The sequence below is a fragment of the Senegalia massiliensis genome (assembly GCF_009911265.1).
Classification (GTDB): Bacteria; Bacillota; Clostridia; order Tissierellales; family SIT17; genus Anaeromonas; species Anaeromonas massiliensis_A.
On sequence record NZ_QXXA01000014.1, the window covers coordinates 1 to 57671 of the forward strand.

The following is a 57671-nucleotide window of genomic DNA, read 5'->3' on the forward strand; positions in this document are numbered from 1 at the left end:
TAATCCATAAGTATATGATAAAAATGATAATGTAATATCATTCTTTTCTTTTAATATAAATGCTCTATACTCTTCTTTACTAGTACCTATATACTCTATACCATTATTTTCTATGTTTTTTATAGTGTTTACTATCCCTGTTTTACCAGTATCTAAAGAATGATTATTTGCAGTTGTTAATATATCAATCCCCGAATATTTTAAAGCATCTACAGTAGAATCTGGACTATTAAATGAGGGATAACTAGATATAGGCATTTCACTTCCTGCAGTAGTAGTTTCAAAATTAGCTATTGCTATATCTGAATTTTCTAAATGGGGTTTTACATTTTCAAATACTCTTTTAAAATCATATTCTTTTGTATTATTATTATATGCAGATTTAAGTTGAGCACCATGAAACATAATATCACCTGCAGCAGATAGTGAAAGAGTTGAATACTCTGGACTTTCTTCTACAATTAAGTCATCATTTTCACTTTCATCGTTTTCTTCTACTTCATCTACATCAATATATGAGCACCCTAGTATACTAAGAGATATAAATAATACTAGAAAAAATAACAAAATTTTTTTCACAATAAATCACCACTTTCATACTTTATCTTTTGATTTTATAAAATTTAACTTATTCTCTCATATAATTTTATACTATCATCTAGTTGCATCATATCTGCATCTGAATCACTAATATCTTCTAAAGGTGCTCCCATAACTACTAAAATATATTCTTGCCCACCTTTTACTCCAAGTGTTGCCCAACATTGTCCAGCTTTATAGGTAGTTCCTGATTTGCCTCCTATAATTTCAAAGTCTTCTTGATTTACCCCAATAAGCTTTGATAATACTGTTGATTCTAGCATTATTCCATCAGGATGATCCAAAGTAGATGTTGTTTTAAAAGTTTCTGTAGTAAAAATTTTTTTGAATTGCTCATTATGTAAAGCATAGTCTAAAAGTTTAGCCATATCATAAGCTGTAGTATATTGATTATCATCATCAAGACCTTCTGGATTTGTAAAGTTAGTATCTTTAAGTCCAAGTTCAGAAGCTTTTTCATTCATAAGACTTACAAAACTTTCAACACTTCCTGAAATATTAACAGCAAGGGAATTTGCTGCTTCACCTCCAGAACTTAAAATAGTACCATATAAAAGATCCCGATATGTTACTAATTCTCTACCATAAAACCCTGCCATAGAAGAGTTTTTATCAACCATTTTCTTATAAGTTTCTACATCTATAGGAACAACAGATGATAAATCATCTATCTGCTCAAGGGCAACAATAGTAGTCATAATTTTAGTAAGAGATGCAGGATATGCTCTAGACTTAGCATTTTTTTCATATTCCATATTTTTATCTTCTCTATCGAATAAATAAATATAATTGCTAGAATATTCATCTGCAGAACTATGACTTTTACCTTTATCTAAATTACCACTGTCTTTATTAGATTCATCTACAAATCTACTAATATAATTATCAATAAATTTCTTTGAAATTTCTATAAAATTAAACTCGTCACCTTTATCTTCAGTTACAACTGTTATATATAATAATATAAATACGGTTAAAATAATTAAAAACTTAAAAATACTTTTTGATATTTTCATAACTTACCTCCTAATTTTTCTCATAAAAAATACAACTTAATTCTTGATATAATCATATCAAAAATCAAGTTGTAATATATTAACTCTTTCTTATTAAATACTTACAACTTTCTTACAAAGTTAAAAAGGAATTCTTATATTCATTTCTACATATTCATTTTCACTTTTAGCATTAATACTTCCACCATGAGCCTTAATAATTGATTTGGCTATTGCAAGTCCAAGACCAGCACCTCCTGTCTTAGAACTTCTAGAAGAATCAAGTCTATAAAACTCCTCAAATATATAATCTAATTTATTTCTAGGAATTGTTGGTCCATAGTTTTTTACTTTTACTTCTACAATATCATAAATAATATTCATAGAGATATCTATAGCAGTATTTTCATAAGAATAGTTGATTGCATTTCTAATAACATTATCAATAACTCTTTCTATTTTTCCAGTGTCAATATTAATCATTACTCCACTTTGAATACTACTATTAATATTAAGATTTTTATCAATTAATAAAGGTTTGAATTCATAAATTATCTGTTCCATCATCAATGAAAAATCAGTATTTGATTTTTCTAAATTAATATCCTTTAAATTATAGCGAGTAATATCAAAAAATTCATTAATTAACTCTTCCAATCTTTCTGACTTATCATATACAATCTGTAAATATTTTTTTCTAAAGTTATTACTTAGATCATGTTCATCCTTGAGTATTGATAAATACCCTAGAATAGAAGTAAGAGGTGTTTTTAAATCATGCGCTAAATAAATTATTAAATCATTTTTCCTTTTTTCAGTATCCTTAGCTAATTTTTCATTTTCTCTCAAGTTAAACTTTATCCTATTCATCTTTTCAGTTACATTTTTTAAGTCTCCAGAAAGAGAAATTAATACATCATCTTTTCTGTAAACCTCATCAATAGCAGTTATAATTTCATCCATATATTTAATAGATTTATTAAACAATACTAATCCAATAAAAGTGTAACCAATAGATAACACTATAAATATTAAAAAAATCCTATTATTATCTGCCCAATGATAAAAAGGATACATAGGCTCATACCCAAAATACACTTTATCACTTAAAGTTATCTTGAATAGAAAAAATAATAATAAAATAATAACTGTATATAATATAGCTGAAATAATAAATTTTAGTCCAAATTTCTTATATAAAATATTAGTGTAATTATTCAATTATATAACCTACCCCCCAAACAGTTCTTATGAATTTAGGATTTCTAGCATCTTCATTTAACTTTTCTCTTAATCTTGCTATGTGAGCCATAACTGTATTATTATTGTCTAAATATCTTTCTCCCCATATATTAGTAAAAAGTTTCTCTGAAGAAATAACCTTGCCTCTATTTTTAGCAAGATATAGTAAGATATTATATTCCAATGGAGTAAGATCAACTTCTTTTCCATAGAGATCAACTTTATGAGACTCTTCATTAATGTATAGTCCATTAATATCAATAAAACTTGATTGAACTTCTTTATTATAGTGATTAATTCTTCTAATTTGAGTCTTTACTCTAGCAATAAGCTCAAGTGGATTAAAAGGTTTAGTAATATAATCATCGGCACCAATAGTTAATCCCATTATTTTATCAATATCCTCCACTTTAGCTGTTAGCATAATAACAGGATAAAAATATTTTTCTCTAATTTTCTTTAGAATAGTGAATCCATCAATGTCTGGAAGCATAACATCTAAAATAGCCAAATCAATATTATGATTATTAATAATATCAACAGCATCCTTGCCATTGTTAACTTTTACTACATTATAACCTTCATTTTGAAGATAAAATTCTAGCAAATCAGCTATTTCTTTTTCATCATCAACGATAAGTATTCTAGTCATATTATTCCTCCTATTTATAATTTATATATTTAAATTTCCTCTTTTATCATTATGCACTAATGCAGAACAAAAAACAATGATATTTTTATGGCTATGGTTTTTAAAACTATTAAAATTTAATTCTATATCACAAAAATATCCCTCAAGTCTTAACCTGAGGGATTTAATTTATAGATACACCATTTTTTGATATTTTTAAATTTAACGAAATAATATCATTTTCCTTCCATAATTCATATAACTCTTTTGCTTGCTCTTCTGACTTTATAAAAGCTATACCACAATCTCCTCCTCCTGCTCCTGAAGATTTACCGCTTCCAAATTTCTCAGCTATATCACATAAATCTTTTAATTTATCTATTTCAATATTCATTTTAGCATCATGAGATAATTTTTGAAGTACTTTTCGGTTTTTCATAAGGCTATCAATTGATTTTTTATAATTATTTTCATTAAAACTATAAATTAATTTATCTACTGCAATAGAACTTTCTCTTAAAAAATTATTATAACCTTTTCTATTTCTTTCTTTAAAATATTGAAATTTTTCAATCATTGGTACTGTTTTTGCAGGTTTTTTTGTCCAACCTATAACTAATTTTAGAGATTCTGGAGGTGAAATTTTATTTATAAGTAAATTAGGCCATGGAATTTTTACTATTTTCATTAAATTTTTGTTATTATACAATTTATCTAAAACCCATTTTCCATTAAATGCAGAATACTCTATCCATCCCCCATAAACAGCAGCTGCAATATCAGCTCCTGAACCACTTTTCTGAGTTTTTAAATGCGCAATAGCTGAAAGTTTAAAAATTTCATCAAGCGAGTATTCTACTTTTTTTCCAGAATGAAAACTTAATATAGCTGAAATTACTGAAACAACAATAGCTGCACTTGAACCTAATCCATATTTTTTATTTGTCATATCATCATTAAGTTCACTCTCAATTTTCAATTTAAATGTTTTAATTGTTATAAAATTTTCTTTTAAATATTTAATAGCGATAAAAATAGCATTTTTAATAAATTCTAATCGTGAATCAAATATACTAAATTCTACTTCTTTATCTATATGCCATGTAATATCCTTTAAATCCATATTTAAAATAGTAATACTATTCTCTTTATTCTTTTCTATCTCAGCTGTTATATAACGATTAACAGCTATTACTACTGCTTTCTGATTTTCTTCTAACACAGCATATTCGCCAGCAATCATAAGTTTTCCTGGTGCTTTAACTTTTAAGCACGAGTTATCCATATAATACATCCTTTCTTTATAGAGCTGATAATGCTTTTATAATCCATGGTGCTGAATAAAGTGTCATAAATAAAACTCCATAACTTACACCTAATCTATAAAATAGACCTGATACAATTCCTATTAAAAGAACACCAAAAATATTAACTATACCACCGTCTATAAATGCAAGTAACAATACTAAACTAAAGAATAATCCTAGTAATGCTTCATGAGGAATTTTCTTAAATACAAATCTACAAATTTCCCTTGAATATTTAACTGCAATATAAAAAGTAAAACCACAGGCAATTATTGCACCAATTAAAGTTGCAAGTATAAAGTCTGATGTAGTTAATAAATGATGCATATTATTATCTAATGTAAAAACAGGTGGAGCATTGAAAAGTGGGTTACCAGGACCAATAGCTACAGGTGATAATGGAATTCCTAAAGCAATAAGTGGTATAAGAGCTCCTGATATATATGTTGATTGAGCTAATGACTCCATTGTAGACACTGCAAGAGAAGCTTTTTCCACTTCATCTTTTGTCCTGCTTGAAAATAACTCTCCAAAAAATGTTGTAAGTCCAACAGGACTTAATATAAAAGTAACAGAACCAATAAGTGAAGATAAAATACTATATCCTATCTCTTTTTTTGTTAAGATTTTAAAGGGATTTGGGAATTTTTTTATCTTCTCAGTATTTTTCATATGAATAGATTTTTTATCATATCGTTCAAATTTATCTCTTCTATCTTTATTTAATAATTCAAATAAAGTAAGTATTACAGGTCCAATTGTAATACCTAAGAAAAAAGAAATAAATACATTAGTATCTTCTGGCACAGTTCCAACTCCCCAATACATATATCTAAGTCCTTGAATTAATAATGCAAAAGGTAATATTGAAACAATTGCAATTAATTTTTTCTTACTCATAAGTGCTAATAATATGGCCCCAACAAAAAATACTGGATCACCATATTTTTCAATTATTTTTGCAAAAGGAATTAATGCTTGGGCTAAAAATAAACTAACTGGTATAGACACAATAGTACCTATAATAGCACCTGATGCTATTTTTCTAATACTAGTATCAGTTAAACCATTTTTTTTAAGAACCATAGCATGTTCTACCATTGGAGTAGACATAACACCAGCAGGAATACCTGCTATTGAAACTGGAACAGAATCAATTAATTTACAAGCTATAATAGCTGAAATAAAAAAAGCTAATATTATAGCAGGATCTAGACCTGATAAAACTAAAACTAAAGTTATTGGTGCAATAGTTGCAGTTTCATCTGCACCTGGAGCTGCACCAATTACAGTATACATAACAGCTGCGATTATAGCAGCAATAACCATCTGTAAAATTAAAATAAAATCCATATTAATTCTCCTCGTTTGTTTCTATAAATATTCTTTTAGGTTTAATAAAAATAGAAGAAATTATAAATCCTATTATAGCACCTGTTAATCCAAAAAATAACGGTTTTGGAGGTTCATTAGGCGCTAATATATATGCTACAAAAGTAGTTACACTACAAATTATAAGTGACATAACTAAATCTTTAATACTTACAATATCTTCCCAAACTTCAATGTTATTTTTTACATTTTCTTTTTCTTTCATAATATATATCCCCTCTCTTGAGACCGAAAACTGTATCCACGTCTCATTATAAGTATGTTATTCCTTTGCCAGGATGACAAGTAATAACATTTTGTACTGATTCTAACTTTAATAAAGATTCATATACCTTTTTTTCATCACTAGGATGACAAAGTACTTTTACATTTGCACCAGCGTCTATTGTAAAATAAGCAGAAATTCCAGATAATCTTAGATTCCTAACATGATGAATTACATCCATAGTACCACATTGCCAATATAATATTGGTGGCTCAGCTCCAATCATAGTGGCATGCATCTTAAGTGCATTTTTCTCTACTACTTCTCCAAGGCTTTTAAAATCTTTATATTTTATTGCTTTTCTTGTAATTTCTAGATCTTTTTCTATAGTATCAAGCCAAGCAGAATAAAAAGGTGAAGTTTCTACAGTTCTTTTCATACCTTCTCTACTGGATATATTTTTGTTATTAGAATTTACAAGAACTGAAAGTATACTAATATTCCAATCAGTTTCAGGTAAAAGTCTTTTTGCAAAAGAATCTTTTCCATCTATTCTTTCACCTTTTTCCCATTCAACATATCCTCCATAAATAGAACGACAAGCAGAACCTGAACCCTGCCTTGCAATAGCTGATAATTCACTTTTATCTAATTCTAAGCCAACTGCTTTTATTGATGCTGCAGCAAGTGCTGCAAAACCTGATGCAGAAGAAGCAAAGCCAGCTGCAGTAGGTACCTTATTTTCAGAATTAACCACTGCATAGAAATTTGTTCCAGAAAAATCTCTTATTTTATCTAAAAAACTAGAGATTTTTATTTGATCTTTTTTATCAGCCTTTTTATTATTTAAATAAAAAATATCATTTGTAATATTTTTTTTAAATTCAACTGTTGTAACAGTATAAAATCTATCAAGGGTAATAGATATACTATTATTTGTAGGTAAAAATAATTTTTCATCTCGCTTACCCCAATACTTTATAAGTGCAATATTAGTATTTGCTTTTGCTGTAGCTTTCATTTATTTAACCTCCATAACAATATCTTCATTAGTTGAAAAATACCAACTTTGATATGCCCCTGATTTTATTAATCTATTTGAAATTATTTTAGCTTGTTCTATATCTTTTGCAAGAGCAATCATGCAACCACCTAATCCGCCACCAGTCAATTTAGCTCCTAAAGCTCCTGCCTTTAAGGATTTTTCAACTAATTTATTAAGGAACTTATCGCTAACTCCAATGTTTACAAGCTCATTATGATTATATGTAAGTAATCTACCAACTAAATCAGTATTACCTTTTAAAAGAGCTTTTTTTATATCAATTGTAATTTGTTCTATTTTGTTAAGTATTCTTTGCACTTTTTCTGGATTATCATTATATCTTTTCCTTACATTTTCTACTGCTACTCTAGTATTAGCACTATTGCCAGTATCAGCTACAACTACATATAAAGGTTTTTGATTCTTTATATATGTTATTCCTATTCTCTTTTCAAACCATATAGGATATTCACTTAATTCAGCCATAATATCTAATCCACTTGAATTTCCATGGGCATAGTTTTCAGCTACTTGTACAAAAGAAAATAATTGTTTTTGTGTAAGTTTTTGACCAAAAAAAGAAAATAAACTTCTTACAATGGAAATACTAATTGCAGCACTAGATCCAAGTCCTCTACCTATTGGGATAGAAGAAATAATCCTAATTCGTAAATCACTAATAGGTTTATTTAAATAATTTAATATTTGTTTTATACAATTAGAAATACCTTTGAGCTGCAAAGGCATATCATCAAGAAAACCAGTATATATATCAGATTCAAATATAATATTTCCACGTGATCTTTCTATAGTAGAACTAACTTTTAAAGGAAAAGGGATTGCAATTGCAGGTTTTCCATAAACAACAGCATGTTCACCAGCTAATATAATTTTACTATGGGCATTACTTGTTGATAATTTAGCAGGTAATTTATTCATTTATATTAACCATCAATTCTTTAAGTTGTCCCTTTATTCTATATGGTACAGTTTTTAAATCTCTTATATTCTCTTTTCCTAAAAGAAGCATTATTACTTTAGATTTATATATTATATTTTCTAGATATTTATAAGCACTTTCATGACCTCTTTCTTCTAATTCCCTTAAGATCGGGCCACTAATACCTACCATATTTGCTCCTATACTTAATGCTTTTATAACATCATTAGCAGTTCTCATACCTCCACTACATACAATATTTAAATCACTAGCTATATTTTTATTTTCTAAAAGACTAAGGGCTGTTGGTATTCCCCATTCAAATAATTCATCAAAATCGAAATCTTCATTTCTTGCATTTTCAACTTTTATAAAATTGGTTCCTCCATGTCCACCTAAATCAATATATTTAACTCCTACATTATATAATCTTTTAGCTACATCATTAGAAATTCCGAAGCCAACTTCTTTTACAATAACTGGCTTTTCTATGTTTTTTACTATCTTTTCTATTTTTTTTAAAACTCCTTTAAAATTTCTATCTCCTTCTGGCATGCAAATTTCTTGAGCAGGATTTATATGTATTTGAAGTGCATCTGAATGAATCATGTCAACAGCCTTTTTTGCTTCATCTACATCTACAAAAGCATTAACATTTGAAATAACAACTCCATCATTCAATATCTCTCTAACTATTTTAAAAGAGGATTCATAATCTTTATCTTTTATAGCAATAGTCTGAGAACCTACTGCCATAGGTATATTTAATCTTTTTGCTACTTTTGCAAGATTACTATTGATTTCTACTGCTCTATCAAATCCTCCTGTCATTGCATTTATCATTATAGGAAAACTTATATTCTTACCTAAAAAATTATATTCTGTATTAATATCATTAAAATCTATTTCAGGTAAAGAATTATGTTCTAAATATATATCATTAAAATAATTATTACTTTCAAATTTATTTTTTAATACATGTTCTACATGATCTCTTTTTCTTGAACTTCTTATTTCAGCTTTTTCTTTCAAATCTTTCAAGTCTATCTTCCTTCCAACATATAAGATATTACTATTATTCCCCTTTTTAATTGTTTTAATTATAAAAATAATATCATATTGATATTGTTTTGTAAATGATAGGAATTATCAACGAATACACAATTATACTTTTCTATTATTTTCACTAATATCAATTTGAGATTCAATTTTATCATCATATTTATCAATGTATATTTTATTATTTTCATCTATGGCAGAATAATATATTTCATCAATACGATTAATACCAAATGGTTTAATCATTTTCATTAAATCTTTTCCAGTCATCTTTCTTTCTCTAAGGTTTTCGTAAATGATTTGTCCTCCTATTATTATTTCAGTAAAAAGTGAATCTTTACTATTTGAAATTCCTAAATCTTCACGAGTAGCAGTTTTCTTGTCTGACTTTTTTATTACATTTAATTTTCCATTTATTTCTAATAATCCAAACTCTACATCCTCTATAGAAAATACATCCTTATCTCTTAATAAAAGATTCAATTCATCTATACTATATCTAGCTCGTTTTAAATTATTCTCAAGTATTTGTCCTTCTTGAATAACTATTATAGGTTCTCCCTCAATAACTTTTCTAAATTGCCTTTTTTTAAGGGAAATATATGAAACTAAGCCAGTCAAAACACCAAATAATAACAATCCAATAAAATGTTGATAAGTATGTTGATTAACATCAGTAGCAAGAGTAGCAGCTATTGATCCAAATGTTATTCCATTAATATATTCAAAAAATGTAAGTTGAGCAACTTGTTGTCTTCCTAAAAGTCTTGTTATGAATAATATTGTAAAAAAAGCTAAAAATGTTTGTACTACTACCTCTAAAAATAATTTCATGTTTTACCTCCGAAATAAATTTTATATTTGTATTTATTTTCTACAATATTGAGAATACTATACTTAAATATCTTTGTGAGGTGTATAAATTGAATTTAATTTATGAAACTATTTTTACATTAGTATTTATAATATTTGGATTTATTCTTATATATATTTTAGAAAAAAATGAATATATTTAAGTATGCTAAAAATAAAATTGACAACTAAATTTAATAATAAAAAATACCTACTTACAGTATCTAATTACTGCAAATAGGTATTTTATACTTATTTAATCTCATTCCATATTTTTAAAAATTTATTTTCATTCATTTTAAAATATATATTCATATACCCATAATAGATATATCCACCTTTAATTAATGTTAAATTAACTTTAGATCCATCATTTAATTCAATTATTAAATTTCTATATTCCTCATTATTTCTAGAATTTCTTATTGGATCTGCATCTGATAAATCCTCTGATAATTGAATTTTAGTAATCTTTATACTTTCATTAGAAATATTATCATTTCGATTCCAGTTATTGTAAATATAAATAACTCCAATTAATACAATCATACTAGCAATTAGACTAATAGCTTTAAATTTATAGTTTTTTCTATTTTTATATCTTTCATTTTTAACCTTTAAAACACCCATTTTACTTCTCTCATGGAGTTCTTTAGGAATATTGATTTTATTTATTTCTTGCTTTATCTTATTATTCATTAATATCATCTCCCTTCGAGTATTCATATCTAAGTTTCTTTAATGCTCTATATAATATAGATTTTGCTGTTCCTAAAGGAATATCTAATACCTCTTGTTTTTTATCCTTCTACTTATTAGACGACTATACCCTTAATTTGGCTTAAAACTTCTTCAAAAAATTAGAAAAAGTTAAGTAATTAGATTCTAATTACTTAACTTTTTTTAATTTAACTTTTATAAAAACTCATACATTCTTTATTAATATGCATAGTTTTTTTTATATTACATAAAATACCCTTTGAAACTTATTTGAGGAGGGAATTTTTTATGGAAGAGTTTCCAATTATTCATACAAATCTTTGGGATGCTATTATAGCAGTGCCTACAGTTGTAGTAGTTACACAAATTATTAAAATATTTTTTTCAATTAGAGGTATTTATATCCCATCAATTGCAAATTTAATAGGACTTATAATATCAATCTTCTTTGCACATAAACAAGATTTAAGTGCTGGGATATTTATGGGTTTATTTTACGGAAATGCAGCTGTAGGTGTTTATTCTTCAATTAAAACAAATTGGAAATCTTATAAAAAAAGGCATATAAATAAATCATGACCTTCATCATAGATATGATTTATTTATATGCTTTATATTTTAATCTAAATACTCAAATGTAGTTTTCTAAACAACATATGAATATTAATTATTAATTTTTATAAACTTAGGAACTATATAAATTAATATTGCTGAAATAATAGAAATAGCTGCAAGTAATAATCCTATTGGAATAAGAAAAAAGGGTTCAGATAATGTACCATCTGACAAAACAGTAGATCCAATTATATTATATCCCATCAAGCATATAAAGCTCATAATCCCTAAAATAATACTAAATAAATATTTTTTCATTTTTATTCCTCCTCATTTAAATCTTTATATTCTAATATATCTCCTGGTTGACAATCTAACGCTTTACATATTGCATCTAAAGTAGTCAATCTTACAGCCTTAGCTTTTCCATTTTTAAGAATAGAAATATTAGATATAGTTATACCTACTCTTTCAGATAATTCTGTAACACTCATCTTCCTTTTTGCTAACATTATGTCAATATTAATTATAATAGCCATATAATCACCTTATATTGTAAAATCATTTTCATTTTTTATCTCAACTACTTTCCTGAGTAATTCTTTAAGTATTGCTGAAAATATTGCAATAATAAATGAAGCAAATATAATTAAAATTCCAAATAATAAAACTTCAAGTTGAATTGCATTGTTAATACTTATAAAAATCATACCAATAATATATATAACTATAACTAATACAGCATATACATTTATTGCTCCTAAAGACTTACAAGCCTTCTTAGTAAATGCACTATTTCCTTGTATTAATTTAAGAAGCTTAAAAGTATGGAAAATACCCATATAAAAAGGTATACCTGTAATATAAATCCCAAAAAGTAATGGATATCTTAGGTATGCATATTCAGGATTTAATATTGCTAACCTCCTTGATACATTAGGTAGCCAAAATATAAAAAGTAATAATACAGCTACTCCAATTAAAATAATAGATATTTTAAAAGCATTAACCATCCATGTTCTCATATCATCACCATCCAATTATATTATAATTCCAACCTTATCATATATCAACATTAATTTGTTGTTTTACGATAAAATAATGTTGGCATATAATAATCAAAATATTTGTTTTATAACCAAATCTAAACTATAATAATTTCAATTATGATTATTTTAACTAAATATTCCAATAAAAAAAGAAAGTATTCAAAGCCTAAGCCATGATCCTTCCTACTATTTATAATTTACTTAATTAATTTCTTAATAATAACTTCCATATAATTATCTCATATTTTGCTATATTATGATACAATATTCTATAGGTTTAAAATATAATATACGTATAGGAGATTTTCATGGATATCTTTTTTCACATTTTAATAAATAATATAATACCAATATTTTTTCTAATTACAATAGGATATATATTAAATAAAATTTTTGATTTAGATATGTATACTTTAAGCAAGCTAAATTTCTATGTTTTTGTTCCAGCTTTTCTTTTAGTAAATATTTATACTACAGATTTAGATTCTAGATTTTTAAAGGTTTTTTTATTTGGTATTTTATTAGTTGCTTTAAATTATATACTAGGAATATTAATTTCATTATTATTAGGATATAGTAACTCTTTAAAAAATGCATTTATTAACTCTATAACTTTTATAAATTCTGGTAATATAGGAATACCTTTAATCACTTTAATTTTTAGTAATGAAATTTTCATTGTAAATGGTACTAATCCTTATATTGATATAGCACTTACTAGTCATATAATAATATATATAACTCAAAATATTTTTACAAATACACTCGGATTTTATAATGCTAGTAGAGGAAGTACTGATTGGAAGAATTCTTTAAAAAGTATATTTAAAATTCCTGTTATCTATATAATTATATTAGCTATTTTACTAAAATTCATTCCATATGACATGACTCAAAACCCTATTTGGACTGGTCTTTCATATGCAAAACAAGGAATGATATCATTTGCTTTATTAGTACTAGGTATTCAGTTATCTAAAACTCCAATATTCTTTAAAAATAATGTGGTTTATCTATCAAATTTTATTAGACTTTTAGGTGGTCCTTTTATAGCTTTTATACTAATTAAAACTTTAAATATAAATACTATAATGGCTCAAACTCTTATGGTATCATCTAGTTTGCCTACTGCTGTAAATACTGCTTTAATAGCTGTAGAACATAATAATGAACCAGAATTTGCTTCTCAAGTTGTTATGACATCTACTATTTTTAGTGTAATAACATTGTCATTTATAGTTTCACTATCAAGAATAATATTTCCATTATAAAAGATATAAAAAAGTGCTTCTAAAGCACTTTTTTATATCTTTATTTTTATATTATGAAGTTAAAAGTAAGCTTAATGCCATTACACCCATTCCACCTATAAGTCCATATATTGCAATATGATGCTCACCATACTTTTCAGCTGTAGGTAACAATTCATCTAATGATATGTATACCATAATTCCTGCAACACTAGCAAATACTATTCCAAACATAGCATCAGTAAATATATTCATAAGTATAAAATATCCTACAATTGCTCCTATAGGTTCTGATAATCCTGAAAGAAAAGAATATTTAAATGCTTTTTTTCTATCACCTGTAGAAAAATAAATTGGTACTGATACAGCTATTCCTTCTGGTATATTATGTATAGCTATTGCTATAGCAATACTAATTCCAAGGGCCGGATCTTGAATAGCCCCAATAAAAGTTGCAAGTCCTTCAGGAAAGTTATGTATAGCTATTGCAAGAGCAGAAAACAATCCCATTCTAAGTAAAGCCGGATCACTCACATCTTTTTCTTTCATATCTTTTACATCTCGCATTTCATGAGGATTTTCAGAGTTTGGTACAAATTTATCTATTAATGCGATAACAGCAATTCCCGCAAAAAAAGAAATTGTAGTAATCCAATATCCTTTACTAGCCCCATAAACAGCCTCTAATGAATCTCTTGCCTTTACAAATATTTCAATCATTGAAACATATATCATAACTCCTGCAGAAAATCCTAAAGCCCCTGATAAAAATTTCTTATTTGTTTGCTTAGTATAAAATGCTAAAATACTTCCTATACCTGTTGATAAGCCAGCAAAAAGTGTTAATCCAAAAGCAAATAATATATTGTTTATATTCGTATCCATATCTTACTCCTTTATTAATTTTTCACTATAAAATTTTCACTTATTTTAATTGCAGAATTGCAGCTTGACTACCTCTTTTTCCTTCATGTCCTCTATGTGAAAAAAATAAATCTTTATTTTCCATAGTGCATATATTAGATAATTTTATATTTTCTTCTTTTACTCCTTTATTAATCAATAAAGCTTTATTAATCCTTGGAATATCAGGATAATATTTATTTTTTTTATTATTAAAACTAATATATGATGATGTATCTATTGACATATTATTAAATTCATTCTTAACATCTTCATCAATCTCATAACATTTATCACATATTGATGGGCCAATTACAACAATTAAATCTTCAGAGTTTGTATCAAATTCTAAGGACATCTTTTCTACCATTTCACCTGAAATTTCCATTGTTGTACCTTTCCAACCTGCATGTGCTAATCCTATAACTTTATTTTTAGGATCATAAAAATAAATAGGGGAACAATCTGCATGAAGTGTTACAAGTGCTATTTCAGCAGTATTTGTAATAAGGCCATCAATATCTTGATAATCCTTATTTCTAACTATCCCCTTTCCTTTATCTTTCTCTTTAACTACTTTAATATTATTATGATGATATTGAGATGAAATAACTATATTTTTATAATTAATATCTAAATATCTTGAAAAAATTTTATAATTTTCTAATACATTTTGTTGATTATCACCAATTTCAAATCCTAAATTCATACTTTCATAAATTCCTTTACTTACTCCACCATCTCTTGTACTAAATGCTGCAATAATATCATCCATATATTTATCAAATATAGGAAACTTAACAATTTTCAAGCTTTCATTTTCTTCAATATAAGCATTACTTTTCATGTAATTCTCCTTTACTTTTGATTTATACCCATTTTATTTTCAAATAAAGAAATTATTTCTTTTGCATCTGTATTCTTAAGATATACATAATTAAATTCCCTAGTAATAGTATTATTATCAATTGTAAAATATGATAAATTACTGTCACTATTTGCTACTGACTCGTATACAAATGATATGCTTTTTTCAGCCAATAAAAGTTTTTTTATGATTTCAAAACTACTAATGCATATTTTTTTCTTAAAAGAATCCAATGTAAAATTATTTTCATAAAGAATTTGTTCAAAAATTTCTCTTGTTCCTGACCCTTTCTCACGGACAATTAAAGTTTCTTTAAATATATCTTCAAAAGATACATTCTTTTGTGCAAAAGGATGATTTTTGCTACAAATCCCAACAAAAGGCTCTTCTTTATATAAAGCATAATTATACTTTTCTTTATCAAAAAAACCTTCTATTATAGCAAAGTCAAGTTTATTATGTTCAAGTAGAAATAATAAATGCTCTGTATTATCTACAATTAAGTTCAATGTATAATTATCAGTGTCAAAAAAACTCTTAACATTTTCAGCAATTACATATTCACCAATTGTTTTCGTTGCACCAATACGCAATTCTATTAAAGGTTTTTCCTTAATTTGATTTTTCAAAACATCTTCATTATATTTAGCAGAACGTGCATAAGATTCAAGCTTATATGCTTCTTTTGTTTTTTTTAATATTTTACCATCATAAGTAAATAGTTTACATCCATATTCATTCTCCAAAAAATGAATATGGTGTGTTACTGCTGGCTGTGTCATATGTAGTAGTTCTGCTGTTTTATGATAATTCATAGTATCACATAGTTTTAAAAATGTATGAATTCGATAATCTAGCATAATTCCTCCAATAAATATTTATTATCAATAAATAATATTTGATAATTAGATTTTATCACTTAGTGATGATAGAATCAATATGTCAGAAGAAAAGGAGGACTTATAATGTTTAATAAAAGTATAATAAATAAGATAGTTGATCTGGTTCCTGGAATTTTCATTGCATTGTTGATAGCAACAATTGCAAAGTATATAGAGAACTTATTACCAATTCATCTTATTGGTGCATCAGTAATAGCACTTTTTATAGGTATGTTTATTAATAGTATAATACAACCAAATGAAATAATTAAACCAGGATTGAAATTTACATCAAAAAAAATATTGAAATTTGCTATAATTTTACTAGGTTTATCATTAAGTATTAATACAGTTTTAACTGTAGGTAAACTATCATTAGTAGTTATGTTTTTTACTCTTTTAACATGCTTTGGTGGAGGATATATAGTAGGTCGCTTATTAAAATTAAATTGGAAACTATCAAACCTAATTTCTGCAGGAACAGGGATTTGTGGTGGTTCTGCAATTGCAGCTATAGCACCTGTTATTGATGCAGAGGATAAAGATATTGCATATGCTATGTCAGCTACATTCTTATTTGATATTCTAATGATTTTATTATTTCCTATTATGGGTGAATGGATGGGACTTTCTGATATGGCCTATGGTCTTTGGACAGGAACAGCTGTTAATGATACATCTAGTGTTGTAGCTGCTGGTTATGCCTTCAGTGAATCAGCAGGAGATTTTGCAACTATGGTTAAATTAACTCGTACAATTTCAATTATTCCTGTTGTGACTATTTTTGCATTTATAAATTCTAATTTAAAGAAAAAAGAATTATCTTCAACAAAAAATGTTACAAGTACTAATACAAAGGCAAATATTACATCTGTTTTTCCATGGTTTATATTAGCCTTTATTGGATTAGCTATTATAAATAGTTTTGGAATTATTCCTGATACAATATCAATTATGGCAAAAGAAATTAGTAAATTTTTAATGATCGCAGCACTAGCATCTATTGGGCTAAGTACAAACTTTAATGAAATGAAAAAATCTGGTGTTGCTCCAATGATGCATGGATTTACTATTTCAGCTTTAGTTGTAATTGTTGCTATTACTGTAGAATATTTTATGGGGATTGTTTAATAGTAAAGAAAATACCACTTATATAAGTGGTATTTTCTTTACTGATAATGTTGTTGAAGAGAGTTTTTTAAATCATCATCTGGAGTACTTATTGGCTTTAGACTAAAAGTATCTACTAAGTATTGTAATACATTAGGAGATATGAAAGCAGGTAAAGTTGGCCCTAAGTACATTCCATTTACTCCAAGGGATAATAATGCTAATAAATCAGCAACTGCTTTTTGCTCATACCAAGAAAGTACTATAGTAAGAGGTAAAGAATTAATATCTGTATCAAATGCATCTGCAAGAGTTGAAGCAATCTTAACTGCTGAATATACATCATTACACTGTCCCACATCTAATAATCTAGGTAATCCTGCTACTGTTCCAAAATCTAGTTTATTAAATCTATACTTACCACAAGCTAATGTTAAAATTATACAATCTTTTGGAACTTTTTCAGCAAATTCAGTGTAATAATTTCTTCCTGGTTTTGCACCATCACATCCCCCTATTACAAATAAATGTTTTATATCCTCTTTCTTTATTGCATTCACTATAGCTTCAGCATTAGATAAAGTTTCATTATGTCCAAATCCTACTATAATTTCCTTTTCCTCTTCATCTTCTTTAAATCCACCTAATTGTAATGCCTTTTCTATAAGTGAACTAAAATCTTTTGTACCGTCTTCATTTAGTTTAATATTTTTAACACCCTCCCATCCTACAACATTTGTAGTAAATATTCTATCTTTATATGATTCTCTCGGCCTCATCAAACAATTAGTGGTCATTAAAATAGCACCAGGTATATCATTAAATTCCTTTTGTTGATTTTGCCATGCAGACCCATAGTTACCTACTAAATGTTTATATTTATTTAATTTAGGATAACCATGACATGGCAACATTTCTCCATGTGTATATACATTGATTCCTTTTCCTTCTGTTTGTTTAAGCACTTGTTCTAAATCTCTTAAATCATGTCCAGATACTACTATAAATGGTCCTTTCTTAATTTTCACATTAACTTTATGTGCACTTGGATTTTCATATGTTTCAGTATTGGCTTCATCTAAAATCCTCATTACTTCTATACTAATTTCTCCAGTTCTCATAACCATTCGTATAAGATCTTCAACTGTTAAACTATCATTCGTTGTTGCCTCTAATGCTATAAAGTAAAAACGATCTACTTGTTCACTATGATAATTAATATATCTTGCTTGATGTCCATATGCACTTATACCTTTTAATCCATAAATTACTGTCCATCTTAACGAACGAATATCTGGATCAAGGTCTTGGTCATACATAATACCAGCTTTAATTGAATCTTTTAACATTTCCTCTTTATTATCACTTAAATTATATGTAGCTTCATTAGAGTATGTTCCTGTAGGTGCTTTTGCTCTTAGATCTTCTTTTATCTCTTGAGATTCTTTTAATAATTCTACATGAGCTTCTACATCAAAGTTTACATTAGTTAATGTAGTAAACAAACTATTCTCTACAAATTTTACAATTTCTTTATTAATACTTTCCCCTTTTTCTATTAATTGCTTTGCATAACATGATATACCTTTCAATTGATATATTAATAAATCTTGTAGATTAGCTATTTCTGGCGTTTTTCCACATACTCCGTGTTTGGTACAACCCTTTCCTCCCATTGTCTGTTCACATTGATAACAAAACATAGCATTTTCCATTTTTATCAACCTTTCTAAATGTTTTAAGTTGTATATTTTTTATTATTTATTATTTGTATTAGTTATAATTTTTCCATGACTCATCTATTCTATTCTTTTATTTGCTATGATTATTAAATTTAATTTATTATTAAATCAATAAACTAAAACTAACCATAATAAATTATTATTAAAAAATAATAATAATTTATTGACATTCGATAAATTATAAATTATAATTTACCTATTAATAATTAAGTGAGGTGTATTTATGTATGATATTGCTATTATAGGTGCAGGTCCTGCTGGAGCTAACCTTGCACGATTAATTGGAGACAAGTATAAAGTGTTACTAATAGATAAAAGAAATCTAGAAAATAAGAAATCTAGAAACCTTACCAGGAAATGCTGTGGAGGTTTACTAGCACCTGATGCTCAGAAAATGATTGCACAATTAGGATTAGGAATGCCTAAAGATATTCTAGTTGATCCACAACTTTTTGCTGTGAAAACTATTGATTTAACTAATAATCTAGAAAGTTTATACCAAAGATTTTATTTTAATATGGATAGAGAAAAGTTTGATAAATGGCTAATTTCATTACTTCCAAATAATATAGATAAAAAATTTAACTCTCTTTTTAAAAGTCTTTCTAAAATACCAGAAGGATATATAATTAGATATGTTCATAATAAACAAGAGAGATCTTCAAAAGCAAAAATTATCATAGGTGCAGATGGTGCTTTTTCAATGGTAAGAAAATATATTAGTAAAGATATAATAACCCCTAAAAGATATATAGCAATTCAAGAATGGTTTAAATCTCCATATTCTATGCCATATTTTACAGCAATATTTGATGAAGAAATAAGTGATTTTTATTCTTGGATTATACCAAAAAATAATCATATATTATTAGGATCAGCTCTTAGTCCTAAAAACAATACTAAGGAAAAATATAATATATTAAAAACAAAATTAACAAGATTAGGATTTAATTTTGAAAACAAAATAAAAGTAGAAAGTGCATATATCTATCGACCTAAGAAAATATCCCAGTTTTATATAGGAAAGAATAATATAGCTCTAATTGGAGAAGCAGCAGGTGCTATTAGTCCCAGCTCTGCAGAAGGAATAAGTTATGCATTAAAAACTTCTTTATACTTATCTGAAAGTCTTGAAGAAGGAATGGATGGTTTTTTAGATAGATATAAACAAAAATCAAAAGATATTAAATTAAATTTACTTATTAAAAATTTAAAATCTCCAGCTATGTATAACTCATCTCTTAGAAAATTAGCTATAAAATCTGGTATTACAAGTATTAAATAATTAAGGAGTATTATATATTAAGAAGTCAAGAGATGATAAAGATTTAATAAATAGTTTGATACCAGGATTTTCAGCAATATTATCAGCAACTATAGCTATACCATCTACTTTTGTATCTGGTTCTAATTTAGGTTGAATCGATGGATTACTTGGATATGTTATTCCATCATATTTAATCAATGCAAAAAATTCTTTTATACCTCCACCATAGACATTCATAATAATATCTTTATAACCATTTGTTTTACTATTACTTATAATGACAGGATTATTAACAAGACTAAATCTTGTTAATAACTTATATTTTCCATTTTCTTGTTTAAAAATAGCAGCACTACATCCACCAGTACCACATACTAACGAACCAACTAAATATACAAATATTTCAGGAATTCCATCTCCATCTAAATCTATTTTATTATAATAGTACCTTATATTATCCTTATACCTATCTAAATTAAATTCTTTTATCAATGCTTTTTCAAGTTTTATATCTCTCTGTGTTTCAGAACAAATGTATTCTATAGATGATAAATCTATTTGATCTTGATTTACAAAAGGTTTATACCTACATTTATCATCTCTTATTATCTCATAATCAAAATATGATGATATGTCATGTCTTTCTTTAAATATATTAACTACATACCAGTAACTATAATAATATTTTAGTATTATAAAATAACTTTCTTCTTGAAAATTATAAATATCAACTAATTCTAACTCCCCATCTCCATCTACATCCACCATATATCTATTACTCCACATATACTAACACCTCTTTATATTTATCTTGTTATTAATATATGTGAACTTAATTAATAAGTGTTTTATATATTAAGTTTCTATAAATTAAATATAGCTATCTTTTATTTTCTAAATTTAACCTGATTTTTTCCCTCTGCTTTTGCTTGATATAAAGCTTTATCTACAGTCAAAAATATATCTCTATATGAAAGATTATCCTTTGGAACCACGGATGTTACTCCTATACTTACAGTGACAAAATTATTTACTGATGATGCTCTGTGATGAATATTAAGTTCTAGGATATTATTTCTTAATTTATTAGCAGTCTTCATAGCATCTTCTTCACTAGTATCACTTAATAATACAACAAACTCTTCTCCTCCATAGCGAGCTAAAATATCTGTTGATCGAGATAAAGAACTCTTAAGAGTCTCTCCTATCTTAGCAAGGCATTGATCCCCTGCCATATGTCCATAAGTATCATTAAACAATTTAAAATCGTCAATATCTATAAGAATTAAAGCAATTGGTGTCTTATCTTCTAAGGATTTGTTCCACTCAATTTTCATTATTTCATCATATTTTCGTCTATTCCATACACCTGTTAATGAGTCATTAAGCGCAAGATACTCTAGATAATTATTTACTCTTTCCAATTCAAGTTTTTGCTGCTCTATTTTCTTAGCAGAAATCTCTAAATTTTTTGTTCGCTTTAATACTAAATCATCCAAATGTATATTCATATCAGTTAATTTTTTAGTCATAATTTCTTCTTGTCTCAGGGAGTTAGAAAATCTCCTAGCTAACACTAAAGAATTTAAAAAAGCAAAAATAAGTTGTCCAAAAGAACTAAGATTAGGCGTTTTAAATATGTTTTTCAATATAGAAGGACCATTATCATTTATCCATGGACTAAGAAAAATAATATCATTCAAACTCGTAAATAATAAAACTAAAGCCCCTATAATAATAATCCAGCTATCTTTGTCCTTATGAATTGAAATTCGAGTCAGTATAAATAATACATAAATTATAGCTACAATAGTCCATATCTGATATAAATAATTAACACTACTAAAAATCCTTGCTTGTGTAAATAAAACTAGAATACCAAAGGTAGCTCCAATAAAAGTAGCCAATATAATTAACCATTTATGAAAATATTCTGGAAAAATACAAATAAAAAATTTTAACATCAATGGTACTCCTAAATAAAAGGTCAATGTTTGTATCTTATGAGCAATCTCCCAGTTAAATTCAGGAAAAAGATATATAAAAAAGCATTCACCTACTAATAGAGTTCTAATTCCTATCAAAATACAAAATAAACCAAAATACAACCTAGATTTATCCTTTTTTCTAAAAAGAAATAAAGCAAGATGATATGTACCAATAAACATTAAACTTCCAAAAACAAAAATTTCCCTTGCTATAGCATTGTATCTCAAACTAAGAATTTGTTCTTCACTTCCAAGCTTTATCCCTTCCAAAATACCTCCACTTCTTTGATGAAAATTAGACACCTGAATAAGAATCTCATTCGTTCCATATTGTGACTCTAAAAATGCAATTTTAGGAATATACTGAGGTACCATGCTAGTCCTAGTTCTATCTACCTTTCCAGATGATGTAATTAGTTCTCCATTTATCCAAAGTTTGTATGCAGTTCTCACCCTTGGTATCTTAAGAGCTAATCTTCTATTTTCATCTGAAATAAATATAAGTCTATAAGTTGCATACCCATATCCTTTTTTTGATTCTCTACTTTCTATAAACTGATTCCAAGTATTAGGAATATCAATATATCCAGTCATAAAACTCTTTTTCAATTCATTAGGTTCTATTAACTGCTTCCAGTAAAATTCCCATTCACCATCCAACTGAACTAATTCATTATCAAACTGTACCTGAGTTAAATCTATAGTTCCATTTTTAGCTTTATGTTCAGATATTAATAATGAACTGGAACATCCACTTAAAAATATTATTAAAATTAGTATAATACTAATTAAGATTATTTTCCTATTATACACTTATTCACCCCAATTCAATCTATTAACATTTAATGAAATAGTATAATTTTTAAAAATATATATAGAATTATAACTGTTAATTTTATTTAATTTTATTCAAGTCTCATATTATTTGATTATTTATTAAATATTGAACATAGAAAAATCTACTGCTAATGCAATAGAATTGTCCTTTTATAATTTTTGTCTAAGTGATAGTAGTTCTTTTGAATATATAATTTAGTTTTTATTATATCATATACTAAATTTAGATAGTGTATAAAATACATATTAAAGTAGCTCCTCTAGATCTTATCATTAAGAGGAGCTACAAAAGTTTCATTAAATATTATTTCTTTTTCAATACTGGTATCCATATTTCACTTCTGAAATTTTGTGAAGTAACATCCTTATTCTCATTCCATAAAATTTCTGGTCCTTCTATTTGTTCATAGTTTGACATTGGAAACCACTCTGAATAGATACGTCCCCATACATTCTGAAGTGTATCAGGAAATGGTCCTCTCGCTTCAAATACAGCCCACGATGAAGCTTGAACTTTAAGTTGTGTTAAATTATCTGGACAATCCCTATTTGTTACCACTCCTATATAATGATCCAATTCCCCTTTTTCATCCATTCTCCCTTCTGAAAAATTTGTAGATGCGCTAATCAATCCTATAGGCTCTAGATTAGATAACTCTTTAAGTTTATTAACTGTTTCATCATCCAAACTTTTCCACATTGTAGAAATCTCTGGATTTACTCCATTAAAAATAATAGGCACTCTTTTTTTGATACCAACTATTCTAAATGCTTCTTTCTCTTCGATTCTATAGTTCATTTGATTTCCTCCTTTTATTGATAATTGGAAGGTTATTTTAGGATATGCTTTTAGATATTGACCATTCCTTCTAGCTAATGATGGTGTAACTCCATGCATACATCGAAATGCTCTTGTAAAAGAATCTGGGGAACTGTATCCATATTTAATTGCTATGTCTATTATTCTTATACTAGTATTTATAACCTCAAAAGCTGCTAATGTTAGTCGTCTACGTCGAATATATTCAGACAAGGTAACACCAGCAAGAAAAGAAAACATCCTTTGAAAATGATACTGAGAACATAAGGCTATATTAGCAACTTTTTTTAAATTAATATCATTCACAAGATTTCTTTCAATATAGTTTAATGCTTCATTCATTTTTTTAAGCGAATCCATTTTTATGACCTCCTCTCATCTATAGAATACCAAGAATTAAATCTATTTACCCTACATTAATTGCACAATTATGTAGGATTGTTTTTTAAAATATGTATTTTCATAAATTCATTATTTTTATCATCTAATTATACTATTATTTTTAATTCTACTACTTCAATGCCTTTTATTAATTTTTTTTGTTGAGAAATTAACTTATATATAGAACCTTCTACTAACTTCTTCATTTAAAATATAAGTTTCTTATACTTTATATTTACAATAAAAAAATTATTTTGATACCATTATTAAAACTTATTTTAATATATTAAATATATCTTATTGCATTTGTGAATAATACAATATTAATAAACTTCTAAAGGTTAAATCACACATACGTCTTTTTTCTGTTCTCCAATCTTTTTCCAATGCTAAACCGGTATATGTCCCCCATTTTGTAAAATAATAGTGATTTAATCTTTTCTTGAATACTCCATCATTTTCATTTAATATCTTAATAAGAAAATCAACTTGATCTTTTAACTCTTTTATATACTTTATTACACCTAGCCTAGATAGTAATTCCATTCTATGAAACCATATCATCCAATCTTTATCTTTAAAGTTATTCATGTCTGAACAAAAATCATGCATGCAAAATGAAGCAGGTGAAATTAATTGATGTCCTTTTAATACAAGTATATCTGGAATCGGTGATAATCTTATTAACTTAATTATTGAGGAAATAATCATTTTTTTATTTTCTTTGCTTCTCCACGTTTTTGTAAAAGCAAGAAGACTAATGTCATATATACTTGGCCATTTTACTTTATCTTTAAAAACTAATTTATTTTTATATTCTGTTGTAATATCTTCTATTTTATCTACTGAAAGTATGAACTTAAATTTATCCAATGCATATTCCATCTGCTTTTTGATAAAGTCTTTATTTTCTATACCTGCATAAGCAAATATAGTTGCTCTGATTAACTGTGATCCTCCAAATCCTTTTTTATCTAATATTTTTCCAACATTAAATAAACATCCCTTGTCAAATGTATCCTTTCTTATTTCTAATTCATTGAGCATTTTTTGAATTGAGGGTTGTTCTGATAACATGCCTTTTTCTGATAATACTCTTATTGCTGTTTCAATTCCCTTATTACTGTGAAAGTCCTCATCTATCCAACCATATGAGTTTTGTTTTGATATAAATTTCTGAATCAATTTATCCTCTAAAATTTGACTTTGAAGCTTTTCTTCTTCATATGAATCTATATTATTTAATACTTCCTTTTTTATCCTATACCTTATAGATGGACAAGCATTATCTAATAAAAATTTTAATATTTTATTCATATGTTTCTCCTTTTACTCTAAAGAATTAAAATACACCTATTTTATTCAATGTTTTTTCATTTCACAAACTTTAACATTAACCGTAATACTTATAAGTTATAATATTATTAATAATATTATAACTTATAAGTATTACGCTATCTATAAAAGATCAAAAATAATTTGAATATTTTATTAATTTAAAAACGCACTATTAAAAAATTTTAATAGTGCGTTTTCTTTATTTAAATGCTTGAGTAACATCTTCTATCATTTTATTTGTTGCTTCAATTCCACCAGAAGCTACATACCAAATTGGAGAATCAAGGTATACTATATTCTCATTTTTATATGCCTTTGTTGATTTTATTATATCATTGTCTAAGGTTTGTTTAGCTGAAATATCTCCGCCTACAATCACTGATCTATCCATTACAAATAAAATATCTGGATCTTTTTCTAATATATATTCAAAACTAACCTTTTGACCATGAGTACTAGATTCTATATCTGTATCTATTGGCTTTATTCCAAACTCATCATATAATATTCCAAATCTTGAACCTGGTCCATACACACTAAGTTCTCCATCATTTGCTAGAATATATAACCCAGTTTTATTTGATTCTTTAGCCATTGTATTTAACTCTTTTACTTTCTCTTCTATTTCTTTTATACTATTAGCCATTTTCTCTTCATCATCAAATATTTTTCCTAATTTTTTCATATTATCTTTGAAAGATTGCATATAGTTAGAACCATCTATTGCCATATAAGCAGTATTACCTACTTCTTTAAATTCATCATATTTTGATGCTTGTCTAGCTGAAATTATTATTAAATCAGGATCAAGCTCAAATATTTTTTCAAAATTTGGTTCTTGCAAAGTTCCTACATCTGTATAACTATCACCTTTAAATTTACTTAAGTACTCTGGAGCATGTTTTTTAGGTAAGCCTATTACATTATCTCCATAACCCATTTCATTTATAGCATCTAAAATACCATAATCAAATACTACAACTTTCTCTGGAATTTCTGTAAGTTCTACTGTTCCATATTCATCTTCAAGAGTTACATTATAATCTTTAGAATCCACATTTTCTTCGTTCTTTTCTACTACTTCTCCCTCTTGTGAACAAGCTCCTAAAGTAAATATTAATACTAATCCAAATAAAATAAATGTAATTTTTTTGCTGATTTTCATTTTTTCTTCCCTCCATTAAAAATAGACACAAAGTCTTTTATTATTTATATCAGTTACTGTTATATCTAAATTATAGATATCTTTTAATGTATAACCATTAATTATATTGTGAGTTTTGTTATGTTCTACTACCCTCCCTTCCTTTAATGCTAATATATAATCTGAATAAACAGATGCAAAATTTATATCATGAATAACTATAATTATAGTTTTCCCTAAATCAACTACCATTTCTTTTAAAATCTTCATAATCTCTACAGAATGCTTCATATCTAAATTATTTAAAGGTTCATCTAAAAGAATATATTCTGTATCTTGAGCTAGTACCATGGCAATGTATGCTCTCTGTCTTTGACCACCACTTAATTGATCCAAATATTTATTCTGAATATCTTCTAATTTCATATATTTAATTGATTCATCTATAAACTTGTCATCTTCTTTTGTAAGTCTTCCTTGATTATGAGGAAATCTTCCAAAAGCAACTAATTCTCTAATAGTAAGTCTAATATTTATATTATTTGTTTGTCTTAAAACGCCTATTTTTTTAGATAAATCTTTATTATTCCAATCCTCTAGTTTTCTACCATCTATTATTACTTCTCCTTCATAATCTTTTATTATTCTAGATATAATTGATAGCAAAGTAGATTTTCCAGCACCGTTAGGACCTATAAAAGAAGTAATACTTTTTTTATTTATATCTAAAGATACATCGCTTAATACTTTTTTATCTCCATATGATTTATCAATATTCCTAATTTCTATCACTTTATATTCTCCTTTACTAGTAAAAATATGAAATATATTCCTCCAACTAAATTTATTATTACACTTATTGGCGTTCCAAAATTTAAGATTTTTTCTACTATAAATTGTCCACCTACTAAAAATATAATACTCAGTAAACATGATGTTATTATTAAATAAGTGTGTTTATAAGTATTAATATATTCTCTAGCTAAATTTGCGACTAATAGCCCTAAAAATGTTATAGGTCCTACTAAAGCTGTTGAAACAGAAACCAATAAAGACACTATAATAAGTAGTCCTGTATTTAGTTTGTCATAATTTATTCCCAAATTTATTGCATGATTTCTACCGAGAGAAATAACATCTAACTTTCTAATATTTTTATAAATATATATATAGGACAAAATTATTATTATAGAGGCTACTTTTAATATATCTTTATTAATTACATTAAAACTAGCATACATTTTATCCTGAATATGCATAAATTCATTAGGATCTATAATCATCTGCATAAAAGATGATAAACTTTCAAATAAAGTTCCCACTATAACTCCAATTAATAATAGTTTCATTAAATTATTACCAGTAATTTTAAATAAATATTTAAATAAAAAGGTTGAAAATAAAGCCATGACTAATATAGTTATTAAAAAATTCAAATTGAAATTTACTATTAATTTACTACTAGAACCTAGTAAAAAAACTATAGAAGTCTGTATAAAGATATATAAAGAATCTAATCCTAATATACTAGGAGTCAATATCCTATTATCTGTTATAGTCTGAAAAATTAATGAAGATGTACTTATAGCTATTCCAGTCATTACTATTGCTAAAATTCTAGGGATTCTCTTTGACATAGCATAAGAATAATTTTTTTCATTAACCCCTATAAATAAAAGTAAAGATATAAAAATTAGTGCCAAAATAATAAGTAGAATTATTTTTCTATTTTCCTTCATTACTGATTCCCCCTAATTAATAAGTATAGAAAAATAATACTTCCAAAGACACCTACTGTTAAACTTATGGAAACTTCATAAGGATATATTATGACTCTTCCAACAATATCTGATATTAAAAGAAAATTAGCTCCTATTAAAGCAGTATATCCTATACTATTTTTCATATTATCTCCCTTAATAAGGCTTACAATATTAGGTACTATTAATCCTAAAAATGGAATTCTACCTACTGTTACTATTACTATTGCTGAGATTAAAGCAACTATAGTTATTCCTAAGTTTACGACAAACTTATAATTCAAACCTAAATTTATTGAAAAGTCTTCTCCTATACCTGCTAAAGTAAATTTATTAGCATAAATTACAGCTATTATTAGTAGAGGAATACTTATGTATAACATTTCATACCTACCTTTTATTATCATAGAGAAATCCCCTTGAAGCCATGTTCCAATACTTTGTACTAAGTCAAATCTATAGGCTATAGCTGTAGTAATAGAGTCTATTACGCCTCCTAACATCATCCCTATCAAAGGAATAAATACTGTGTTCTTTACTTTAATATGCCTTAATATAAACATAAAAAGAAAAGTTCCTCCCACTGAAAATAAAAAAGCTAATAGCATTTTATTAAGAGAGCTTGCAGATGTAAAAAAAATAAGAGAAAACAATATTCCCAATTTAGCAAAATTTATAGTTCCTGCAGTTGTAGGAGATACAAATTTATTTTGAGTTATTTGCTGCATAATAAGTCCTGCAATACTCATACTAACTCCAGCAAATATAATACTAATTAATCTTGGCAATCTGCTTAAAATTATAATATTTAAATTTTCTTCACTTAAGTTAAATATATTTTTTATACTAATATCCTTAGCCCCTATAAAAATTGAAACTACAGATAACATTAATAGTAATGCAACTAGATACCTTTTCTTCATAAAACCTTCCCATCTTTTGTTTATTATTGATTAAATTATTAAATATGATATGATATTTAATGATAATGATAATCCCTATCAATTATCCTAGCATTATTTAATTTTACTTTATTTGAATATTTCTATATTTTTATTAATTTTTTTAAGTGTATGAGGTGATATTTTGATAAATAAATTACATATTTCAAATGTAATGAAAAAGTTTAATCTTTTAACTAATATATCTATTATTGCATTTGATCTAAATGGAGTTCCTATAAGTGCGTCTGGATATGGAAAAACATTGTATGATTTTCTAGATAAAAATACTATCTATGATAAGATGATTAACAATTACTTTAACGATGGAGAAAATATTTTCAATTCTAATTGTTATAATAATATAGAATATATTCTTTCTCCTATTTGCCCTAGAAACATTTATAGAGGCATATTTATTATAGGTCCCATATCTCAGAAAAAAAATAATTGTATAGGAGCACCTTATAAGCCAAAACATTTATATTCATATATTTTAAAATCTTTAAGATTAATTTTTAAGGATTTCCCTAAAAAGCATATTGAAATGGAAAAAGAAAAGGAATATAGTTTACACATAAAAAAGGCTATTGATTATATTGATTCTAGATATATGGATAACATTGGATTAGATGAAGTTGCTAATTATTTAAATATAAATAAATCGTATTTTTCAACTATATTTAAATCAGAAACAGGAGAAAGTTTTACTAATTTCTTAAATAGATTAAGGGTTGAAAAAAGCAAAAGCTTACTTGTTAACAAAGATTATTCTATGTTAGATATTGCCCTCATGGTAGGTTTCAGTAACCAAAACTACTATAATATTATATTTAAAAAATTTACTAGCTATACTCCTCTTCAATATAGGAAAGTATACACTGTTTACAATTAATAAAGGTTGTATCTTAAATTTTAATTTAAGATACAACCTTTATATTAACTTTATATAATAGTAATTTAATAAGCTTATTTTAATTTTTACTCATTAATAATTTCAAGTCTTTTTCCATAGATGATTTAAATTCTCTTAAAAGAAGTTTTTGATCAGATGTTAAATCCATAGGCTCATCATCTAGGACACAAATAGTTCCAAAAAATTCACCATCTGGCCACTTTATTGGAAGCCCATAATAAGAAATCATATCAATATCAACATCAGGATTATCTTTCCATGATTCTAATTGCATTGCATCCACAATAGATAATTCCTTATCTGTTCCAACAACTGTTTCACAATAGAGACCATGACATAGATAATCATTGCCCCCTACTTTATATGGATTAGACTCATTTTCACTCATTAAAAATACCTGCATAGCTTCTTTTGTAATTTCCATTATTAGACCTGCACGCACATTAGTAAAAGAAGCAATTAAGTTTGCCATGTTTTGCCATCCTTTTTTCATATCATCTTCTACCTTTGGCTTATCTGGACTCGTTATAGGAACTTCTTTATAAGAACCATCAGATCTAAGCTTTATTCTAACTTTTGTCATAAAAAATCTCCCTTCAAAATTTAAGGTACTTAATCCTACAATTTTTCAAACTTGAATTAATGTACATTAGTTAATTACCCATATTAATCTTAAATATTCATTAAATTATTAGATGCTACCTTATTATAAATACTCTTATTTTCTTTGTCATGATTTAAAAATTTTAAACCTCTCAGAAAATTTTCTGAGAGGTTTATTTTTATTTCATGTTACATTCAACTTATATATTTATATTTCACTTTAATTATTAGGTGTTTTTTATTCTCCTAAATCTTCTCCATTTGAAGAAATAACCTTTTTATACCAGAAAAACGAATCTTTTGGTATACGATTTAATGTTCCATTTCCTTTATCATCTTGATCAACATAAATGAACCCATAACGTTTACTCATTTGAGAAGTCCCACAGCTAATCAAATCAATGCATCCCCAAGTAGTATATCCCATTAATTCTACACCATCTTTAATAGCTTCCTTCATCTCTATAATATGCTTTCTAGTATAGTCAATTCTATAATCATCATGTATTTTTCTATCTTCTGTTAATTTATCTTTTGCTCCCAAACCATTCTCTACTAAGAATAAAGGAATTCCATAACGATCATACATCTTATTTAGAGAAATTCTTAATCCAATCGGATCAATAGGCCAATCCCATTGTGTTAGTTCTAAATATGGATTTTTAATTGGACTATCTAACTGTCCTGCTAATTTATAAGCATCTGGTCTATCTTCAGTGACATGAGACATATAGTAGCTAAATGCAACAAAGTCAACTTTACCTTCTTTAAGTAGCTCATTATCACCATCTTTAGTTATAATTTTAATATTGTTTTCTTCAAAATAACGCATCATATAATTTGGATATTCTCCACGAACTTGTACATCTGGATAAAATGTATTAATCTGATCTGCTTTTAATGCCTGTAATTGATCTTTAGGTTTACAAGTTTTCCCATATGACTCAATGCGATTTATCATGCATCCAATCTTTGCTTGTGGAATAATCTCATGACAAGCTTTTACTGCTAAAGCACTCGCTAAAAACTGGTGATGTGAGGCTTGATATGCAGCTTGTTCTACATTTTCCACTTTATCTTCTAATACTCCTGCCCCAGTATATAAGCTATTTAAGTTCATATTCATTTCATTAAAAGTAATCCAATATTTCACTTTATTTTTATATCGTTCTAATATTGTTCGTGCATATTTATCAAACAAAGTGATTAATTCTCTACTAATCCAGCCATTATATTTTTGAGTTAAAGTAATTGGCATTTCATAATGTGACATTGTTACTAGAGGCTCAATACCATACTTTTTACATTCATCAAACACCTTATCATAAAATTCTAATCCTTCTTCATTTGCTTCTTCCTCTAAACCAGTTGGAAAAATTCTAGCCCATGATATTGATAGGCGAAATACCTTAAAGCCCATTTCAGCAAACATAGCAATATCTTCCTTATAATGGTGATAAAAATCAATTCCCCATCTTTTTGGAAATAAGTATTTTTCAGGATTATTAAAATACTCTTCTAACTCTATTGAACTTACATTAAATGTAAAATTATTCACTGATTTTCCTGCATATGGATCTTTATATGCTGCCATATCTGATGTTGATAAGCCTTTTCCACCTAAATTAAAAGCTCCCTCAATTTGATTTGCTGAAGTTGCACCTCCCCATAAAAAACCCTCTGGAAATTCTTTTTTAAATCTTTTTATCATTATAATACTCCTCCTTTTAATTATAGTTATATTAATTAAATTTTCTATTTAATTATCATTAACAATTTACTTTTGCATGAATCTACCTGTTTATCATCTGTATGAATAATATCTAAATACTCTGGTGTATTTGTTACAATTACAGGAGACACTAAAGAAACATCTTTTTCTTTGAGCCCATCAATATCAAATTCTAATAATTCATCTCCAATTTCAATTTTTTCTCCTTTTTTCACTTTTAACTTGAATCCTTCTCCATTTAATGAAACAGTTTCTAGACCAATGTGAATTAATAATTCAACTCCTGTATCTGAAGTAATTCCAATAGCATGATTATTAGGAGTTAACATTGTTACCTCCCCAGAAAAAGGAGAATATACTATACCTTCTTTCGGTATAATTGCCACTCCATTCCCAACAATCCCTTCTGCAAAAGTTGAATCAGGAATATCCTCTAAAGGCATGACATCTCCAGTTAATGGAGACAATAAGTTGATAATATTATTATCACTTTCTATTGTAGAAACATTATCTGCAACTCGTATTCTCTCATCTTCCTTACTTTCAAACTTAAACATTAAAGTTATAACTAATGAAACAATAAAACTAGAAACAATTCCTATCAAAGCATAAATAAAGTTGTTGGATCCATTTTCAATATAAGATGGAACAGACATAATACCTGGTACAGTAAAAGAAAATGCTTTTACAGAAAATATACCAAAGATTGCCCCACCAACTGCTCCACCAATCAAGCTGGCGTAGAATGGTTTCTTTAGTTTCATAGTCACTCCATATATTGCTGGTTCAGTAATTCCAAAAACAGCTGGAATGAAAGTCGAAAAAGATAATTGTTTCATTTTTGGATCTTTTATCTTTATAAAAACTCCTAAAGTTGCTCCTGCCTGAGCTAAGTTTGCTACTAAATTCATTGGCAATAACATAACATCGTAACCAAATTTATGAAAACTAGCGAATGTTCCTGGGAAAAAAGCGTAATGCATACCTGTAATAACAATTAGAGGCATTAACCCTCCCATTAATAATCCTGCAACTGGACCTGCAAAATCAAATAATTTAGTAAATAATATGTCTAAATAAACTCCAATATAAGTTCCTAGAGGAGCAATAAACATTAACGTAATAGGAGCTATTATAAGCAGAACTAATAGTGGTACAAAAACTATTCTTAAAGATTTTGGAACAATTTTATCTACTCCTTTATACACATAGCTTAATAGCCATACTCCTAAAATTATTGGTAATACAGATGAAGAATAACTATTCATTGGAATCTTTAATCCAATAAAGCTCAAATAGCTTATTTCTCCTCCAGCAGCATACTCCATAATTTTAGGATACATTAGAACTCCAGCTAGAGTTATTGACAATGAAATATCTGTTTTAAATTTTTTAGCCGCAGAATATGCAATTAAAAAAGGTAAAAAGTGAAATGGTGCATCTGAAATAAAACTTAAAATTTCATAATTTGAACTTGTCTGAGAAAGAAAATTCAAAGCTACTAACAATGCCATAATACCTTTTAATAATCCCCCACCAACAATGGCAGGTAATATTGACGTAAAAATTCCTGAAATTACATCGAAAACTGCTTCTATTACATTTGTTTTTTGTTTAGAAACACCCTCATAATGTTCTTTTTCCCCTAATAATTGACTGATCTCTGAAAAGACATTTGCTACTTCATTTCCAATAATAATTTGAAATTGTCCACTTTGAAATTGCACTCCCATTACACCATCTAAAGACTTTATTTTACTAATGTTTATTTTTTCTCTATTTACTATATTAAACCTTAAACGTGTAATACAGTGCCAACTTTGACTTATATTATCTTTTCCTCCCATTTCTTTTATGATCTTTTCAGCTAATCTTTTTCTATCCATTCCATCTCCTCCTTATTTAATTTTAATATAAAAAAACCTAAACAAAATTTGTAATAACTATTTTAAAATAGTTATTACAAATTTTGTTTAGGTTAATGCCCCTATTAAGTAACACGCCTTAACAAAAAATTATTTATTTTCTCGAACAATTCTTTCTATGTGAATAGTAAGGTAAATAATTTCATCATTACTAATTCCCCAATTATACTCATTTTCTAACATTTCTTTAATTACTAGACAACAGTTATAACTTTTTTTATATTTTTCTTGAATAATCTCCCTGAATGATTTATCCATATCCATTGCATACGATTTATTCATCTTATGACGAGCAATAAAATAGCGAAGATGCGTTATAAACCTAGAGTAATTAATTGTAGTTTTGTCTAAATTTATATCAAATAATCTTTGAATAATTTTAATAATCTTTTTTATTACTTTCATAATTTCCATAGTATCCCCTAATGAATGCCCATCTATTTGAGCATTAACAAAATGAAGAGCTATAAAAGAAGCCTCTATTTTAGGTAATATATGACCTAAACGATTTTCAATGATTTTTAATGCTCCTTTTCCAACTTTATATTCTTCATTATATAAAGTTGGAATCTCCCATTGAAGTGGATTATCCTCGTAATTTTTATTTTGATCTCTGTTAATTGCAAATTGTAAATGATCTGACAAAGAAAATAATATTGATTGATTCAATTTTCTTTTTAGTAGTTCTTCACCGAATACAATAATTTCTTCAGTAACAGTTAAAACTTCTGCTGAAATCTGTTCTAATAATTGACTAGCTTGTATGCTTTTTTCAGGGTAAAAAGTTTTTTTAGCTAAACTTGCATTTACTAAATCACCTTTCTTTTTCTTAAACCCAATTCCTGTACCAAATATAATTACTTCTTTATTTTTCTCTGTTTCTGCTAAAACTATATTATTATTTAATGATTTTATTACTTTCACCAAAGAGAATCACCTCTAAAAAAGTATTAAAAAAACACCAACATCAAAAACAACATCAAAACGATTAAAACAATTCGTTTTGTTATATTTGACTTGGTGGTGCCTGACTAGATCAGTTACACTCCTGCATCTGCTCATCTATTCACTTATTTATCTATTTACAGAATATCATAACAAATAAAGATTGTCAATACTTTTTATATTTTAATTTCAAATATAGTCAGCTAAATTTTAAAAAAAGACCAGCTAAATTTTCACTTAAACTGGTCTTAATAATAATTGTATTCAATTTAATTTATATTTAATAATATAGAATTAATAATTAATATAATAACTTATACTATTTTTTCTTCTATTTTTTCTAATAATTTGAGAACTCCTGATTCAACTTTATTCAAATCTTCTTCATTAGGAGAACCTTCAAATTCAACTGTTTCAACAAAGTCCCACTTCATTTTACTTTTTTCTATTATATCTTTTAATTCCCTTTCAGCTCCACCTGACCATCCATAAGATCCAAAACGAAAAGCTGCTTTATTAATAACTTTTTTTCTTCCTAACTCTTCTATTGCTGCTGCTACTGGTGGAAACATCTTATATTCATAGGTAGGTGCAGCAATTATTAATCCTGCTGATTTAAAAACAGTAGCAATCATTTCACTTTCACTTTCTAAAGGCATTTCAAGTTTATTTACTTTTATCCCTTCTCTTTCTAAGACCTTTTCTACAAACTCAACTGCTTTTGCAGTCATACCATACATTGAACCCCATAATATAGTGATTTCCTTTTTACCATATCCTGCTGAATATTTGCAGAATCTAGTATAATCATCTATTATTTTTTCAGGATTTTGTCTATATACTGGCCCATGTCCTGGAGCTATAATATTTATATCAAATTCTTTAGATTTTTTTATTGCCCTTTTTACCATAGGTGCAAATGTTCCCATAACATTTGAAAAATACCTTATACCTTCATTTTCAAAAAAATCTACTTCTTCAGTTGTCATCTCATCATCAAAATAATGTTCCTCCATTCTTCCAAAAGCTCCATACATATCACAGGAAAATAAAGTTTTAGTATCTGACTCATATGTATACATAGTATCAGGCCAATGTACATTTGGAACTGGATGAAAACTTAATTTTTTTCCCTTACCTAAATCTAATGTATCTCCTTCTTTAACTACTTTTATTTTTTCTCCATCACCATAAAAAGAATTTATCAATTTAGCTGCTTTATCTGTACATATAATTGTAAAATTATCATTAATCTTTTTAAAATTCTCAATCCATCCAGAATGATCTGGCTCCATATGATTAACTATCAAATAATCTATCTCTTCAGGATTTACATCAATTTCTCCAAGACTTTTATATAAAGTTTCTGGTACTCCATCCCAACCTATAACGCCATCTATAATAGCCGTTTTTTCTCCTTTTACTATATAAGAATTTAATGTAACACCATTAGCTAGCTCCCATATTCCTTCAAAAAGCATATCTTCTACATTCATGGATAACATATGTATTCCATCTGCTATCTTTATTTGTTTCATAATATAACCTCCATATTTATCAATTAATATAATATTTTTATCCTTTTTTATTCTTTTTCAAAAAGATGTATGTGCTTTCATCTGATAGATGATCCATGTAAGTATAATCTAGTCTATTAAAACCTTTAATACCTTCTACATCTTTAATCTGTTCTTCTGCCATAAATCTGACCATTTCACCTCTAGCCATCTTTGCTAATGTACCCTTTTCAACTATCTTTTCTTCAATCATCTCCCCAAAAACGCAAGTAATAAACTTCACTTCTTCATCCAAATAATTAGAAATACATTTGCTATACTCTTTAGATGCTAAGTTTATAATATATTTACTTTCCGAAAAAAGTTGATTAGCTAATTTTTTATCCCAGAATTTATAGAGTGAATTTATATCTTCACTTCCCAATTTTGATTGCATTTCCAACCTATAAGGCACAACACCATCAAAGGGACGTAGTACACCATAAAATCCAGATAGTATGCGCAAATGTTCTTCAAGATATTCAAATTCTTTAGTTTCAAATACATTTTGTCCCATATGCTTGTACTGAAGACCTTCAAATGAAAGTATAGCAGGAGTTAAGTTACTATACAAGTCCATATTATGGATTCGATTATAATTTAAAGCAGCTATTTTATCACTACATTTCCATATTGATTTTAATTCTTCATAACTTGAATTTTTTAAATATGATAGCAAAATTTCTGTATCCTCTATAAACTGAGGAATTTGATTATAATCTAATGAATCTATGTCTACCTTCATTTTCTTTGCAGGTGAAATAATAACCCTCATATTTACCTCCTATTTTATTAAGCTTTTCATATCATTATATTTTGTTTGTTTTGATTATATCATAAATATATCTTATTATCTCATGAAAATGTCACACTTCATTTTCTAATATTAAATTCCTTTATATGTAAAAAAACAGTTAAAGTGATAAGATCACTTTAACTGGTTTTTTTACATATAAATATTATCCTAGTTACTAACTAATACCTTATTTAAACCATAAATCTAATTCTAGGTGTGCACTTTCTATTGAATCTGACCCATGGATTACATTTGTATTCATAGAATTAGCAAATTCACCTCTTATAGTGCCTGAAGCTGCAAGCTTTGGATCCTTATCTCCTATCATATTACGCATTACTTCAACAGCAAACTCTCCCTTTACTTCCATTGCCATAACCGGACCACTTAATATATAATTTATTAACTCATTAAAAAATGTTTTGCCTTTATGTTCTTCATAATGTTCCTCAACTAAAGCTCTGCTTGGTTCAAATAATTTAGCCTGTATTATTTTAAAACCCTTTTTTTCTATTTTAGATATGATTTCTCCCATTATACCTCTTTGTATTCCATCAGGTTTAATCATTATAAATGTTCTTTCCAATATATATCCTCCTTAAGGTTATTTCAGATATTATACCCTATATTGAGGAATTTTAAAAACTATTTATCAAAATAATATCAATAGATATTAAAAGTTATAAAAAGTTAAAAAACTCACTATGTTTTAACTTTGTCCTTAAGCAAGAACCTCCAATACACAGAGTATGGGATAATAGCACCAAATATTAAAAAGTACTTATTTATCTTTTCCTTGGGCATTAAAATGTTTTCTCATACTTTCCCCTCCTATAATTTATATGAATTTTGATTTACATGCTTTTTGATACATAATACTTGATGCGGTAATAGCTGCCAATGCCATGACCCATAATATAGGGATAAGCGGAAAAGCCAGAAACAAATGAAGTAAAACGGGCAAAGCAACTACTGCCATGCTGATTATATTAGACACAATAACCGGGAGACTTTGTTTTACAACTACAATTTCATTTTCCCACGTATAATTGGGATATTTCTTATTCAAAGTAATACCAACTATAGCAGTAAATAACGAATAAATAATAGGGATAAGAAACACACTCACTATTTGGAATATATTCATGCTTAATCGTGTCATAATGGATACTATGGCCAGTAAGTAACCAAAGCTATGTAAAGTCAAATTTACTGCAATCTTGCTATTTAAAATTGTTTTAATGGAAACAGGTGAACTCTGTAATATCCATATATTTCTTCCCTCTAATGAAATAGAGGATGCAGCAGGACAACTTAGGGAAAGCATAGCAGCGATAAGAATAGGGGAATAAGTAGAAAGAAAATTATTTATATCCTCAATACCTGTATATTGGCCTAACTGCTCTGGAGACATAATAATTAGAAGTATACTGAAAAGACATAGCATAACTACTCCAAGAGCTGTATTTAAAACTGCCATATAGGAACTGAATAATCGTCCAAACTCTTTCTTGTAAAGTGTAATAAATTGAGATTGCTGTTTTATTTTTTCTCTACGGTTTTCAGTATATTTCGATGATGTGGTTGCAAGAGCATTGAAAAGTCCATACCTTATTGATACTAATTTCATAGCAACATAAAATACAGAAGCAGATAATATGATGAATGCTACTGAACCAACTGTTGCAGAAAAGCCCTGATGATTTAGAAACCAATTTGACAGAGGATATAGTCCAGTAATTTGACTAGCAAGCATTGCACCAAGATTTTTAATATCATTTCCCGATTGCATACTGGAAGCACCTACATATCCTACTATACCAAGTGCTACAAAAGAAAATATCAGTGAAAATATGTTCCTATTTTTGAAATGGGAAGAACCAAGTACAATTAAAAGTCCAATTAACGAAGTAATGCACATTGGTATTAATGGAACAAAAAATATTGAAATAAAATAAAATATAAATCTAAGAACATCCAATGGAGTGTTCATTATCCATACAATTCCTCCTGAAGCCATAAACACAGAGCCAATTATAAAATTAAGCAGATACATAAATAAAAATTTACTACTAATAATCTCACTTGCTTTTACAGGTAAAGCAGACAGCATATCCATATCTCGACTTCCAAATAAAATGCCATTAGAACGAAGTAGTGTTAAAATCAAAATAGCAAAACTAGATATAGAAACCATATAAGCAGGTATCAGATCTTGTTCTCCCATTTGTACTAAGGCTTGCGCAATCAATACGTTATAAGCGCAAAAGAAAAGTATCAGAGTAACTACACCAACTCCTACGAGGATAGTTGTATTTTTTTTACTTCCTGGTTGCTTAATTTCATTGAGGGAAAAATAGTTGATTATTTGGGTTCGGAGTAATAGCCATGTTTTATTCATTTGTCTTACACCTCCATAAAAAAAGCTTCCAAAGATTGATTACCTTTAACTGTTTCAGTAGGCCCGCTTGCAATCAGCTTGCCAGCCTTAATAACGGCAATTTTATTGCAAAGCTTCTCTGCAACATCAAGAACATGTGTAGAAAAGAAAATTGCTCCACCCTTCGATACACATTCCTTCATTACCTGTTTCAATAAAAATGTTGCTTTAGGATCAAGCCCAACAAATGGTTCATCCAATATTAAAAGCTTAGGAGAATGAACTAAAGCAGAAATAATTGCAGTTCGTTGCTTCATCCCATGTGAATATGAAGATATAACATTCCCAAGGTTTAGAGTCATTTCAAATAAATCACTATATTTTTTAATTGATTGTATCGGTTGAGAAGTTGGAATGTTATATAAATCTGCAATAAAGTTTATATATTGATAACCTGTCAAATGTTCATACAAATCTGGATTATCCGGAATATATGCAAGTATAGATTTACAAGCTAACGGGTCTTTCTTGATGGAATGACCGTCTATGATGATTTTCCCATAATCAAAATCGTGAATTCCTAATACTGCTTTGATTGTTGTTGTTTTTCCTGCTCCATTAGCTCCAATAAATCCAAAAATATCTCCTGACTCAATAGAAAGGGATAACCCATCAACTGCTTTCTTTTTATTCCCATAAATTTTTGTAAGATTTTTAATTTCTAATATAGACATAAATAAATCCCCCTTTTACTGACATTTTGTCAGTTAATAATCTAAGAATAACCAATGGAAAATACCATTGGATTTCTTAGGTATTGAAAATAGATATTTCTGCACCTAATGTAGATTCTAATAACTTTTTGTATGCCACAATATAGTTTTCCTTCTCATTATCGGACAAAGCATTTACTGTAATAGAAACAAAGACGTAACCATTTATCAAAAAAGAAGCTGTTTGTGATGGATAGGATACATGAAACACACCTTCTGCAATACCTTGTTCAATAATATCTGTAAAATATATTGATATTTTGCTGGAAACTTTATGAGCAAATCGATCCATTACATAACGATTTTGCTCCAAGTCAACAGTTTTTTGCAGCGTAACCATCTCAGCAGTAATTGTATCTGGAGATATTAAAGTGGCTTCCACAAAAGAGCGAATTTTTTCTATTGCTGAATTTTCACCATAAGTAATCTCAGATAATCGCCGTAAAAGTGGTTCCGAATATCGCTCCACTAAACAATAGAGTATATCCTCCTTGTCTTTGAAATGATAATACAGCAAACCACGGGATATTTTAGCTTCCTCTATAATATTCTGTGTAGTTGTTTTTAAATATCCTTTTTTAATAAATAGACGCAAGGTAGCCTCCATAATTTCAGCTCTACGGACTTCTGGTTCTTTTACATCTCTCATACTACCACCTCTATAATAATAGTATATAGCAACAACTGACACTTTGTCAATAACTTGTTGTGATTATTTAATTTCCTCAGCCAACTCCAAAATAATTCCTTCTGGTCCACGAACGTAGCATAGTTTATAAGCATTTTCGTAGTTTTGTATCTCACCAATAAGTCCTGTCCCTTCCTTTTTAAATTTGGCAACAATAGCTTCAATATCATCAACAGCAAAGGAAATATGACGAATACCAAGAGTGTTTGCCAAAGGACGCTGTATGCCATTTTCATCTGATGGTGTGTGAAATTTTACTAGCTCTATATTTGCTTCACCATCTGATGTTCTAAGCATTACAACTTCCTCTCTAACCTCTTGAAGTCCTATTATTCGCTCTACCCACTCACCTTCTACTTCTCCTTCGCCTATCATTTCAAGACCTAGGTCAAGAAAAAATGCTTTCACAGCAGGAAGGTCATTAACAATTATACCTACATGATCTATTCTATGAATCTTCATATCTAATACCTCCTTGTTCTAAGATTTAAATTTATCATTTCCTACTTTCTTTTATAACTACCCTATCTAAATTTTTCTAAAACAAGATTTAAAATAAAGAAATTCATTAAATGATTACAAAAAAACTAAGCCTATTGATATAGATAAAAATAAAACAATAACACAACAGATTATCAAGTTATGCTAAAGAAAATGGCTAACCTTTAGAAGAAAAATAAAATATTAAAAAATTCTATATCCATATCCACAAAAAAATAGAATCAAAATTTTTATTTATTAAAAATTATAAAGATCAACATGACATTAAGTTAATGTGTAAAATAGTCGGTATTTCTAAAAGTTATTATTATAAATTCTTAAATAAAAAAGAAAGTAAAAGAAGCATTGAAAATAAAAAAATTATTCCTTAAGTGGTAAAAGGAATTCCTATGACAATGCCTGTATAGAATCTTTTCATGATTCGTTAAAGAAAGAAGAAGTTAACCTAGTTATTTATTATGATTATGATGCCGCAAGGCTAACTATATTTGAATACATTGAATCTTGGTACAATAGAAAGATAATTTACAGTAGGATTGGATATTTAACCCCTCAACAATATGAGGATAGTATTAAAAAAACTGCTTCGCACTATAGACTATGCCCATGCCGGGCACACAAATAAATACTCCCTCAACCTTAATTTGAGGGAGTATTTTATACACTATTAATAATACTATTGAAACAAATCAGATTTTTTCCAACTTTAAATTTCACTTCTATCAGTTAATTATAATCTAATATTTATCATTACCATAATCCTTTTTGTTATGATTTTTAATCATTTTTATTACTACTGAAATAACAGCTATAATTGCAAATAAATATCCTATAGGTATAAGAAAAAATGGTTCAGATAATGTTCCATCTGATAAAATTTCAGAACCTATCAGTTTAAATGCAATAAAACATCCTAAACTAATTATTATTGAAATAATACTAAATAAATATTTTTTCATATATTTACCCTCCTTACACTCTTTAATTTATATGCATTTTTTGAAACAACAAGTTTTAATATTATCATAGAATCTTATAAAATTCATAAAAGAACTATAAGCTCTTATCTTAACTATTCTTAACTATATTTTTATATCCAGTATAAGCAGCGTATAAATAGGTCCCATATACTCCAATAACTATAATTCCTGTTATAAATATAGTCGGTCCAAGCTTGAACAGAAATACTAAACCTACATTTCTTGACAATTTACCTATTATTGCTAATGCTACTATAGAATGTACTATTGATAGCATTAGAGGTGCCATAAAATGTATTAGAATTTGAGTAAATATAGTTTTATTAATCATATTATTAGAAACACCAATTTTTTTGAGTGTCTTATATCTGCTTGCACTATCACTTGCTTCTGTTAACTGTTGGATTGCTAATACTGCTGCACTAGCTATTAAAAATACAAATCCCAGATATACTCCTATATATAAATTTGTTCCTATAGCACTTTTTGTTTCATTATATACTTGTATTTTAGTTTCTGCGCTTATAATAAAGCCATATTTATCTAAAATATCGCTACGGTTATAATCTACATTGGCAAATTTTTGTCTCAGCTTTTTAACATCTTCTTCTAGATCTTGTTTATTCATTTCATTTAGATTGTTTATATGCATAGTTGAATAACTTTTAGGCATTCTTTCTACAGCATCGTCTGGCACGATTGCTATTAAATTATACTCAATATCTTTTAAATCCATATCTTTGATTAAAGTATATTTATTCCCATTAATATTTATTTCATTTTTATTATTCATTAATTTGTTTAATGCTTGCTTCTCATTATTATCATTTGTTAACAGTAAAACTTCATTTTTTTCTAACTCTACTGTTGAATCTCCCTTTAACTTTCTCATTTCATTGTACTGTGATACCTTTATAGTTTCTAATACCCCAACATATTTTTTAAGTCTCTCTTTTAACTCTTTATTTGAATATTCATTTAATAAATCAGATACTTTAATTTTTGTATAGTATGCATCTAATACAGCATATTCATAGGACTGTCTTAAGTTAAAATCTACTGTTTTTAAAGCCTTTTCTATATTTTGTACTTCTTGTTCGTCACTACCAACATTTAGTTCAATATTAGCATCAAAAGGTGATAATTTTTCTAATTCTTCTTCTAATTTGGACTTAATGCTTAAGCTTGATGATGAAATTACTATAGTGACAAATAACATGAGGCATATTATTCCCATTGATATAAAGTTTGTATTTATTTTATTACTAAACTGTTTTATAACAAATATATTTAACTTTTTTAAATATATTTGTTTATTTTTTTTCATTATAAATAAGATAAATCCAGCTAATCCAAAGAAGAATAATAGTGTACCGGCACCTCCCCATACTATAGACAGAGGAAAATTAATATCTTGAGGATTAGATGAATACTTCCATCCTAAATAGTAAGCTCTTGATAAAACACCTATAGATATAATGAATATTGTAACTGAAATTACAGGATTTCTAACTTTTATTTCTTCGCTTTTCTTTGATGCATTTATCATATCAATTAGTTTATGCTTGGACACAGCTACTGTATTAAATATCATAACTAAAATAAACATTGTACCAAAATATATGATAGTTTTTCCAATAGCATTGGTAGACATAATAAATTTATACTCTTCCATATCAAACTCAAACAATTTGCCTGTAATTACTGATATTCCTTGAGATAATATTATTCCTAGCAATAATCCTGTACCTAATGAAATGATGCCTACTATAAGGGTTTCATAAGTTAATATTCTAGATACTTTTTGTTTTGACATCCCTAAAGTAGTATATATTCCAAACTCTTTTTTCCTTTTTTTGACTAGAGCATTATTTGCATATATAACTAGTGCACAAAAAATAACTGAAATAAATATAGATATATAGGATATTAATTTAACTAATATATCTATTTTATTTATATCTTCTATTACTGTTTGAGAATTCATTGAATTAAAATTATAAAATATACACACTGCTAATGTAAGAGTTATAAAGTATATTGTATAATCTTTAAAACTCTTTTTTATATTATTAGTGGCTATATTAAAATACATTATTAACATCTCCTCCCAACAGTGTCATTACTTCAATAATTCTATTGAAAAATTCTTTTCTAGAATCATTACCTCTAACTATCTCATTAAATATTTTACCATCTTTTATAAATAGTATCCTATTAGCATAACTTGCAGTGAAAGCATCATGGGTTACAAGTAATATAGTAGCTTCCAAATCTCTATTTAATTTCTCAAAAGATTCTAATAATAACCTTGCAGATTTGGAATCTAAAGCCCCAGTAGGTTCGTCGGCCAATATGAGTGATGGGTTAGTAACTATTGCCCTAGCGCAAGCTACTCTTTGCTGCTGTCCACCTGACATTTGGTAGGGATGTTTATTTAAAATATCTGAAATGCCAAGTGTTCCTGCAACTTTTTTTATTAAACTATCTATTTCCTTTGGCTTTCTTTTCTGTATTGTTAAAGCTAAAGCTATATTTTCATAACCAGTTAATGTATCAAGCAAATTGAAATCTTGAAATATAAATCCTAACTCATCTCTCCTAAACTTATCTAGCTTTTTAGATTTTAATTTTGTAATCTCATGATTATTTATAGTAATATTACCAGTTGTTACGTTATCTATTGTTGCAATGCAGTTAAGCAAAGTAGTTTTTCCACTTCCAGATGGTCCCATTATTCCAACGAACTCACCTTTATCCACCTTGAAGCTTATGCCATCTAATGCTTTAGTTACAACTTCTTTTTTTCCATAATACTTTTCAATATTTTCTATTTTTAATATATTTTTCATATTTATATCCTCCATTCAACTTTATTGAATTTGCTAACTACCTTTTAATCTACCTTATAACATTATTATATTAGTCTATTAATAGATTACATATCGAATTAGCTTTCATTAAAGTTTCATTTTTGTAAGATAATCTTTTGTTATAAGTTTTCCATTTGTACAAATCCTAATACAAATTTACCTAATGACTTACTTCCACTTCTTTAAGTGACATATATACACCTAGTACCTTTTTTATATGAGCATTTTGCCTTAAATCGTATAAAAAAGTTTAAAAGCAAATTTAAAGATTAAAAGAAAAAAGTGTGAGTATTTTAACTCACACTTTTCAATTCAATAAATTAAATTTGCTTAATGGAAATATTATATTGACCTTTGTTCCTATCCCTAATTCAGATTTAATATTTATTTCTAAACCTAACTTATCACAAAGCTTTTTGCAAAGATATAATCCCATACCTGTAGATGTGTTATATTTTCTTCCATATTCTCCTGTAAAACCTTTTTCAAAAACTTTATTGATATCCTTCTCTGAAATTCCTATACCACTATCTTGAATTGTAAGTATTACGTTATTCTTATTAGTAGTTGAATATATCTTTATACTACCTCCTGTGGATTTTATATACTTGATTGAATTAGTTATAATTTGATTTAGTATAAACTCTACCCATTTTATATCACTATATACAACAGCATGTATTTCATCTAGCTGTAAATTTATTCTTTTATTTATAAAATCTTTAGAATTTCTTTTAATAGTATTATTTATAGCTACTGATAAGTCAAACCTCTTTATTATATAATCTTTACTAACATCACTACTCCTTGAATAGTACAATGCCTGCTCTACAAATCCTTCTATTTTCTTTATTTCTTTGCCTATATTCTTTGTAATAAGACTTTTATTATTTTCTATAATCAACATACTAGATGAAATAGGTGTTTTAATTTCATGAACCCAAGTCTCAATATATTCTCTGTACTCTAACTGAAGATTTTTATAATAATTTACATGCTCATGCATTTCTTTATTACATGTTTTTAATATATCATAAAAAAGTTTTCCTTCTAAAAAATCTGTTTTTTCCATGATTTCTGGTAATAAATACTTTTTATCAAGACCTTGTAATATTTCTTCCATATTATTATAATATTTTGCATATTTAAGAAACTCTATACTTATATAAACTGCTAAAGGTAAAAACCATATTATAAAAATTGAAAATATAACAATACTTCTTATTTCCAGTATAGCTAATATTAACGCTAGAATTAAAAAAACTATAGAATTTACAAAAATGAATAAAAATCTTTCTTTTAAATATTCTTTTATACTCATGGCATTATGTACCCTAAACCTCTTCTTGTTTGTATTACATCCTTTACACCTATATCTTCAAGGGTTTTTCTTAACCTTGTTACATTTACAGATAGTGTATTATCATCAATAAAAACATCTGAGTTCCATAAGTATTCCATTAATTCTTCTCTAGATACTATAGTTCCTTTTTTCTTTATAAGATAAGAAAGTATCTTTATTTCATTCTTAGTTAATTGTTCGGTGTTTTCCTTATAAACAATACTACCATTTAATAGATTTAGTTTCATATCATTATAAGATAATATATCACTAAGACTATTTTTGGAGGTTCTCTTCAAAACTGCTGAAATACGCGCTAAAAGTATTTGTGTATTATAAGGTTTTGTGATAAAATCATCTGCACCTAAATTCATACTCATGAGCTCATCTGTTTCACTATCTCTACTTGTAACTACTATTATTGGCGTATCTAAATTTTTTCTAATCTCCCTGCATATATGATATCCATCAAAGACAGGTAAATTTATATCTAGTAAAATTAGGTCAGCATCAGATTTATATATATATTCAACTATATTGTTAAAATAATCTGGAGCATCAATCTCATAATCATATTTAGATAAAAATATTTTAAGTTCTTCTCTTATAATTTTAGTATCCTCTATTATAATAATTTTCTGCATATCTATCCTCCAATATAAATCTCTGAGTATCCAAAAAGTCACTTTCATCTAATAGTTTATTAATGTATCACTTTGCTATTCATATATTACTTACTTAATTATATTTAATATCGCTGGGAAAAGGTATCTACATATTTGGATTTAGGTTAATAACTAAGAATTTAACTTATAGAAGTTAAGTGTAAATTACTTTTTTATAAATCTTTACATTATTATAACTAAATTAAAATCAAATATCAACGACAAAAAGTTTTGGACTTTACACAAAATACTATACACTACCTATATCAAAACTAGTTTATATTACTTGTAATAAAAGAATACACATAATCTTTTATTATATTTTTTTGAGTTACTATTACTATAACCTTACAGTTTTTCTAAAATACAAAAAGGCTGAGTAAAAAATATTCAAATAAGTTATTTTTTAAAATTTTATTCAAATTTGAGGGCATAATTTATATAAAAATAATTCCTATGCTTTTTGGAGAAGAATTGATTACTATAATACCATTTTTAATAGTATTGGAATTTAGTTATAAAAATTTAAATCTCTCTAGAAAAAGATCAATTATAACAGCTTGGATTGTTACTTCTTTACTTTTTGGAGCTATTCATTTGCCCACATATAGTTGGAATATTATTCAAGCGATTTTAGGAATAGGAATTGTTAGAATAATTCTTACTTATCCATACATTAAAACAAAGAATATTTGGACTTCTTTGTTAGTTCATCTATTAAATGATTGGATTCTTTTTTTACCTGCTATATTTTTAGGATAGGATGCAAGGACTTATTATTAGCTCCTAAGATAACTACATGATAACGGTCATAGGTGTGAAGGACCTGCATCATATCTGAGTTTTCTATCATAATTATGTTAGAAATTATGTCAGCTGACTATGTAAATTAGTTTAACAATATTAGGATTCAGAGTCATTAGTAAATTTAAGTCCTAAACAATATAAATTACATAACCTTAAAAAATATCTAAATAAGTGTTGACAATTCACTTCTTTTCCATCAACTTTGTATTTTTTCCAATGCCCTAACTAAAGTATTTATATTTTTAATACCTTTATAATCTGAATCCTTTCTTCTTATATATCATTGTCGAGAGCCCTTAAAAACATTACTTAACTATTTCTGTGGAATATCTATCTATAAATACTAATGTGCACCATGACGCAATCTTGAAACCAGACTTTCCTTCTGAAATAATCTTACTAAAATACTAGAAACAACTATAGGCACCATGACAATAATCATAATATATATTAAAAGATATCCTATTGGAAAATGGTAATGAAGATAAGTTGCACCAAAGTGCTGCAATACTCTTATTAATCCATATCCTAATGCTGTACCAAATATTAAAGTTATTATTAAATTTCCAAAAGACAAACCTAAGCCTTCAAATTGAATCATTCTTATCAATTGTTTATGGCTTAATCCAATAGATTGGAGCATTGCAAATTCTTTTTGTCTCGCAATAATATTAGTTATTATTGTATTGACTAGATTAATTAAACTAAATAAAATGATAAAACCACTTAATCCTATTATTACTTTATTTATTAAATCAAATGATTGCTTATCTTCTATTAAATTTTGTTTTAATGTACCCATTTCAAGCAAAGGACTTTCTTCTATTATATTAGAAAGTTTCTTTTCTACTTTATCTCCTTCCTTCTCAAAATTATTTACAGATATAACTAATGTATCTATTGTATTAATGCCTGGAAATAATTGTTCTAACTTTTCAATTGGTAAGATAAACCACCCAGAGTTATATGTGACATTACTAGATTTATCTATAGACCCTATGACCTTAAATGTTTTTTCAATTTCCTTATTTCCATCAAAGTACCTGAATTTAACCTTATCTCCCATGTCAAATTTCCACCCATAGATTTCTTCCGCTACTTTATTATGTGCTACAAGGATTTCATCATTTTCTATCATCCTATTATAATCAAAAGTCCCTTCTACCAATGTTTTGTTTATTATATCAATATCTTCTCTCTTAAATGCTGAAAAATAGTCCCCTTTATTGACTACATCCTTATAATCATATTTTACAGATGTACGATTAAATTCTATAATATCATCAACCTCTGGTATTGACTTTATCTTTTTCACTAATTCTTCATTCATTGGGTTTTTCAATTGAACTCCTGTTATGCCCTTATCAATAGTCTGTACCGTATTATAATCAAAGGAAATAATATATTCTCCCAGTTCATACATACCTTGCCTTGAATATTCTTCTAAAGAAGTTGATACTATCATAGTTGTGCTCATAATAAATAAAGCTCCACCTATTCCAAGGGAAACTAATGTCAAAAAAGATTTGTTCCTATTCCTTCCTATGCTAATTCTTGCCATGGAAAAAGGAGACAATTTTCTATGTAATTCCTTAGTTTCCTTTAATCCTTTGCCTTCAAACCCTGCAAATCTAGATGCCTCAACAGGTGAAATAGAAGAAGCCACTTTTGCTGGTTTTTGAACTGAAATAATTATGGTAATGAATTCTGCTATTGCTATGATTAGACTTAGAATAGAAGTATGTTTAAAACTCCATCCTTCTGGAATAAGCCAGTATGAAATTATCCAGGATATCAGAAGTCCTATAGGAGTTCCCATTAAAAACATAATTGTCCCTTCTCTTCTTACCATTGCTTTAATTTGTTTTTCAGAAGTACCTATGGTTCTCAACTGACCAAATCTTTGAATATTATCTAAAACTGAAATATAGAATATACTGTACACAACCAATATGCTGACCAATAGAATTCCTAGAGATACTACTATTATAACTAAAGCATCTTGTTTAGATAGGGTTAAGGAATTAGCAAAAAAATTGTTTGGATTTATGTCTTTTCTTTCAATTCCTGCATCTTTCCCAATTCTTCTTAGGCTGTCTAAAAACTCACCTTCTGACATTATAGATGCATTTTTTATTTTACAAAAAACAATATAAGGTTCATCCTTCATCTGCTCTCCTTTTTCAGAATACGCCTTGGAAAATAGGATTGAATTGATACTGGAATTCTCATTACCTTCCTCATAAAATCCACTAATTACAAATTCTTCCTCTTTGCCATCTAAAAATTTTATCTTTATAGAATCTCCTATATTTTCTGCATCAGGAAATAATTCTAATATAGGTCTATCTACTACAACCTCATTAAATTTTTCTGGATAATTTCCCTCAGCTATTGTTTTTGTCTTTATACTCTTTGTATCTTTTTCAAAATAAACTGGATGAATCATTTTATTTTCCATCTTAAAACTACTAACACTCTTTCCTAATGTTAAGAAATCTATTTCATCAGAAGCTTTTAACTTCTCAATCTGTTCTTCATTGACATTCTCATAAATAACATGCTGTACCGTATCTAACTGCTTTTTAGTTTTCTGTTCCCTTGCTGATTGAAAAAGAGACATGACTCCAAGTAATGAAACAGATAATATAATAGTTATTAATATAAAAACATTTCTTGTCCTATTAAATTTCACGCTCCTACTTGCTAATTTTTGTATGACTTTTCGATTATTATTTGCTATCATAACTTTTCCCCTATCTATTATAAATTTTTCCATCTTCAATTCTGACAATCCGATCAGCTAATTGAGCAATTTCGTTATTATGGGTAATCATTACAATAGTTTGATTAAATTGTTTACTTGTTCTTTTTAATAATCCCAATACTTCAGAACTGGTTTTACTATCTAAATTTCCAGTAGGCTCATCTGCTAAAATAATAGAGGGCTTAGTGGCCAAAGCTCTTGCTATTGCTCCCCTTTGTTGCTCTCCACCTGATAAGTAATTAGGAAATCTTCGTTTTTTATCTCCTAAATGTAGTAGTTCAATTACTTCTTCTATATATTCCTCATCAATTGTTTCTCCATCTAAGTCCAATGGCAAAACAATATTTTCATAAAGATTTAGCATAGGTACTAGATTAAAATTTTGGAAAATAAATCCTACATTTCTTCTTCTAAAAATAGTTAATTCTTCATCAGACAGCAGAGAAATATCCTGTCCAGTTACAATCACTTGTCCTGTAGTAGGATTATCTAACCCACCTAACATATTTAACAAAGTAGACTTCCCTGATCCCGAAGTTCCTACAATTGCAAGAAACTCACCTTTTTTTACTGTTATATTTACTCCATCTATGGCTTTTACAATATTATGTTCTTCTCCATAATATTTTTTTAAATTTATAGCTTCTAATATATTCATTATATCTTCCTCCTTTTCTTAAGATAACTTTATCAAGTAAATCTAACACAAATATAACAGAATATATTTTTAATTAAAAAAAACAATACCAATTCTAACTTTTTTGTTAGAATTGGTATTGAGCATATTATTTATAAATCATTTGGTAAAAAAACTGAAAAGGTAGAACCTTCTCCAACAATAGATGATACTTTTATATACCCCTCTTGTTTTTGAATAATTTCTCTTGATAAATAAAGTCCAATGCCTACTCCTTCTTTATCATAACTACTTTCTTCTCTAAAAAATCGTTGAAATATCTTACCAAAATTTTTTTCCAGAATACCTACTCCCTGGTCAATAATATCAACTTTGGTGTACATCTCCCATTCTTGCACTTTAATCTCTATTTTTGTCTTATCTAAGGAGTATTTAATTGCATTTTCTAATATATTAGACAAAGCTTCTGATGTCCATTTTTTATCATGTGATAAATTATAATTCTCTGGACACTCTACAATAATTTCTATACTTTTATTCTCTGCCTTTACTGTGATTTCCGATATAGCTTCAGCAATAGTGTCAAATAAATTTGATGGGGTCTTATTTAACTGAATTAATCCTGTTTCCAACCTTGATGATTTAATCATAGAATCTAATAGAAAGCCTAGTTTGTCCAGTTGCTCATCCATAGACTTTAATAGTTTTTCTTTCTCTTCTTTAGATACTTCTTCCTTAACTAAAGCTGATTGCAGTATCTTTAAATTAGTCATAGGAGTCTTTACCTGATGAGAAACATCTGAAATTAGATTTTGCAACTTCTCTTTTTCTTTTAATCCTTGTAAAGATTCTGCCTTCCATATTTCTGATAATCGAAGAATTTTTTGATTTATTTTTGAATCAAAAGTTTCATCTAATGTTTTTAATTTGTTAATCTTTTGATGGTCTCTATTGATTAAATAAATTAGTGAATAATTTAAAGTATTGATATAATCCATATATTTACTAATAGTTTTTTTCTTATTGTAATAAAAAATCAATATAATGGCAAAATAAGTAATTAATGAAAATAATAATAATGTTACATTATAAAAATATAAGGTTAAAAAAACATGATATATAATACCTATTATAATTAAAATAATCATTTCAAAAAAATCTCTATTCCTCATAGGCATCTCCTACCCACTGATAGCCCATTCCATAGATTGTCTTAATATATTTTTTATCTTTAGTTTCAATCTTAGACCTAATTCGGCTAACCATCATAGTTAAAGCATTTTCGTCCACATATTTTTCATTTTCATCCCATAGCTTTTCCAATAATAAGCTTCTCGTTAGTACCATTTTATAGTTTATAACAAATAAATATAATAGGTTAAACTCTGCAGTAGTCAATTCAATATTTTTTCCTTGTATCATAGCTGTACGTTTGGTGAAATTCAAAATCAAATTTCCATCATCATAAATATTCCCTGTATTCTTTATACTGGTACTCTTTAACCAAATCTCTACTTTTTTAAGAAAGATGCTAACATGAAATGGTTTTGTAATATAATCCTCTGCTCCCAATTCGTAACCCTTCAACATATCACTTTCCATGTCATTTGCAGTTAAAAATATAATAGGTATTGTTGTTTTACTCCTACACATTTTACATAGTTCAAAACCGTTTCCATCTGGAAGGTTTATATCTAATATAATCAAATCAAATTTACCTTTTGAAAGATAGTCTTTAGCAGTTGCTACATTATGAGCAGAGATTACTTCATATCCTTCCATTGTTAGGTGAAAAGCTAAAGTTTTATTTAACAAACGATCATCTTCTACTAATAATATTTTTTTCATTCGCTTTACCTTCCTTATGGTATTTTAATCAATAAATCTTTGACACTTCTAATACTAATATGTCAATAAAATTAACATGTGGTCCTATATAGTTTCCTATACAACCTTTTAATTATAAATCTCTAGGATAGAGCTTCAGAAATCTAATTTATGTATATCTTATGCTCTTGTCATTATTATAGCATATTCCCCGCAGGCTAGTTCGGATAGAAATTGAGCACTTTTGTTATGATTTTAGTTTATTTTCATGTTTTAAATATAAATTAAGAGAGAATTAAGCTTATATTTAATTCTCTCTTATTCTGTTATTTACAACTTTTTATTTTATTTCTTTTTATAACTACCTTATCTAAAGTCATTTGAAACAAAATTAAAAATATCATGATAAAAACCAGTGGGGATAGAATATATTTTTGCTCTACATGCCTTGAGAAGATAATAAAGATGATAGTTGAATACTATATCTCCTTGAAGAAAAAGCTTATTGTTTAACAAGGACAATTTTTTTATTTTTATTATAGCGACAAAAATATAATTGTAGGTAGTTATATTCTAAAATAAAAAGAAGACTCAGAATTAAATCCAAGTCAACCTAATAAATAATACTTATTCATCCTCATACTCCATTAGTATTCACAAAAATATACCAACTTAGGTTTACCCCATAGTGCTGCACAAACTATTCTTTATTCTCTACTTCTTTATCGAAAAAAGAACCATAGAAAGTAGTCTGTGATAGATTCAGACGTTTATTATGATTAGAATGTGGAACTGCTTCATTGCTAGGATAACCGAGCAATAGCAACGCGACAGGAATGATATTTGACGGAATATCAAAAGTTTTTATTATAATATCTGGATTAAAATGCCCTACCCATGTAGAACCTAACCCTAAGTTTGTTGCCTGTAGCATCATGTGTGTTGCAACAATGCTTGAATCAATATCCCCACTATCCTTATTATCAAATTTTCTTTTCCAGCTTGAATTTCTATCATAGCAAACTAAAAGAGCCAAACTTTGATTAAACTTATAGGGTGTACAAAGGCTTAGTTTAGATAGATCTTCCTTATTATCTAGAACAAGGATTCGTTGTGGCTGATAATTAACAGCAGTGGGAGCTACTCGTCCCGCCTCAAGTATTAAATTCAATTTTTCTTTTTCAACTTTTTTATCACTAAATTTCCTAACAGAGTATCTCTTTTCTGCTAATTCTAAAAAATCCATATCACATTCTCCTTTAATTAGAGTTATATTTGACTTTGACAAGTATAGTGTATATTATTATATTAAGTTCTTCAAGTATGAACATTTTTGTTATATACTAAACTTTTTGTAAGTATTGAGGTGATATTATGGATTTTAATAGTAAGTACGGAAAATGTCCAATATACTACACGATTTCAAAAATCCAAGGAAAATGGAAATGGGCTATTTTATATAAACTCTATAAATCTAAAGTAATTCGCTACAATAAACTTTGGAATGATTTGAAACCCATAGCTCATAGAACGTTAAGCAAGCAGCTTAAAGAACTTGAATCAGATGGATTAGTTCATCGAGAACAGTATAATGAAGTTCCACCAAGAGTTGAGTACTCTCTTACAAATGATGGACAAACCCTTTCTCCCATTCTTGAATTGATGTCTGACTGGGGATCTGAACGCATAAATAGCGATATAAAATAAGAAAAGTCAATAAAGACTCCTACAGTTTGATTGACTCTGCTATTATCTTCCATCATTTTAATAATTATGATCTTTTGGTCTTTTACATTGATTAAGTTGATTAAGGTTTCCTCTTTGCATTTCAGAAAAAACAACAGAAAATGAAATCGAATTACCCTACATCATCTATGTTTCACCCTAAAAAATGGGTGTTTTCCAGCCTGGTTTTTGCCTGTTTTTCATTTCAAAACTACAACATAATACCATTTCTATTTAATAGCAACAGCCTCAAAAGTAATTATCTCTTCAGAATTTGATGGATATTGTCCAAATTTATAATCTGAAGAAATCACAATATTTTTAAATCCTATACTTTCAAGTATTAATTTAAACTCTTCTACTCCATACCATCGTAATGGAAAATACTCTAATTCAGTTTGAATAAGTACACCTTCACGCCACTTTTCATATCGTCCATGGGAAATAGTATATTGATTTATATAGTCAACTTCAACAATTTTATTTTCTAATGTAATTATATCTCCATTAGAACATTCCAAAGTTTTTGTAGAAACTGTGTCTATTGAAATATCTGTTTGTAAAGATATATCAACAATTAATCTACCACCATTAGATAAATGCTTATAAAAGTTTTTTAATGCTTTTATTGAATCTTCTCTTTTATGTACTAGAAGGAACGTTCCCGTTGGTACAATAATAGCGTCATATTTTGTATCTTGTGAAAAAGACTCCATCTTTGCCTCAAAAAGTTTAGCATTTAAACCTATCTTTTTACAGTTATTCATACATATATTTAACATATCTTTTGAACTATCAAACCCTTCAACATTTAATCCTTTTTTTAAAAGAGGAATTAATATACGACCAGTTCCTATTCCAGGTTCAAGAATAGGTCCTTTGCATGACTCTAATCTATTCATATAAAACTCAACATCCCCAAAAGAATGACCTATAGGTTTATCCATATCATATACTTCTGAAGACAATCTACCATAATAACTTAACATTTTTTATCACCTTCTTCTTTTATTTATAAGTAAACTTTGTAAACATAAAGAGATAGTTGCCTTTATTTTACTTTTTTAATAGGAACGTAAATATCCATTACAGTATCCTGCCTATGATGACAACGTTCATCATAGAATTCAAAATCAAGTTTACTTTCGTCATATACATATCCACTATCTTTAAACCAATCTTCAAAAATATATTTCCATGTGCCTGCAATGATCTTTGCAAACTCCTTTTGTTCTTTTTCATTTGTAGTATCAATAGGAGGCGTTGTAAAAACTGCATACTCAGCTTCTGGAACTTCTACTGTTAGCATATTTTCTTCTACCTTTGAAAAGTCATCCACTATAACACCTAAAAGATATATTGTATTTCCATCTTCAGATAATGGAACACATAATCCCACTTCACCATGCTT

The 57671-nt window shown here is 27.3% G+C and carries 57 protein-coding genes and 1 pseudogene (1 of these 58 running past the window's edge); 8 read left to right on the forward strand and 50 right to left on the reverse strand.

All coding sequences use genetic code 11. From position 1 onward, the window contains the following. The 12 genes from D3Z33_RS12565 to D3Z33_RS12620 all read right to left on the reverse strand — a co-directional run. On the reverse strand, nt 1-579 hold a 579-nt coding region (locus D3Z33_RS12565), incomplete at its 3' end, for a CapA family protein (RefSeq protein ID WP_160198123.1). Nucleotides 580-623: 44 nt separating this feature from the next. Further along, nucleotides 624-1616, reverse strand: a complete 993-nt coding sequence (locus D3Z33_RS12570; protein ID WP_160198124.1) for a D-alanyl-D-alanine carboxypeptidase family protein — start codon at nt 1614-1616, stop codon at nt 624-626. Nucleotides 1617-1736: 120 nt separating this feature from the next. Then, a complete protein-coding gene (locus D3Z33_RS12575; protein ID WP_160198125.1) occupies nt 1737-2816 on the reverse strand; it encodes a sensor histidine kinase in 1080 nt (359 codons plus the stop codon). Beyond that, nucleotides 2809-3489 (reverse strand): VanR-ABDEGLN family response regulator transcription factor, encoded by a 681-nt coding sequence (gene vanR, locus D3Z33_RS12580; protein WP_160198126.1) that lies wholly within the window; start codon nt 3487-3489, stop codon nt 2809-2811. Before vanR ends, D3Z33_RS12575 begins: the two co-directional genes overlap by 8 nt. Before the next feature lie 163 nt (nt 3490-3652). Continuing rightward, entirely contained in the window at nt 3653-4753 is a 1101-nt protein-coding gene (locus D3Z33_RS12585) for a phosphomevalonate kinase (RefSeq protein WP_160198127.1), read from the reverse strand. Nucleotides 4754-4769: 16 nt separating this feature from the next. After that, nucleotides 4770-6128 (reverse strand): tripartite tricarboxylate transporter permease, encoded by a 1359-nt coding sequence (locus tag D3Z33_RS12590; RefSeq protein WP_160198128.1) that lies wholly within the window; start codon nt 6126-6128, stop codon nt 4770-4772. Between the two features lies 1 nt (nt 6129). Then, nucleotides 6130-6372, reverse strand: coding sequence for a hypothetical protein (locus tag D3Z33_RS12595; RefSeq protein WP_160198129.1), 243 nt, complete (start codon nt 6370-6372; stop codon nt 6130-6132). Between the two features lie 46 nt (nt 6373-6418). Next, nucleotides 6419-7393 (reverse strand): diphosphomevalonate decarboxylase, encoded by a 975-nt coding sequence (gene mvaD / locus D3Z33_RS12600; protein WP_160198130.1) that lies wholly within the window; start codon nt 7391-7393, stop codon nt 6419-6421. Continuing rightward, nucleotides 7394-8356, reverse strand: a complete 963-nt coding sequence (gene mvk / locus D3Z33_RS12605) for a mevalonate kinase (RefSeq protein WP_160198131.1) — start codon at nt 8354-8356, stop codon at nt 7394-7396. Further along, nucleotides 8349-9389 carry a type 2 isopentenyl-diphosphate Delta-isomerase gene (gene fni, locus D3Z33_RS12610; protein ID WP_201750528.1) on the reverse strand — a complete coding sequence of 347 codons (1041 nt, stop codon included), beginning with the start codon at nt 9387-9389 and terminating at the stop codon, nt 8349-8351. Before fni ends, mvk begins: the two co-directional genes overlap by 8 nt. Before the next feature lie 132 nt (nt 9390-9521). Further along, nucleotides 9522-10250 (reverse strand): DUF421 domain-containing protein, encoded by a 729-nt coding sequence (locus D3Z33_RS12615; protein ID WP_160198132.1) that lies wholly within the window; start codon nt 10248-10250, stop codon nt 9522-9524. 270 nt (nt 10251-10520) lie between these two features. After that, nucleotides 10521-10967, reverse strand: coding sequence for a hypothetical protein (locus tag D3Z33_RS12620; RefSeq protein WP_160198133.1), 447 nt, complete (start codon nt 10965-10967; stop codon nt 10521-10523). A 309-nt stretch (nt 10968-11276) separates the two neighbouring features. Here D3Z33_RS12620 and D3Z33_RS12625 point away from each other — a divergent pair, with 309 nt between their 5' ends. Continuing rightward, nucleotides 11277-11567, forward strand: coding sequence for a hypothetical protein (locus D3Z33_RS12625; RefSeq protein ID WP_160198134.1), 291 nt, complete (start codon nt 11277-11279; stop codon nt 11565-11567). Between the two features lie 84 nt (nt 11568-11651). Here the strand turns inward: D3Z33_RS12625 and D3Z33_RS12630 are convergent, their stop codons facing one another. From D3Z33_RS12630 to D3Z33_RS12640, 3 genes are read right to left on the reverse strand one after another with little or no spacing between them, the layout of a single operon-like run. Beyond that, complete coding sequence (locus tag D3Z33_RS12630; protein WP_160198135.1) at nt 11652-11861, reverse strand: DUF3955 domain-containing protein; 210 nt, start codon at nt 11859-11861, stop codon at nt 11652-11654. A 2-nt stretch (nt 11862-11863) separates the two neighbouring features. Then, on the reverse strand, nt 11864-12082 hold the full coding sequence (locus D3Z33_RS12635; protein WP_160198136.1) for a helix-turn-helix domain-containing protein: 219 nt from the start codon (nt 12080-12082) through the stop codon (nt 11864-11866). A gap of 9 nt (nt 12083-12091) precedes the next feature. Next, nucleotides 12092-12568: a DUF2975 domain-containing protein gene (locus tag D3Z33_RS12640; protein WP_160198137.1), complete on the reverse strand. Its 477-nt coding sequence runs from the start codon at nt 12566-12568 to the stop codon at nt 12092-12094. Between the two features lie 332 nt (nt 12569-12900). On the opposite strand from D3Z33_RS12640, the gene D3Z33_RS12645 reads away from it, so the two are divergent. After that, the gene (locus D3Z33_RS12645) at nt 12901-13863 is read left to right on the forward strand and encodes an AEC family transporter (RefSeq protein ID WP_160198138.1); all 963 of its coding nucleotides are present in this window, start codon (nt 12901-12903) and stop codon (nt 13861-13863) included. A 51-nt stretch (nt 13864-13914) separates the two neighbouring features. Here D3Z33_RS12645 and zupT read toward each other — a convergent pair whose 3' ends face one another. From zupT to D3Z33_RS12660, 3 genes are read right to left on the reverse strand one after another with little or no spacing between them, the layout of a single operon-like run. After that, nucleotides 13915-14715, reverse strand: a complete 801-nt coding sequence (zupT, locus tag D3Z33_RS12650) for a zinc transporter ZupT (RefSeq protein ID WP_347561274.1) — start codon at nt 14713-14715, stop codon at nt 13915-13917. A 52-nt stretch (nt 14716-14767) separates the two neighbouring features. Then, complete coding sequence (gene pgeF, locus D3Z33_RS12655) at nt 14768-15592, reverse strand: peptidoglycan editing factor PgeF (RefSeq protein ID WP_160198140.1); 825 nt, start codon at nt 15590-15592, stop codon at nt 14768-14770. A gap of 11 nt (nt 15593-15603) precedes the next feature. Then, nucleotides 15604-16473 carry a LysR family transcriptional regulator gene (locus D3Z33_RS12660; RefSeq protein WP_160198141.1) on the reverse strand — a complete coding sequence of 290 codons (870 nt, stop codon included), beginning with the start codon at nt 16471-16473 and terminating at the stop codon, nt 15604-15606. 105 nt (nt 16474-16578) lie between these two features. Here D3Z33_RS12660 and D3Z33_RS12665 point away from each other — a divergent pair, with 105 nt between their 5' ends. After that, nucleotides 16579-17625, forward strand: a complete 1047-nt coding sequence (locus tag D3Z33_RS12665; protein ID WP_160198142.1) for a YeiH family protein — start codon at nt 16579-16581, stop codon at nt 17623-17625. 38 nt (nt 17626-17663) lie between these two features. On the opposite strand, the gene hcp is transcribed toward D3Z33_RS12665, so the two are convergent. Then, entirely contained in the window at nt 17664-19319 is a 1656-nt protein-coding gene (gene hcp, locus D3Z33_RS12670) for a hydroxylamine reductase (RefSeq protein WP_160198143.1), read from the reverse strand. A 250-nt stretch (nt 19320-19569) separates the two neighbouring features. Between hcp and D3Z33_RS12675 the strand changes: the two genes are divergently transcribed. After that, entirely contained in the window at nt 19570-20631 is a 1062-nt protein-coding gene (locus D3Z33_RS12675) for an FAD-binding protein (protein ID WP_160198144.1), read from the forward strand. Here D3Z33_RS12675 and D3Z33_RS12680 read toward each other — a convergent pair whose 3' ends face one another. The 8 genes from D3Z33_RS12680 to D3Z33_RS12715 all read right to left on the reverse strand — a co-directional run bounded on the left by D3Z33_RS12680 (nt 20632) and on the right by D3Z33_RS12715 (nt 29804). Continuing rightward, nucleotides 20632-21399, reverse strand: coding sequence for a hypothetical protein (locus tag D3Z33_RS12680; RefSeq protein WP_160198145.1), 768 nt, complete (start codon nt 21397-21399; stop codon nt 20632-20634). A 101-nt stretch (nt 21400-21500) separates the two neighbouring features. Then, nucleotides 21501-23414, reverse strand: coding sequence for a diguanylate cyclase (locus D3Z33_RS12685; RefSeq protein ID WP_160198146.1), 1914 nt, complete (start codon nt 23412-23414; stop codon nt 21501-21503). A gap of 328 nt (nt 23415-23742) precedes the next feature. After that, entirely contained in the window at nt 23743-24618 is an 876-nt protein-coding gene (locus tag D3Z33_RS12690; RefSeq protein ID WP_160198147.1) for an AraC family transcriptional regulator, read from the reverse strand. Between the two features lie 318 nt (nt 24619-24936). Then, a complete protein-coding gene (locus D3Z33_RS12695) occupies nt 24937-25956 on the reverse strand; it encodes a hypothetical protein (RefSeq protein ID WP_160198148.1) in 1020 nt (339 codons plus the stop codon). A gap of 220 nt (nt 25957-26176) precedes the next feature. Continuing rightward, complete coding sequence (locus D3Z33_RS12700) at nt 26177-27142, reverse strand: siderophore ABC transporter substrate-binding protein (protein ID WP_160198149.1); 966 nt, start codon at nt 27140-27142, stop codon at nt 26177-26179. A 15-nt stretch (nt 27143-27157) separates the two neighbouring features. After that, the gene (locus D3Z33_RS12705) at nt 27158-27913 is read right to left on the reverse strand and encodes an ATP-binding cassette domain-containing protein (RefSeq protein ID WP_160198150.1); all 756 of its coding nucleotides are present in this window, start codon (nt 27911-27913) and stop codon (nt 27158-27160) included. Further along, on the reverse strand, nt 27910-28860 hold the full coding sequence (locus D3Z33_RS12710) for an iron chelate uptake ABC transporter family permease subunit (protein ID WP_160198151.1): 951 nt from the start codon (nt 28858-28860) through the stop codon (nt 27910-27912). Before D3Z33_RS12710 ends, D3Z33_RS12705 begins: the two co-directional genes overlap by 4 nt. Then, on the reverse strand, nt 28860-29804 hold the full coding sequence (locus D3Z33_RS12715; RefSeq protein WP_160198152.1) for an ABC transporter permease: 945 nt from the start codon (nt 29802-29804) through the stop codon (nt 28860-28862). Before D3Z33_RS12715 ends, D3Z33_RS12710 begins: the two co-directional genes overlap by 1 nt. A 163-nt stretch (nt 29805-29967) precedes the next feature. On the opposite strand from D3Z33_RS12715, the gene D3Z33_RS12720 reads away from it, so the two are divergent. Next, nucleotides 29968-30717, forward strand: coding sequence for a helix-turn-helix domain-containing protein (locus tag D3Z33_RS12720; RefSeq protein ID WP_160198153.1), 750 nt, complete (start codon nt 29968-29970; stop codon nt 30715-30717). A gap of 79 nt (nt 30718-30796) precedes the next feature. Here the strand turns inward: D3Z33_RS12720 and D3Z33_RS12725 are convergent, their stop codons facing one another. The 11 genes from D3Z33_RS12725 to D3Z33_RS12775 all read right to left on the reverse strand — a co-directional run bounded on the left by D3Z33_RS12725 (nt 30797) and on the right by D3Z33_RS12775 (nt 42598). Next, nucleotides 30797-31321 carry a GAF domain-containing protein gene (locus D3Z33_RS12725; protein WP_160198154.1) on the reverse strand — a complete coding sequence of 175 codons (525 nt, stop codon included), beginning with the start codon at nt 31319-31321 and terminating at the stop codon, nt 30797-30799. A gap of 258 nt (nt 31322-31579) precedes the next feature. Next, nucleotides 31580-33052, reverse strand: a complete 1473-nt coding sequence (locus D3Z33_RS12730; RefSeq protein ID WP_160198155.1) for a glycoside hydrolase family 1 protein — start codon at nt 33050-33052, stop codon at nt 31580-31582. Between the two features lie 44 nt (nt 33053-33096). Next, nucleotides 33097-34959 carry a beta-glucoside-specific PTS transporter subunit IIABC gene (locus D3Z33_RS12735; protein WP_160198156.1) on the reverse strand — a complete coding sequence of 621 codons (1863 nt, stop codon included), beginning with the start codon at nt 34957-34959 and terminating at the stop codon, nt 33097-33099. A 129-nt stretch (nt 34960-35088) separates the two neighbouring features. After that, a complete protein-coding gene (locus D3Z33_RS12740; protein WP_201750529.1) occupies nt 35089-35922 on the reverse strand; it encodes a PRD domain-containing protein in 834 nt (277 codons plus the stop codon). A 335-nt stretch (nt 35923-36257) separates the two neighbouring features. Further along, nucleotides 36258-37481, reverse strand: coding sequence for an FprA family A-type flavoprotein (locus D3Z33_RS12745; protein WP_160198158.1), 1224 nt, complete (start codon nt 37479-37481; stop codon nt 36258-36260). Between the two features lie 37 nt (nt 37482-37518). Further along, complete coding sequence (gene yaaA, locus D3Z33_RS12750) at nt 37519-38274, reverse strand: peroxide stress protein YaaA (RefSeq protein WP_160198159.1); 756 nt, start codon at nt 38272-38274, stop codon at nt 37519-37521. A 208-nt stretch (nt 38275-38482) separates the two neighbouring features. Next, nucleotides 38483-38881, reverse strand: coding sequence for a nucleoside-diphosphate kinase (gene ndk / locus D3Z33_RS12755; protein ID WP_160198160.1), 399 nt, complete (start codon nt 38879-38881; stop codon nt 38483-38485). Between the two features lie 252 nt (nt 38882-39133). Then, complete coding sequence (locus tag D3Z33_RS12760; protein ID WP_160198161.1) at nt 39134-40696, reverse strand: hypothetical protein; 1563 nt, start codon at nt 40694-40696, stop codon at nt 39134-39136. A 5-nt stretch (nt 40697-40701) separates the two neighbouring features. Continuing rightward, on the reverse strand, nt 40702-41403 hold the full coding sequence (locus D3Z33_RS12765) for an ATP-binding cassette domain-containing protein (RefSeq protein ID WP_160198213.1): 702 nt from the start codon (nt 41401-41403) through the stop codon (nt 40702-40704). 82 nt (nt 41404-41485) lie between these two features. Continuing rightward, nucleotides 41486-42097 (reverse strand): TetR/AcrR family transcriptional regulator, encoded by a 612-nt coding sequence (locus tag D3Z33_RS12770; RefSeq protein WP_160198162.1) that lies wholly within the window; start codon nt 42095-42097, stop codon nt 41486-41488. Between the two features lie 63 nt (nt 42098-42160). Further along, a complete protein-coding gene (locus tag D3Z33_RS12775) occupies nt 42161-42598 on the reverse strand; it encodes a VOC family protein (protein WP_160198163.1) in 438 nt (145 codons plus the stop codon). A gap of 403 nt (nt 42599-43001) precedes the next feature. Between D3Z33_RS12775 and D3Z33_RS12780 the strand changes: the two are divergent. Continuing rightward, nucleotides 43002-43262: pseudogene (locus D3Z33_RS12780) on the forward strand (IS3 family transposase); the annotation flags it as partial. A 112-nt stretch (nt 43263-43374) separates the two neighbouring features. Here the strand turns inward: D3Z33_RS12780 and D3Z33_RS12785 are convergent. The 5 genes from D3Z33_RS12785 to D3Z33_RS12805 form a co-directional block, all read right to left on the reverse strand. After that, nucleotides 43375-43596 carry a DUF3955 domain-containing protein gene (locus D3Z33_RS12785; protein ID WP_160198164.1) on the reverse strand — a complete coding sequence of 74 codons (222 nt, stop codon included), beginning with the start codon at nt 43594-43596 and terminating at the stop codon, nt 43375-43377. Between the two features lie 109 nt (nt 43597-43705). Continuing rightward, nucleotides 43706-45712 (reverse strand): FtsX-like permease family protein, encoded by a 2007-nt coding sequence (locus D3Z33_RS12790; RefSeq protein ID WP_160198165.1) that lies wholly within the window; start codon nt 45710-45712, stop codon nt 43706-43708. Then, the gene (locus tag D3Z33_RS12795) at nt 45702-46469 is read right to left on the reverse strand and encodes an ABC transporter ATP-binding protein (protein ID WP_160198166.1); all 768 of its coding nucleotides are present in this window, start codon (nt 46467-46469) and stop codon (nt 45702-45704) included. The genes D3Z33_RS12790 and D3Z33_RS12795 overlap by 11 nt, the downstream gene beginning before the upstream one ends. A gap of 328 nt (nt 46470-46797) precedes the next feature. Further along, nucleotides 46798-47811 carry an ATP-binding protein gene (locus D3Z33_RS12800; RefSeq protein WP_160198167.1) on the reverse strand — a complete coding sequence of 338 codons (1014 nt, stop codon included), beginning with the start codon at nt 47809-47811 and terminating at the stop codon, nt 46798-46800. Then, nucleotides 47808-48476, reverse strand: coding sequence for a response regulator transcription factor (locus tag D3Z33_RS12805; RefSeq protein WP_160198168.1), 669 nt, complete (start codon nt 48474-48476; stop codon nt 47808-47810). Before D3Z33_RS12805 ends, D3Z33_RS12800 begins: the two co-directional genes overlap by 4 nt. A 477-nt stretch (nt 48477-48953) precedes the next feature. Here D3Z33_RS12805 and D3Z33_RS12810 point away from each other — a divergent pair, with 477 nt between their 5' ends. Beyond that, complete coding sequence (locus D3Z33_RS12810) at nt 48954-49259, forward strand: CPBP family intramembrane glutamic endopeptidase (RefSeq protein WP_160198169.1); 306 nt, start codon at nt 48954-48956, stop codon at nt 49257-49259. Between the two features lie 388 nt (nt 49260-49647). Here D3Z33_RS12810 and D3Z33_RS12815 read toward each other — a convergent pair whose 3' ends face one another. The 5 genes from D3Z33_RS12815 to D3Z33_RS12835 all read right to left on the reverse strand — a co-directional run bounded on the left by D3Z33_RS12815 (nt 49648) and on the right by D3Z33_RS12835 (nt 55781). Beyond that, complete coding sequence (locus D3Z33_RS12815) at nt 49648-52050, reverse strand: ABC transporter permease (protein ID WP_160198170.1); 2403 nt, start codon at nt 52048-52050, stop codon at nt 49648-49650. Nucleotides 52051-52060: 10 nt separating this feature from the next. Beyond that, nucleotides 52061-52729, reverse strand: coding sequence for an ABC transporter ATP-binding protein (locus tag D3Z33_RS12820; protein ID WP_160198171.1), 669 nt, complete (start codon nt 52727-52729; stop codon nt 52061-52063). 131 nt (nt 52730-52860) lie between these two features. Beyond that, a complete protein-coding gene (locus D3Z33_RS12825) occupies nt 52861-53880 on the reverse strand; it encodes a sensor histidine kinase (protein ID WP_160198172.1) in 1020 nt (339 codons plus the stop codon). After that, nucleotides 53870-54556: a response regulator transcription factor gene (locus D3Z33_RS12830; RefSeq protein ID WP_160198173.1), complete on the reverse strand. Its 687-nt coding sequence runs from the start codon at nt 54554-54556 to the stop codon at nt 53870-53872. The genes D3Z33_RS12825 and D3Z33_RS12830 overlap by 11 nt, the downstream gene beginning before the upstream one ends. Before the next feature lie 679 nt (nt 54557-55235). Next, on the reverse strand, nt 55236-55781 hold the full coding sequence (locus tag D3Z33_RS12835; protein ID WP_160198174.1) for a nitroreductase family protein: 546 nt from the start codon (nt 55779-55781) through the stop codon (nt 55236-55238). Nucleotides 55782-55909: 128 nt separating this feature from the next. Between D3Z33_RS12835 and D3Z33_RS12840 the strand changes: the two genes are divergently transcribed. After that, the gene (locus D3Z33_RS12840; RefSeq protein ID WP_160198175.1) at nt 55910-56242 is read left to right on the forward strand and encodes a winged helix-turn-helix transcriptional regulator; all 333 of its coding nucleotides are present in this window, start codon (nt 55910-55912) and stop codon (nt 56240-56242) included. Nucleotides 56243-56490: 248 nt separating this feature from the next. Here D3Z33_RS12840 and D3Z33_RS12845 read toward each other — a convergent pair whose 3' ends face one another. Continuing rightward, nucleotides 56491-57249, reverse strand: coding sequence for a class I SAM-dependent methyltransferase (locus tag D3Z33_RS12845; protein ID WP_160198176.1), 759 nt, complete (start codon nt 57247-57249; stop codon nt 56491-56493). Nucleotides 57250-57311: 62 nt separating this feature from the next. Continuing rightward, nucleotides 57312-57671: the end of an AraC family transcriptional regulator gene (locus D3Z33_RS12850; protein ID WP_160198177.1), read on the reverse strand. Its footprint extends 528 nt past the window's final position; only the last 360 of its 888 coding nucleotides appear in the window; its start codon lies off the right edge, out of view; the stop codon is at nt 57312-57314.

Coding starts and splice junctions, on each gene's coding strand:
- D3Z33_RS12570 (WP_160198124.1), bottom strand. CDS start 1,616: ATGAAAATATCAAAAAGTATTTTTAAGTTTTTAATTATTTTAACCGTA.
- vanR (WP_160198126.1), bottom strand. CDS start 3,489: ATGACTAGAATACTTATCGTTGATGATGAAAAAGAAATAGCTGATTTG.
- D3Z33_RS12585 (WP_160198127.1), bottom strand. CDS start 4,753: ATGGATAACTCGTGCTTAAAAGTTAAAGCACCAGGAAAACTTATGATT.
- D3Z33_RS12590 (WP_160198128.1), bottom strand. CDS start 6,128: ATGGATTTTATTTTAATTTTACAGATGGTTATTGCTGCTATAATCGCA.
- D3Z33_RS12595 (WP_160198129.1), bottom strand. CDS start 6,372: ATGAAAGAAAAAGAAAATGTAAAAAATAACATTGAAGTTTGGGAAGAT.
- mvaD (WP_160198130.1), bottom strand. CDS start 7,393: ATGAAAGCTACAGCAAAAGCAAATACTAATATTGCACTTATAAAGTAT.
- mvk (WP_160198131.1), bottom strand. CDS start 8,356: ATGAATAAATTACCTGCTAAATTATCAACAAGTAATGCCCATAGTAAA.
- D3Z33_RS12615 (WP_160198132.1), bottom strand. CDS start 10,250: ATGAAATTATTTTTAGAGGTAGTAGTACAAACATTTTTAGCTTTTTTT.
- D3Z33_RS12620 (WP_160198133.1), bottom strand. CDS start 10,967: ATGAATAATAAGATAAAGCAAGAAATAAATAAAATCAATATTCCTAAA.
- D3Z33_RS12625 (WP_160198134.1), top strand. CDS start 11,277: ATGGAAGAGTTTCCAATTATTCATACAAATCTTTGGGATGCTATTATA.
- D3Z33_RS12630 (WP_160198135.1), bottom strand. CDS start 11,861: ATGAAAAAATATTTATTTAGTATTATTTTAGGGATTATGAGCTTTATA.
- D3Z33_RS12635 (WP_160198136.1), bottom strand. CDS start 12,082: ATGGCTATTATAATTAATATTGACATAATGTTAGCAAAAAGGAAGATG.
- D3Z33_RS12640 (WP_160198137.1), bottom strand. CDS start 12,568: ATGAGAACATGGATGGTTAATGCTTTTAAAATATCTATTATTTTAATT.
- D3Z33_RS12645 (WP_160198138.1), top strand. CDS start 12,901: ATGGATATCTTTTTTCACATTTTAATAAATAATATAATACCAATATTT.
- pgeF (WP_160198140.1), bottom strand. CDS start 15,592: ATGAAAAGTAATGCTTATATTGAAGAAAATGAAAGCTTGAAAATTGTT.
- D3Z33_RS12660 (WP_160198141.1), bottom strand. CDS start 16,473: ATGCTAGATTATCGAATTCATACATTTTTAAAACTATGTGATACTATG.
- D3Z33_RS12665 (WP_160198142.1), top strand. CDS start 16,579: ATGTTTAATAAAAGTATAATAAATAAGATAGTTGATCTGGTTCCTGGA.
- hcp (WP_160198143.1), bottom strand. CDS start 19,319: ATGGAAAATGCTATGTTTTGTTATCAATGTGAACAGACAATGGGAGGA.
- D3Z33_RS12675 (WP_160198144.1), top strand. CDS start 19,570: ATGTATGATATTGCTATTATAGGTGCAGGTCCTGCTGGAGCTAACCTT.
- D3Z33_RS12680 (WP_160198145.1), bottom strand. CDS start 21,399: ATGTGGAGTAATAGATATATGGTGGATGTAGATGGAGATGGGGAGTTA.
- D3Z33_RS12690 (WP_160198147.1), bottom strand. CDS start 24,618: ATGGATTCGCTTAAAAAAATGAATGAAGCATTAAACTATATTGAAAGA.
- D3Z33_RS12695 (WP_160198148.1), bottom strand. CDS start 25,956: ATGAATAAAATATTAAAATTTTTATTAGATAATGCTTGTCCATCTATA.
- D3Z33_RS12700 (WP_160198149.1), bottom strand. CDS start 27,142: ATGAAAATCAGCAAAAAAATTACATTTATTTTATTTGGATTAGTATTA.
- D3Z33_RS12710 (WP_160198151.1), bottom strand. CDS start 28,860: ATGAAGGAAAATAGAAAAATAATTCTACTTATTATTTTGGCACTAATT.
- D3Z33_RS12715 (WP_160198152.1), bottom strand. CDS start 29,804: ATGAAGAAAAGGTATCTAGTTGCATTACTATTAATGTTATCTGTAGTT.
- D3Z33_RS12725 (WP_160198154.1), bottom strand. CDS start 31,321: ATGACAAAAGTTAGAATAAAGCTTAGATCTGATGGTTCTTATAAAGAA.
- D3Z33_RS12730 (WP_160198155.1), bottom strand. CDS start 33,052: ATGATAAAAAGATTTAAAAAAGAATTTCCAGAGGGTTTTTTATGGGGA.
- D3Z33_RS12735 (WP_160198156.1), bottom strand. CDS start 34,959: ATGGATAGAAAAAGATTAGCTGAAAAGATCATAAAAGAAATGGGAGGA.
- D3Z33_RS12745 (WP_160198158.1), bottom strand. CDS start 37,481: ATGAAACAAATAAAGATAGCAGATGGAATACATATGTTATCCATGAAT.
- yaaA (WP_160198159.1), bottom strand. CDS start 38,274: ATGAGGGTTATTATTTCACCTGCAAAGAAAATGAAGGTAGACATAGAT.
- D3Z33_RS12760 (WP_160198161.1), bottom strand. CDS start 40,696: ATGAATAAAACATGGCTATTACTCCGAACCCAAATAATCAACTATTTT.
- D3Z33_RS12770 (WP_160198162.1), bottom strand. CDS start 42,097: ATGAGAGATGTAAAAGAACCAGAAGTCCGTAGAGCTGAAATTATGGAG.
- D3Z33_RS12775 (WP_160198163.1), bottom strand. CDS start 42,598: ATGAAGATTCATAGAATAGATCATGTAGGTATAATTGTTAATGACCTT.
- D3Z33_RS12785 (WP_160198164.1), bottom strand. CDS start 43,596: ATGAAAAAATATTTATTTAGTATTATTTCAATAATAATTAGTTTAGGA.
- D3Z33_RS12790 (WP_160198165.1), bottom strand. CDS start 45,712: ATGTATTTTAATATAGCCACTAATAATATAAAAAAGAGTTTTAAAGAT.
- D3Z33_RS12795 (WP_160198166.1), bottom strand. CDS start 46,469: ATGAAAAATATATTAAAAATAGAAAATATTGAAAAGTATTATGGAAAA.
- D3Z33_RS12800 (WP_160198167.1), bottom strand. CDS start 47,811: ATGAGTATAAAAGAATATTTAAAAGAAAGATTTTTATTCATTTTTGTA.
- D3Z33_RS12805 (WP_160198168.1), bottom strand. CDS start 48,476: ATGCAGAAAATTATTATAATAGAGGATACTAAAATTATAAGAGAAGAA.
- D3Z33_RS12810 (WP_160198169.1), top strand. CDS start 48,954: ATGCTTTTTGGAGAAGAATTGATTACTATAATACCATTTTTAATAGTA.
- D3Z33_RS12815 (WP_160198170.1), bottom strand. CDS start 52,050: ATGATAGCAAATAATAATCGAAAAGTCATACAAAAATTAGCAAGTAGG.
- D3Z33_RS12820 (WP_160198171.1), bottom strand. CDS start 52,729: ATGAATATATTAGAAGCTATAAATTTAAAAAAATATTATGGAGAAGAA.
- D3Z33_RS12825 (WP_160198172.1), bottom strand. CDS start 53,880: ATGAGGAATAGAGATTTTTTTGAAATGATTATTTTAATTATAATAGGT.
- D3Z33_RS12830 (WP_160198173.1), bottom strand. CDS start 54,556: ATGAAAAAAATATTATTAGTAGAAGATGATCGTTTGTTAAATAAAACT.
- D3Z33_RS12835 (WP_160198174.1), bottom strand. CDS start 55,781: ATGGATTTTTTAGAATTAGCAGAAAAGAGATACTCTGTTAGGAAATTT.
- D3Z33_RS12840 (WP_160198175.1), top strand. CDS start 55,910: ATGGATTTTAATAGTAAGTACGGAAAATGTCCAATATACTACACGATT.
- D3Z33_RS12845 (WP_160198176.1), bottom strand. CDS start 57,249: ATGTTAAGTTATTATGGTAGATTGTCTTCAGAAGTATATGATATGGAT.